Genomic DNA, 56358 nt, shown 5'->3' with positions numbered 1-56358 from the left:
TGCGCGCGGCAGCCGGGCGCGATGCCGTCATCTCCATTGCGAACGCGGGCCAGGCAACGCTTCAACTCGGTTTCCTTGGAACCATCGGACCCGACGAATATCTCTTCCGCCTGACCGCCGCCAATCAACGCAGCGACGACGCCGTGCTTCGCCAGCATTTCTCCCTGACCCAGAGAGAATCCGAGGTGCTGCTCTGGATCGCCAAGGGCAAGGCGAACCGCGATATCGGTGAAATTTTGGGATTGTCGGCACGCACGGTGAACAAGCACCTGGAGCAGATCTACGTGAAGCTTGGCGTCGAAAACCGGGCCTCGGCTGCGGTTAAGGCGGCGCATGTGCTGCATGAGATATGAGCGTCTGGGCACGAGATCCCGACACGGCAAAGGCTGGAGATATTGATCCGGAGGGCGAAAGAACGGGATATCGCACGCATCGTGGAAATCCGAAACAGCGTTCGTGAAAACAGGCTATCCGATCCCGGCAAGATTACACTCGACGATCTGCGCTGGTTTATTGCAAACCCGGGAATATTCGTCTGGGAACAGGATGGCGATGTCCAAGGCTTTTCCGCCGGCGACCCGCGCAACGGCAACATCTGGGCACTGTTTGTCGATGATGCTTACGCAAAGCGCGGTATCGGAACGGCCCTTCTTGCCAGCGCCTGTTCGGTCCTGAAGGATGCAGGCCATGATCGCATCTGGCTGACAACAGACCCGGGAACAAGAGCCGAGAAGCTCTATCGTCTAGCTGGCTGGGAACTGATTGGCGAGAAGGACAACGAACTGCTTTTCGAACTGAACCTGCCGGCCGGCAGTGCCTGATTGGCACGCATTTCTTCAGTGGCTGGGGATCCGCGCAGTCCGGAAGGAGGAATATTTTTACCAAGCTTAGGCAGCGATCCTTAAATCCTTTGCGCTTATGCAAAAGGCACCTTAGGCGATTGAGCGGCAGGCGGCGGGCATGAAAAGCAGGCTTTACTATGTGGATCGGCTGAGGATCTTCGCCTTCGCGATTCTGCTTGTCTACCATTCGTCGGCGTCCTTCCTGCCCGACATCAACTGGCTGATCCACAGCGACAAGACAAGCACCACGCTTTCGCTGGTCATGGACTTCCCGCGCGCTTGGCGGCTTGCGCTATTATTTTTCGTCTCGGGCATGGGAGCGGCCTTTACCTTCGGCTCGGCAGCCAGCCTGTCCTTCCTGCGCAAGCGCACGTTTCGTCTGCTGATACCCCTCCTCTTTGCTATGGCAGTGATCGTTGTGCCGCAGGTGTGGTACGAACGAATGTACGAGAACGGCTATCAGGGTTCACTTCTCGAATTCTGGACGACCCGCTACTTCACCGAAGGCCGCTATCCCAAGGGCAACTTCACCTGGGCGCATATGTGGTTCGTCGCCTATCTGTTGGTCATGTCAGTGATCTGCTATCCCATCTTCGGATATCTGGTCCAGCCCGGAAACAAGATCGCAGCCTGGTTCGAACGCACTTCGAAAACCGGCTTCATCTACCTCTTCTTCCTGCTGCCGCTCGCACTAAACCTCGCGCTTTCACCTTTCTTTCCGAAGCAAACGAACGCCCTTTACAATGACGGCGCGTGGTTTGCCGTTTGGGCAAGCTGGTTCGGACTGGGCTTTCTCATGGCCCGCTATCACAGTGTGCTAATCGAAACGATCGTCGGCCGGCGCTTCGTCAGTGCAGCGATCGCTTTGGTGACAAGCGGGCTGCTCTATCGCTACGCCTGGATGGTGCCGGAGGACCAGGCGATCGGCAGCTACGCGCAAAATACGCCGCTATTCAAGGCAGGGATCTTCTTGCTGGCCTGGAGCATGATCCTGACGCTCGTTGGATTTGCGGCTCGTCACTTCAATCAGCCCAGCGAAAAGCTTGCTGCGATGAACCGGCTGGTATTCCCGCTGTACATCGTCCATCAAACCGTAACGGTAGCCGCCCTGTACTATGTCCTACCGCTCGATATGCCGGTCGCCGTGAGCTATTCGATCGTTACGGCCGCCACTATCCTGCTTTCGGTGCTGTTGGCCGTCTGTGTCGACCTCCTGCCTGGCCCGGCACGTGTCCTGTTCGGCTTGAGCGGTCATGGCAGGAAGATTGCAGCAAGCGAGCCCGATCGTCAGCTCTCGCGATAGGTCATCCTGCGCCAAAAGGAACGAAATCAAACGACGCGATCGGGCGGCTCACGCCCGTCGAAAAAGGCGGTGATGTTTTCCACCACCTTCATGCCCATGGCTGTTCGGGTCTCCTCCGTCGCGCTGCCGAGATGCGGCAGCAGGACGACATTCTCCATCGACTTCAGCTTTTCCGGCACCTGCGGCTCCGCTTCGTAGACGTCGAGCCCCGCGCCGCGGATGCTGCCGATCTGAAGGGCGCTGATCAGTGCCGCCTCGTCGACCACGTCGCCGCGCGCCGTATTGATCAGGAACGCGCCTGGCTTCATCGCCGCAAAGCGCGCTGCATTCATCAGATGCCGGTTCTCCGCACCGCCGGGGCAATGGAGCGAAACGAAATCGGACGCGGCCAGCACCTCCTCCATCGTCGCCAGCTGGCGAGCCCCATAGCGCGCAGCCTCCGCGGCATCGATCGTCGAGCGATTGTAGAAGACGACGTCCATCCCGAAGCCGGAATGGCAGCGCTGCGCAAAGGCCCTACCGATACGGCCGAATCCGATGATCCCGACCGTCTTGCCGGCTACCTTTGTGCCGATCATATGCGTCGGGCACCAGCCCTTCCACGCGCCGTCGCGAAGCTGGCGCTCGCCCTCCCCGCCCCGGCGGGCAACGGCGAGCAGGAGCAGCATTGCAATGTCCGCAGTGCAGTCGGTGAGGACGCCGGGCGTATTGGTGACCAAGATACCTTTCGCCTTGGCGGCGGCGATCTCGATGTGATTGTAGCCCACGCCGAAATTTCCGAGAATTTTCGTGCGGATATCGCCTTCGAAAACGCTGGCAGGCAGCTTGTCGGAAACGGTGGGAAGGACCGCATCATAGGCTGCCATCGCCTGCCGCATTTGGTCGAGACCAAGCGGAATATCCTTCTCGTTGAAGGTTACGTCGAAACGTTCGGCAAGGGCGGCTTCTGCCGCGGCGGGCCAGCGGCGGGTGACGAGGATGCGCGGTCGGGACATTGGTGCTTCCGTCTCAAAATTCTACGCCTCAAAGAACTAGAGGATGACCGCAAGAATTGAAACGCCTGTCGAAAAAGAAAGAAGCCCGGTCAAGACCGGGCTTCCGTAAACGGTACTGGACCGTGCAAGCGAAGCTTACATACCCTGCGGGAAGTAGCTGTACTTGCCGTCCGGACCCTTCTTCCATTCGTACATGATGTAGCCCGGAATCTTCGGGTCACCCTTTTCGTCGAAGGAGATGTCGCCGAGAACGGTCGGGAACGGACCCTTTTCCTTCATCGCGGTTGCGACAGCTTCCGCATCAGTCGAACCAGCCGCCTTGGCAGCACCGGCGATCGCCTGCATGGCAGCGTAGGAATAGAGAGTATAAGCTTCCGGGTTGAAGCCGGCAGCCTTGAACTTCTCAACGAGTTCCTTGTTGGCCGGGTTGAGCGTCGGATCCGGGCCGAAGGTATTCAGCGTACCGGCAACTGCGTCGCCAGCGATAGAAGCAAGTTCGTTCGAGACGATACCGTCGCCAGAAACGAGCGTTGCCTTCAGGCCCTGGTCGGCAGCCTGACGGATGATGAGACCGGCTTCGGTGTGCAGACCACCCCAATAGATGATCGAGACGCCGGCTTCCTTCATCTTTGCGATGAGGGCGGAGAAGTCCTTGTCGCCGACATTGATGCCTTCATACATGGCTTCGGTGACGCCAGCAGCGTTCAGAGACTTCTTGGTCTCGTCGGCAAGACCCTGACCGTAAGGTGTCTTGTCGTGAACGACAGCGATCTTGGCGTCCTTGAAATGATCGGCAAGATACTTACCGGCAATCGCGCCCTGCTGGTCGTCACGACCGCAGGTACGGAATGTGTTCCACAGGCCGCGCTCGGTGAACACCGGGTTCGTTGCAGCCGGGGTGATTTCGAGGATGCCGTTTTCAGCATAGACTTCAGACGCGGGGATCGAAACGCCCGAGTTGAAGTGGCCGATTACGAACTTCACGCCGTCAGCGACGAACTTGTTGGCGACCGAGATGCCCTGCTTCGGGTCGGAGACGTCGTCACCGAGTTCGAGCTTGATCTGCTCGCCGTTGATGCCGCCTGCGGCGTTGATATCAGCGACTGCCTGCTCGGCACCCTTCTGAAGCTGAGCGCCGAACGCAGCGTTCGGGCCAGTCAGAGGACCGCCGACGCCAATGAGAATGTCGGCCCAGGCGTTGCCGCTGAAGGCGAGCATCGCCGTCAGTGCCACCGCCGACAGAAGAGATTTCTTCATATTTTTACTCCCAATTTTTGGGCGGGTTCCGGTCCTAGACCCGGCGCATTACCCACCATTGACTGCGCCAGGAAAGCTGTTCCACTCTGAAGGCAATTCATGCCTAGTTTCAACGGACTGTCAATGTTTGTTCTTCCACGAGAACGCGGAAGTTTTTTCGTACAGCCAGTAATAGTTGTTGACCATCTGATTGGTGCGGCGATAACGGAAACCCGCCGTCGAGAAGACGAGCAGCAGCACAAAATCTATGACATAAAAGAAGGCGCTGAGCATTGGCCCGTTGAAGAGCGCATGATGCAGGAACTGCATCACCCAGGCGAGCAGGAAGGTGTAGACGACGACCAGCGGATAATTGCTCCAGCTTTCAGCTGCAGCCCTGCCGGCGCGCCATGCCGTCCAGAACCCGATCAGCACGACCAGCCCGCGGATGACCATCCGCACGCCCGTATCCGGTTCGAAGAAAAGTCCCTGCATATCAAACTCTCCCTTCTGCCCGGCTCAATGTCTTCCGCCTTCGAGATAGGCGGCACGGACTTCCGGATTGGCGAGCAGTTCCTTGCCGGACCCGCTCATCGTTACCTTGCCGTTCACCATCACGTAAGCGCGGTGCGAGAGCTTCAGGGCAGCAAATGCATTCTGCTCGACGAGGAAAACGGTGAGGCCTTCCTGCTCGTTGAGCTTCTTAATCGCCTCGAAAATACCCTTGACGATCAGCGGCGCGAGACCGAGCGACGGCTCGTCGAGAAGCAGGAGCTTCGGGCGCGCCATCAGCGCACGGCCGATCGACAGCATCTGCTGCTCGCCGCCGGAAAGCGTGCCGCCGCGCTGCGCGTGGCGTTCCTTGAGGCGCGGGAACAGCGTAAAGATCTTCTCGACGTCCTCGTTGAAATGTTTGAGGTTGTCGAGGCCCGCACCCATCTGCAGGTTTTCCGTGACGGTCATACGCGGGAAGATGCGGCGGCCTTCCGGCGACTGCGCAATGCGAAGCCGCGCGATGTCATGCGTCGGCATGCGAGTGATGTCGCGCCCTTCGAAGATCACCGCGCCAGTGCGCGCCTGCGGGCTGCCGCAGATTGTCATCATCAGCGTCGACTTTCCGGCGCCGTTGGCGCCGATGAGGCTGACGATCTCACCCTTGTTGACGTCGACATCGATGCCCGCGAGCGCACGGATATTGCCGTAATAGGTTTCGACGCCCTGAACCTTGAGAAGCTGTTCGCCGGCCATCAGTTTGCGCCCCCTTCGAGGCTCTCGACAGTTGCGATGACCTCTTCCACTTCCTTATCCTCGACACCGAGATAGGCCGCGATGACCTTCGGGTCGTTCTTCACATGCTCCGGCGTGCCGTCGGAAATCTTCTGCCCGTATTCCAGCACCACGACATGGTCGGAGATTTCCATGACCACCGACATATCGTGTTCGATGAGCAGGATCGACGTACCGGTATCGGCGCGAATTCCCTGCAGCAATGCGTTGAGAGCCGCCGATTCACGCGGATTGAGGCCGGCGGCGGGCTCGTCGAGGCAGAGCAATTCCGGCTCCGTGCACATGGCGCGGGCGATTTCGAGACGCCGCTGCGCGCCATAGGGCAGATCGCCTGCAGGATCGTCGGCGCGGCTGATCAGATCGGCCTTTTCCAGCCAGAAGCGTGCGAGCTCGATGGATGCTGCAGCCTCTTTCCTGTACGGGCCGATGTTGAGAAGGCCGAGGATCGTATAGCCCGATGCCTTCATCAGCTTGTTGTGCTGGGCAACGAGCAGGTTCTCCAGAACAGTGAGGCCTGAGAATAGGCGGATGTTCTGGAAGGTACGCGCGACACGAGCTTCCTTGGTGATGCGGAAATCCGGCAGGCGCTCGAGCAGGTACTGCTTTCCGCTCTGCTGGTTCAGTGTGATCATTCCCATCGTCGGCTTGTAGAAGCCGGTGATGCAGTTGAAGACGGTCGTCTTGCCGGCGCCGTTCGGCCCGATCAGCGCGGTAATGTCACCGCGCTTGGCTTCGAAGGACAGGTCGTTGATGGCCATGAGGCCACCGAACTTCATCGACAGATGCTCGACCTTGAGCAGGGTATCGCTGGACATTGTCGTCATTTCTGCGGGGCTCATCAGCCGTGCCCCTCCTTGATAAAGCTTCCGGAAACTGCCCTGCGCTCCTTGAGGAAGGCAGTCGGTTCACGCGAGCCGACGAAGCCGCGCGGCTTGAACAGCATGACGACGACCATGGCGAGGCCGAAGAGAAGCATGCGGTAGAGTTCCGGCGTGAAATCCGGACCGAAGACGGCTTTCAGGAAGTCCATCTCGCGCAGCAATTCTGTCCCGCCGACCATGACGAGCGCAGCAATCGCAATACCGGTCAGCGAGCCCATGCCGCCGAGGACGACGATGGCCAGGATGACGGCCGATTCCAGGAACACGAAGGATTCCGGAGAGACGAAGCCCTGGCGCACTGCGAAGAACGAGCCGGCAACGCCGCCGAACATCGCACCGGTCGCAAAGGCTGTGAGCTTGGTCGTGACCGTATTGATGCCGAGCGAACGGCAGGCGATTTCGTCTTCGCGCAGCGCTTCCCAGGCACGGCCGATCGGCATGCGGCGAAGCCTGATCGTGACGTAGGCCGTCAGCATGCAGAGGCCCAGGATCAGATAGAAGAGGAAGATCTTGTAATAGGCCGACGACATCGGAAGGCCCATGAGCTTGGCAAAGCCGCCCGACGTCGCATCGAAAGGAATGCCGAACAGCGTCGCCTTCGGGATGCCCGAGATGCCGAAGGTGCCCTTGGTCACGGCCGTCCAGTTGATGAGCACGAGACGGATGATTTCACCGAAGGCGAGTGTCACGATGGCGAGATAGTCGCCGCGCAAACGCAGGACGGGGAAGCCGAGGATGACACCCCAAAGCGCCGCCAGGATGCCCGACATCGGCAGCAGAAGCCAGAAGGACAGGCCGAAATAGCTGGAGAGCAGCGCATAGGAATAGGCACCGACCGCGTAGAAGGCGACGTAACCGAGGTCGAGCAGACCGGCAAGGCCGACGACGATGTTCAGGCCCCATGCGAGCATCACATAGATGAGAATCTGGATGCCGAAGTTGTCGACCCATTTCAGCGAGCCTTGCGCACCGAAAGCCGCGTAGATGGCCACCGGATAGAGCAGAAGCGCGACCAGCGCGATTTTCAGGAAATGCTGGCGGAGAAAACCCTTCTCGGTCGAGATGTCGAGCTCGCCGTGCTTCGCCTTGGCAAGCTTGCGCTTGTCGATGTTCGGCTTGACGAAAACGACTATCACGAAGCGGCTGATCGCAGCGATCGCCACGAAGATCGCAAGCAGGCCCCAGCGCTGAACGATGATGAGCTCGTTGTTGATGTTCTGGTCGGTCTTGAGGCCGACATAGAGAACGAACAGACCGAGGGAAAGGAGGGCCGCGAATAAGGCTTCCGTAAGGCCTTTCTGGACAAGCCCGGGTGCGGGCTTGCCAGCAGAATTTTCGATGTTTGCCATGATGTTATACCTTCTCGACTTCCGGCCGTCCGAGAATGCCGGTCGGCTTGAAGATCAGGACGAAAGCGAGGATCGCAAAAGTCGCGACATCCTTGTAGGCGATCGTGAAGTAGGCGGACCAGAGCGATTCGATGAGGCCGATCATCAGTCCGCCGAGAACGGCACCCGGCAACGACCCGATGCCGCCGAGAACGGCTGCGGTAAACGCCTTGACGCCCGGCGTGAAGCCGTCGTTGAACGAGGCGACGCCATAATACATCAGGTACATCGTGCCGGCGACAGCGGCGAGCGCCGCGCCCATAATGAAGGTGATGGAGATCGTCTGATCGACATTGACGCCGAGAAGAGCGGCCATCTTGCGGTCCTGCTCCGTCGCGCGCTGGGCGCGTCCGAGCGCCGTGCGGTTGACGATGTACCAGAAGGCGGCCAGCAGCACCACGGTGATGAGGATGATGATGATCTGCTTCAGCGAGATCGAAATACCGCCGATATTGTAAACCGAACCCACGAGCGGCGGAATCGGCTTGTTGCGCGGACCCTGCGTCACCTGGATGAAGTTGGACAGCGTGATCGACATGCCGATCGCGGTGATCAGCGGCGCCAAGCGGAAGGAACCGCGCAGCGGCCGGTATGCAACACGCTCGATCGTCCAATTCCACAAACTCGTCATCAGCATCGCAACGATCAGCATCAGCAGCAGAAGAACTGCGACCGGAAAGCCTGCAAAGATGGATGTGAGAACGAGAAAGACGATTAGAGCTGCGAAACCACCGAGCATGAAGATATCGCCATGGGCGAAATTGATCATGCCGATAATGCCATAAACCATCGTGTAGCCAATAGCGACAAGGCCATAGATGGATCCGAGCGTCAGCCCATTGAAGAGCTGCTGGACGAAATACTCCATATGTCATTTCCCCTGGATGCGAGCCAACATGACTGCATCTCTTTTTGGTCTGTAGTTCCCTTTTATCGGAACCTCATATGCGGCATCCATACCGTTTTCCGCGAAAATGTGAAGACAAAAAGGCTTTACTGGGTCAGATTCTTGGCGAAACGGACGTAAATGGCGCGTTTCGGACCAAAATCCACATTAAAGAGGCATTCCCTGAGGAAATTTTAGCCAGAAACCGGCTGTGCATTAACCAAATCGCCTGCGGGGCGGGCAAGGCGAGCAGCTTTAAGGATGGCACTTATTCCATAAAACCGGAACTTTTGGCAAATTCCTACGAAATACAAAGGCCAAACGCAAAAAAGTTTCAGAACGGCCTGTGGGGCGTTGCAATAACGCGCCAGTGCCAACTCTCACGGATTCCAGCCGCTGCTGCCATAAGGACGCGTGATGATTTCGAGCAGGTGACCGTTCGGATCTTCGAAATAGAGACCGCGTCCGCCGTCATGGTCATTGGTTTCGCCTGGCTTTCTCTGGCCAGGATCAGCCCAGTAACGAAGGTTTCGCTCTCGAATTCGATTGAATATCGCGTTGAATTCTGCGTCACCGACCAGGAAGGCGTAGTGTTGGCGTACGATCTCACCTTTCGTATTCATATAGTCGAGATTTGCATCGTTGTCGGTCGTGACCATGTGGAACGGCCCCCAGCTCCGCGGCGGCGACAGACCCAGCATATCGGCCAGGAAATCTGCCGAGGCCTTACTGTCTCGAGCCGACAGGATGGTATGATTGAAATGGATGGCCATATTGGTCTCACGGAAAAGAGTCGGAGCTTCAACGCGGTGGGTTCCGCCGGTTAACACGCCCGCCCGCCCTTTGTTCCAGGCAGTCACCCTTTGAGCTGAGGCGGGGCGGATCTTGCGCGATTACAAAGGTCAGCCGCTTCATCGGAAAACATGCATCTTAAGTCAAAATCCGTCGCGTCTCTGGAGCTGACATTTGCATAGCGAGAAGTGTCGGCCGAATCCGATCCTTGGCTGTCCACCCTCTGACTTCAAATCTCTTTCGAAGCAACGTAAGCTCCCACTGGTGGTAGGGCCCAGGTAGGCCAGGGGAGCAGATCGGGCGGGTTGCGGCATGAACGAGGTAAGCGGGAATTGGCGCGACAGTTCAGGCGCGGCGGTACGGCCGCCGATCGCCTGGGCGCTCGCTGTAATTGCCGCGCTCGCGCTCGACTGGCTCTATCAGCTGCCGTTCCTGCCGGCCGCGATGCCGGCCGGCGCGCTTGGCGGCATCGTGTTCCTCGCCGGCCTGGCGCTGCTGATCTGGGCGGCGGGAACCTTCCGCCGTGCGGGGACGCAGATCCAGACCACCCAACCAACGGCGACGATTGTCGACGAGGGACCTTATCGCTTCACGCGCAACCCGATCTATATCGGCATGTTCCTCGGCCTCATCGGCTTGGCCATCGCCATCGACAGTCTGTGGCTCATCCTCCTATTGGTGCCGTTCTATCTCGTCATCCGCTACGGCGTGGTCGCCCGCGAGGAGGCCTATCTCGAGCGGAAGTTCGGCGACGTCTATCTCGCCTACAAAGCCCGCGTCCGGCGGTGGCTGTAGCGAACGAAGAGGGATAGACCTGCTGGAACCCACCCGCAGAACGGGCGAGACGCGGCATTCGCGGCATCATTGGCAATGTCCGGTCTCGGTGGCGCAAAACAGACATGCCTTTGCAACGACCGTCGTGGTTGCCGTCCGTACCGCCCCTTACGATGGCAGCTGCTTGCCGGCCTGCTCGCTGACGATGTACTCGGCGTACCAGTCCGGCCAGCCCTCATCGTACTCGCCTGTCAGCTTCTCGTGCTCGCCGTGCGCGGTAGCCGCACGCCGGAGGGCGGCCGCGAGCTCTGTGGACGAGGTGAATGTCGTGTCGTCGGCGTTCACACGTCCGGGCAATCGGGCGGTAATCTCCTGGAGCAACCAGCCGTTACCATCTGGATCGCTGAATGAGGCGAACGAACGGTAGCTGCGATGCTCGGGATCCGGACCAGGGATCCGGAGCCGCCCAAACAGGTAGGGTTCGTCGGTGCCAGCGTACACGCCGCTGGCGTCGTGGAACACCTCGCTGACCTCGACCCCGTGGCCGAGCAACTCGCGTCGGGCGGCGTTGATGTCGGAGACGATTAGGTATAAGCCCCGCGCGGAGCCGGGTGCTGCTGCGGTGACGTTCTGGCCGAAGATAACCGAGCACCCGGAGCCAGGCGGCGTAAACTGGATTACGCGAAAGCCCTCATCGGCGGCGAAATCGGCGTCGAGCCTCCAACCCAGATCGCTGTAAAAGCCCTTAGCGCGATCCACGTCCGAAACAGGAATAACGACGATCTCGAGCTTCATGTCGATCGTCTGCGTTCTTGGAGTCTCGACAACAGTTTTGCTGTGCTCCTGGCTATTGCTCATGTGGAGCTCCTTAGGTTCGCAGCCTTCAGGGCGGCGGCACATGCCCAGTCGAGTGGATCACAGCGGAGGCATGCAGTCGAATCAATTATGATGTGGTGCTAATGGACCCTGCGCTAACATACGTTGTGGAGAATTCCGATTGTCCTGATGAAGAACCATTTGCCCCTCGTATGGCCCGTTGCCATCGCGGAGGCCAGCAATCTATTTTCTCAAATGACAGCTGCCCCGCGCAAAAAGGTGGCTCGATCACCATATATCTCTTTATATTGCTTCCGGATGCTGACATCCGTTGAGGGGAACATGTTAGCGATATTCGAAAAGGCGGCGCTTGAGGCGGGTAGAACGATCATCGCGATCTTCGAAGAAGGGTGCGCTGTCGCGACGAAAGCAGATTCAAGTCCCGTGACCCGCGCGGACGAAGAAGCGGAGCGGATCATCCTGGCCCATCTTGCGCGCAGCTATCCGGATATTCCGGTGATTGCCGAAGAATCGGTGGCGGCCGGTCACGTGCCGGATATCGAGGGAAAGGCTTTTTTCCTTGTCGACCCGCTCGACGGCACGCGCGAATTCGTCGACAGACGGCGCGAATTCACGGTCAACATTGCCTATGTGGAGCATGGCGTGCCGCTTGCGGGCATCGTCTATGCACCGGCACTCGGTATTGCTTTTGCAGGCAAGGCAGGACACGCGGAAAAGCTCCTCGTCGGCGCCGATTTTACGGTGACGGAACGCATTGCAATCACGGTCCGCGCACCCCCTGCCAAGCGCCACGCTCTTGCAAGCCGCAGCCACAAAAGTCCCGCGACCGACAGCTTTCTCATCGAGCAGGCGATCTCGCAATGCACCAATATCGGCTCTTCGCTGAAATTCTGCCTGCTTGCAGAGGGAAAGGCCGACGTCTATCCGCGCTTCGGCCGGACGATGGAATGGGACACGGCGGCGGGCGACGCGGTCCTGCGCGCTGCGGGCGGCACGACCGTTACCATGGACGGATTACCGCTGACCTACGGCAAAACCGGCGGCAAGGCGGATTTCGACTTCGCCAATCCCGACTTCATCTCCTGGGGCGGCAAGGAAACGGCTTTGCAGATGCGCATGGCTTCGGGCGAAAACCCTTAAAAATCAAAAGAGAAGTGGCGTGCAGCTCAGCGAACACCGGCATTCGGCCTCGCGCAGCTTGCGAGCGGCGACTGGCTTTCGATCATTCATACCGGCACCGCCCAATACGAACCCGGCGCCGGTAAGATCGAGGTTAGCGCCATTCTGCTTTGAGCGGCTTACAGCAGCCTGTAGCGGAAGGCGCGGGCGACGGCTTGCATACGGTTTACCGAATCGAGCTTGCGCATCGCGCCCTTGAGATAGCCGGCCACCGTATGCGACGAGAGGTCGAGGATGATTGCAATCTCGTCGCTACTCTTGCCCGCCGCCGACCAGCGCAAGCATTCGATCTCGCGGCGGGTAAGATTTTCCAATGGCCCGCCGTCTGTGCGGTTCTCGCTACTGAATCGGTCGAGCGCTTCCATCGCGGCATAGAGAAGGCTCATCTCCTCCTCGCGCGAAAGCGCAGAACGGCTGCCGGAGAAGGCGAATATGTATTGCTTCAGGTCAGCGTCGTGCAGCGAAAAGCCGATCGTGTTCTGCAGTCCATGCATCTGGAACAGCGCATTGAGCCGGCGATTCTCCTGATTAGCGGCACCACCGGCGAATGGGCTGGCATCGCAGAAAACCGGTATGATCGTTCGCTTCAGTGCGCCTACCAGCCGGCTGCAATAGAACAGATCGACCTCGTCGTAGAGATTGGTAAGGTTCTGCGGCCAGTTGCTGATAACGCGATTTTCGAGAAAAGTCGTGCTGTCGGCGCGCGGAAAGGCCACGAGAAGGTAATAGTCGAAGCCTGCGGCTTTCGTCATGTCCTCCAGCCGGCGCTTCAGTTCGGCGTTCAGCTCGCCGGTGCGAACGGCGGTGGAAAGCGGAAAAGCGTTACCCTCTGCGCAGTTTCGGACTGCGCGCTCACGTCTTGTCATCGACTTGTCCTCAGCTGCGGGCCGTCGGTTCGGATCTCGCAGAGGAAGCGCAACGGCGCCGGGCAACAGCAAGACTGCAACGATGCCCCGCGTCGTAGCGACGTAAGGCATAAATTGACGCTACGGTGGGCGGCCCGCCGTGGCGGGCAGTGAGGCAGCTAAAGTTGTTATCAAAGTCTTACTGTGCGCTTAGGCAATTTTTAAATGTGACAAGCTAGAGTGCCCGCGTGGTCTTGAGTTGTGTAGAGAGTCCAATGACCGAAATGATACGTCCCCGAGTAAAATATGTCATCGGCCCCGATGGCAGCCCGCTGACGATTGCGGATCTTCCGCCGCCGAATACCCGGCGCTGGGTTATCCGTCGCAAGGCTGAGGTTGTCGCCGCGGTACGCGGTGGCCTGTTGAGCTTGGAAGAAGCCTGCGAGCGTTACACGCTCACCGTCGAAGAATTCCTGTCCTGGCAGTCGTCGATCAACAGTCACGGCCTTGCCGGCCTGCGCACGACGCGTATCCAGCAATACCGTCACTGAACCATCTGCCTCAGGCAAAGACATTTATTTCGGGCCGGACGCATTTCCCTGAAGGGAGTGAAGAAGGCCCGAAATTATTGTTGACGCTGCGTAGCACCAGAGTCCGGGTTGGGTAAAAGCATCCGCCAGGCCCGTGGTCTTCGCCGCCGCAACCACGATCGCCACCAGTAATACGTCCATCATCGACCACTTGGACAGATACGGTACGGCGTGACGATAAAACCAGCTGCCGGTCCCGCCGCCGGCAGCCGTCGCCTCGGCGGCAATGCCGATGATCTTCAGGATCGGCAATACGATTGACACGATCCCGACGATCAGCGCGAGCGGGATGTCCCCTCCGCTCCAGAGCAAAGCAACGATCTCCACCAGCGACGGCGTTTCGTCGAAGAAGTAGAGTTTCTCGAATCGGATCAGAGGCAGTACCAGCCCAAGCGCCAGGAAAAATGGTGCCGCAGCAAGCAGTACCGGCCGGATTCCCACCAGTCTTCTCATCGAATACCCCTTGTTTGAACACTGTGTCGTCACCTGCACCGGCTTGGCATGGCATGGCCGCCATGTCACGGTCTGCCTGAACAACATCGGCTTTCGGAGAAAATACAATGGATATTCGCAACGAAGACAGTGCCTCGGGCGGGCGGTATGTGGCCAAGGTCGACGGCCACGAAGCCGAGATGAGCTATTCCCGCACGTCGCCGAAGCTCGTCATCATCGATCACACCGGCGTGCCGGATGCCCTGCGCGGCAAAGGCGTCGGCCAGGCGCTTGCGCTTCACGCCGTCGAAGAGGCGAGAAAGGGCGGCTGGAAGATCTTTCCGCTCTGCCCGTTCTTCAAGGCGCAATCACAGCGCCACGAGGAATGGCGCGACGTCGTGAATTAGCAACACCAAAAGCCATGTATGACGGACTTACGGCCCGTCATACATGGCTTCTTCAGGCGATCCCCGGGACGCCGCAGCCGGCGTCCGCTGCCAATCGATCAGGCGCGGGCCCGAATGGCGCTATCCCGCTCTTCGAGCGCGCTAGCGCGGGCATATTCCGCCTGCATCTCCTCAAGCGCCTGCTCCAGTGACTCTTCCTGCATCTTCAATTCCTTGATGGAGACCTGAAGATTGTCGGCGCGCTGGCGTGCCGCCTTTGCGAAGGTCGGGTAGGCGAAGTGATTCGGGTCGGAAATGCCGGACTTCTTCTCTTCGATGACGATCTGACTTTCCAGATCCTTCGTCATACGATCGAATTCCGACATCATCATCTGCAATTGCTGCAGCTGACGTCGTTTTTCGTTCACCTGAAACTCCTTCAGGCGAACTAGGCTCTCACGCGACTTCATACGCATTACTCCAGTGATGCGAGATCCCGGCTCTACAAAAATTGCCCTTGCGCACCGGTTTGAAACGGTCCGCCAAAAAAATTTCCATCGGTATTAACAAAAACCTACCGCTGGTAACCTTTCGTTTACGGGCATCGTTAATGATAGTGCCGATGATTTAAGGGTCGGTAAACATCACTACGCGATTTCCGGATCCTGTTCATTGGTGAGTCGAATGAATCGCTTACCGGCCATTCTTAATGTAAAAGTTAAGGAATCGGCGTTGCGGATTCTCATTGGAAAACAGCGAAATGGAGAAATTGCTTAATAAATTCGTTACCTCTTGCCAGAGTGAATCAGAATTTGTTAACCATTTCGTGGCAGCTTCCAAATCACGCAGTGAAGTATTCGGTATCGCGTAGGGGGCCAGACCACCTTTCGGCGGCGGTAAAGGGGATAATAATGCGGGTACTACTTATCGAAGACGACAGCGCGACAGCGCAGAGCATCGAACTGATGCTGAAATCCGAAAGCTTCAACGTCTACACCACCGATCTCGGTGAAGAAGGCGTCGATCTCGGCAAACTGTATGATTACGACATCATCCTTCTCGATCTGAACCTTCCAGACATGTCCGGATATGAAGTGCTGCGCACTCTCCGCCTGTCCAAGGTCAAGACACCAATCCTGATCCTCTCCGGTATGGCAGGCATTGAAGACAAGGTCCGCGGCCTTGGCTTCGGCGCTGACGACTACATGACCAAGCCGTTCCACAAGGACGAATTGGTCGCTCGCATCCACGCGATCGTCCGCCGTTCCAAGGGCCACGCCCAGTCGGTCATCATGACCGGAGAGTTGATCGTGAACCTTGACGCCAAGACCGTTGAAGTCGGCGGCCAGCGTGTTCACCTGACGGGCAAGGAATACCAGATGCTGGAGCTGCTTTCGCTCCGCAAGGGCACGACGCTGACCAAGGAAATGTTCCTCAACCACCTTTACGGCGGTATGGACGAGCCGGAACTGAAGATCATCGACGTCTTCATCTGCAAGCTGCGCAAGAAGCTCGCAAATGCTGCCGGCGGCGCAAACTACATCGAAACCGTCTGGGGCCGCGGCTACGTTCTGCGCGAGCCGGATGGCGCCGAATACGCCGAAACCGCCTGAGACACCGAATTTCCCCTTTCGATTATGAGATATCCCGCCTTTCCGGCGGGGTTTTTCGTTTCGATGCATGGCCTCGAAAAAAACAAAGCCGCCCGGAGGCGGCTCAGGCCTTGACGAATATAAGAAATCAGGCGGCGATGGCGCGGTTGCCGAAGACGGCCGTCAGGATTTTGCGGTCGAAGGGTTTCAGCAGGAAGTCGGTGGCCCCTGCCCGCTTGCCCATCATCAGCTTCTTGAGATCGGCCTCGATGACGCAGTAGTAGATCTTGACGTCCTTGCCGCCTTCCATCGCCCGGATGGCCGAAATCAGCTCGAGCGCGCCGTCCATGCCGGAATCGACGATCATATATTCCGGGAGCTCGGCCTGGCAGCGTGAAAGCGCTTCGCTTGCATTGGACGCCTCACTGACAAGGAAATCGAGTTCGGAAAGGATACGCTTTCCGACTTTGCGCACGACATCCGAACTATCAGTGATCATGAACCGCTGCATGCCTGCTCCTTCGCTCCACTTTTAATCCAGTGGCGCTTCCTCAGTCCTTGAGACTAGGTCCATTAGGCTAAGGAAGTGTTACCTGGGACGTGCCAGGCTGCAGCAATGCAACCATGACGCTAGACAATAACCGACTCCGCGGTGAAGATAATTTCTTCGCCCGTCGCGCTGTGGCCGAGCTCCATGCCGCACTCTTCGGCAAGCAGGACCGTGTAGTAAGGTTGGATCGAATGCGCATCGATCGCCTCTTCGACTTGGCCGGATGTGATTTCCACGAACTTCGCCGGCAGGCGCATCAGCTTGCCCTTGGCGACGATCTTGAACTTCGCGTCGAACTCCGGATTCTCAAGCGTCACTTCCAGCGAGCCGCCGCGCGGGATCGAGGAATAGGCAACCAGGAAGAGATTGAGCAGCAGCTTGACCCGGTTTTTAGCGACGATGGCGCGCGGCCCGTTCCAGGTCACCTCGGTCTTCTTTTCGGCAGCTGCGAAATCCTTGGCTGCGCGCTCTGCCTCACCGGTATCGATCGAAGCGCCGACCGAACCGGAGGCGCCAAATGCGAGACGTGCAAATTTCAGGCGAACCGAGGCATTGAGCGCACTCGTGCGGATGAGGTCCATGGCGTCCGAATCGGCGCCGCCTTCGTCCAGCAGCTCGAGACCGTTGTTGATCGCGCCGACGGGCGAGATGACGTCGTGGCAAACACGGCTGCAAAGTAGCGCGGCCAGATCCGGGCCGGTCAACGTAAGATTGGGGTTCTTGGACATCATCGTCTCCTAAAGGCGGCAAAATTTCATCCCGCCTATCATGCCTGATCAAAATTGCACGAAGTTTGCGCCGTACTCGTCGCCATAATGACACCATATTTGGTAAACCGATTGTTAAGACGATCCGCGCAAAATGCATCCACTGCCGGAAACGGCTCATCGAACCGACCATGATGAACGGATGACACCATGCGCCTTCAATCCCCCGGAAGATTTATGGGCTTTTGCCGACTCTTCGTCGCGCTGACCATTGCAGCATTTGTGCTCTCCCCGCAGCAGGCGGCAGCACAGCAGGCCAACAGCAATCAGTACACCATGCAGGAGATCGTCGACGCTGGCCATTCCTTTTTCGGATCGACCAGCGGGGGTCTGGCAAAGGTAGTTGAAGCAGCCTTTCAAAAATACGGTCTGCCCAACGGTTACGTTTTGGGACAGGAAGGGTCCGGCGCCTTCATCGCCGGCCTGACCTACGGAGAAGGCCAGCTCAACACCAAGAACGCCGGCGCACATTCGCTCTACTGGCAGGGACCGTCCCTCGGCATCGACTACGGCGGCCAGGGCACGCGCGTCATGATGCTGGTCTATGACCTGCCTTCGATCGACAGCATTTATGCCCGCTTCGGCGGCGTCAGCGGCCAGGCCTTCGTCATTGCCGGCTTTGGCATGACGCTGCTCAAGAACAACAATGTTCTGGTGGTTCCGATCCGCACCGGCGTCGGCGCCCGCCTCGGCATCAACGTGGGCTATCTGAAAATCACGCCCGGTCCGACCTGGAACCCCTTCTAAGCCCACGATCCGGCGGCGGGATTCTTGCCCGCCGTCACCTATCCGCCACTTGCCCTAGGCGCAGCGCGTGCTTTAATCAGTGGCGCTGACGCAAATCAAACCTCAAAGCAGTGGCCGCGCCGTGATCGAATATGCTCTTCTGTTCGGACTGGGTTTCCTGACGGCGGCGTTCCTCGTCTTCCTGATCTCTCCTGCAATCCATCGCCGCATCGTCTGGTATACGGAAAACCGCATGAAGGCGACAATGCCCCTGACCCCGCAGGAGGTACGGGCGCAGAAGGACATGGTGCGGGCGCTCTACGCTGCGGAGAATGCCAGAACGGCACAGGACCTGATACGCGAGCGCGAAAAATCCCTGTCCCTGCAGCTTCGCCATGATTCCCTTGCGCTCGATGCCGGCCGCTTGTCGTCCGAACTCGGCGCATTGCAGGCGCAGATCGGCGATCTGAACGTCGAGGCCGCCGAAATGCGCTCCCGGCTGCGCAAGGACGAAAACTATATCAGCCAGTTGAAGACGAGCCTGCACATTGCCGAACAGGCGACTTCTGCAAAGGAAAGCGAGATCGAGACGCTGCGCACGCGGCTCAACAAGCTGGCCGAGCAGGCGGACAACCTCAAAATCGACATGGCGGCGCGCGAAACTGAGATGGAAAGTCTAAAATCCCGTGCTAACGCGCTGCGCGACGAACGCGACACGTTGCGCCAGGACGTCAATCTTCTGCAGAACCGGGCCAAGGATGCCGAGCAGAAGCTGACGCAGCAGGAGCATTTGGTGATCCGCCTGGAAGACAAATCCGCGCGTGAGACAGCTTCCGCTGCCGACAAGGAAACGCTCCTCGGCCGCCGCCAGCAGGAAATCGCCAAGCTCAAGGAGCAATTGAAGTCACTCAATGCCGGCCTGCGCAAGGCAAACCGCGCGCTACGCGATGCGGGTCTGGCAACGGTCGAAACCAAAGGGGAGGAACTGATGCAGGAAGAATCTCCAGCTTCCGAACTTGATTCAGCAGCGGTTGCCGCCCGCCTTGCCGAAGAAGTTCGCGCGCGCAGTGCAGCCGTTTCCGATCGCATTTCCAAGGCGAAGGCGACGACGGGCAACGACAGCGCCATGCGCGAAGAGATCGCCTCGATCGCGGCCGGCATGGTGGCACTGACGGCGCTTAACGAAGGCCCCTCCTCGCCGATCCGCGACCTTCTGCCGGAGGATGCGGGTAACGAAGAGGGCGAACGCGTGAGCCTCGCCCAGCGCGCCGCAACGATCCTGTCGCAACCGGGCTGATTCAGAGACGACCGGCCGCAGATGCCATCGCGAACAAAGCGATGCCGGTCGCCGTCGCAACATTGAGACTGTCGAGTTGGGCAGATTGCGGAATGCGCGCACTCCTAAAGCGCGCCAGGACTGCTTCCGGCAGCCCATCTCCCTCGGTACCGACCACCAGAGCCATGCGGTCCGAAGGCGCTATCGCACGGATGTCAGTCTTGCCGCGCGGCGATAGCGTCCAGATATCGAAACCGCGTTCTGCTAGTGCGACGAGGATATCGAGAGCACTGCTGCTCCGCTGATAGGGAACGCTCAGCACGGAACCCACCGAGACACGCATCGCCTTGCGGTAAAGCGGGTCGCAGGACGTCTCGTCGAGGAAGATGGCGTCCGCGTTGAAGGCGGCCGCATTGCGGAACATCGAACCGGCGTTGTCGTGATTGGAAATGCCGCAGCCAACGAGCACCAGCGCGCGCCCCGGCAGACTGTCGAGCAGGTTCTCGCTGCCCGCGATGCGTCGACCGAGCGCCAGCACGCCACGATGCAGATGGAAGCCGACGATACCGTCGAGAACATCCGCCTCAGCGACATAGACTGGGACATCGTCCGGCACACGCGCAAGAATGTCTGCGACGCCTTCGGCGCGGTTTCGCAGCAACAGGATTTTCTCGGCCTCGAAGCCGCGTCTCGTCGCGTGGGCTTCGGCCAGCATGCGCAGCACGACGGTGCCTTCGGCAATGAAGCGGTCCTGCCTGCCCGTCAGGTCGCGTTCGCGGATCGCGCGGAATTCCGCAATGCGCGGATCGTCGGCGCTTTCGATCGTGATCAGCGCGGCAGCCATCGGCCTCAGTTGCCGGCGACGGTGATGTCGGCGACGAGCCGACCCGCCTCGATGTCGAAGACCAGCGCCTTGCGCTTGCCGTCGACTGATTGGCCGAAGAACAGGATCTGGCTTCCGGAGAGCGACGTGGACTGCACGGCGAACCCGAGTGGCAGGGAAACCGTGGATCTGACCGGCGAATCCGAAGGAACGCCGGAGCCCAAGACAGCTGCCGTTTCTGCCGGTTCGGCCTTCATCGTCTTGTAGACAACGGCGCCGAAGACCGCCATAAGGCTCACGAACATGATGGCGCCGGAGACGATCTGCAGGCGGACCATCTTGCGCCGGACATTTTCCATTGCCGGATCAAGGGGCTGTTCTTCCTGGTCGTCCAGCTCGATTTTCGTCATCGTGGTGTCCTATGAAATACTTCGGAGAAGAAGCGTCTTGAGCGACCCCTTTAAACAAGCATCCGGCATTAGGAAAGTCCTGACTGCCGATGAGAATGCCGAAGGCCGCCTCGACGCGTGGCTGACGGCTCAGCTCGGCGAGGAATTTTCCCGCAGCCGCGTCAAGGTACTGATCAAGGATGGCCAGTTGCTGGTGAACGGCGCCGTCGTCCTCGATCCGCAAAAGAAGGTGCGCTCCGGCGACAATTACGAACTCCTGTTGCCCGAGCCGGAAGACCCGACGCCGAAGGGCGAAGATATCCCGCTCGACATCCTTTACGAGGACGACGACCTCATCGTCATCTCGAAACCGGCCGGCATGGTCGTCCATCCCGCTGCCGGAAACTGGACGGGAACGCTTGTCAATGCGCTGATCCACCACTGCGGCGACAGCCTCTCAGGTATTGGCGGCGTCCGGCGGCCAGGCATCGTGCATCGGCTCGACAAGGATACGACCGGCGTCATGGTCGTCGCCAAGAACGATATTGCACATCGCCACCTGTCGCTACAGTTTGCAGATCACGGCCGCACCATGCCGCTAGAGCGCGCCTATCAGGCGATCGTCTGGGGCCGGCCGCGCTCGCTCTCAGGCACGATCGATGTGCCGCTCGGCCGTTCCACCGGCGACCGCACGCGCCGCTCCGTCAAGCGTCCTGACAGCCAGGACGCCGACGAGGCCATCACGCATTACGCAGTGCTGGAACGCTTCCACGAGAACCCGGATGCAACAGCGCTTGCCGCCCTCGTCGAATGCCATCTGGAGACCGGCCGCACCCATCAGATTCGCGTCCATATGGCCCATATCGGCCATCCGCTGCTTGGCGATACGGTCTATGGCGCGCATTTCAGGACCAAGGCCAATCTACTGCCCGATGAAGCACGTAAAGTCGTCAACAGCTTTGGCCGTCAGGCGCTCCATGCCTATATGCTGCAGTTCGAGCATCCCCGCACGGGTAAACTCATGCACTTTGAAGTGTCGCTCCCCGTGGATATGGTGGAACTCGCAGAAGCGCTTCGCCGTTAAGGGGTATAACGTCTTCGTGAAGGCTTTTGATGGGCTTGAACCGCTGTTCCGCCATACTTATCTGTATCTTGACTTAGTGCGGGCTTGGATTTGAGCCGCACGTCCCGGTTCGCCAGTTCCGACGCGGGGACGCGTTCCATCGGGAACCGGAATCTACATAGGAGGGTGCAATCATGGCCCGCAATACCTTGCCGTCCATTACCGCCGGCGAAGCCGGTCTCAATCGTTATCTCGACGAAATCCGCAAGTTTCCGATGCTGGAGCCGCAGCAGGAATATATGCTGGCAAAGCGTTATTCCGAGCACGGTGACCGCGAAGCTGCGCATAAACTCGTCACCAGCCACCTGCGTCTCGTCGCCAAGATCGCGATGGGCTACCGCGGCTACGGCCTGCCGATCGGCGAAGTCGTGTCCGAAGGCAATGTCGGCCTCATGCAAGCCGTCAAGAAGTTTGATCCGGAACGCGGGTTCCGTCTCGCCACCTACGCGATGTGGTGGATCAAGGCCTCGATCCAGGAATACATCCTGCGCTCGTGGTCGCTGGTGAAGATGGGCACGACCGCCAACCAGAAGCGCCTGTTCTTCAACCTGCGCCGCCTCAAGGGCCGGATCCAGGCAATCGACGAAGGCGACCTGAAGCCGGAGCATGTCGCGGAGATCGCCACGAAGCTGAACGTCTCCGAGGAGGAAGTCGTTTCGATGAACCGCCGCCTTTCCGGCGACGCTTCGCTGAACGCGCCGATCAAGGCCTCCGAAGGCGACAGCGGTCAGTGGCAGGATTGGCTCGTGGACGACCACGACAGCCAGGAGGACGTGCTGATCGAGCAGGACGAGCTCGAAACGCGCCGCCGCATGCTCTCGAAGGCGATGGGCGTGCTGAACGACCGCGAACGCCGCATCTTCGAAGCACGCCGCCTTGCCGACGATCCGATCACGCTGGAAGATCTGTCGACCGAGTTCGACATCAGCCGCGAACGGGTGCGCCAGATCGAAGTCCGCGCCTTCGAAAAGGTGCAGGACGCGGTACGCAAGGAAGCGCTGGAAAGGGCAAACGCCGTCCGCGTCGTCGAAGCCACGGCATAACGGGTTCGCGCCTCGATATGAGATCGAAAAGCCGCCTGCTGCAGATTGCGACAGGCGGCTTTTCTTCATTTTAAGTTTGCAAGAGGCACATCCGGTATGAGGCAAAAGCCGAAACTGTTCGGCGCAGATTACAGCGTTTATGTGCGGGCCGCGCGGCTCACCTTGCATGAAAAGGGCGTTGATTACGATCTGGTGCCCGTCGATGTCTTTGCAGTGGCGGGCCCGCCGTCATCCTATCTCGCCCGGCAGCCTTTCGGCCGAATCCCAGCCTTGGAGCATGACGGCTTCAATCTTTATGAGACTGGAGCGATAACCCGCTACATTGATGCGGCATTCAACGGTCCAAGCCTGCAACCGGCAACTCCAAAGCAGTGCGCCCGGATGAACCAGATCATCAGCATCGCGGATGGATACATCTACTCCAACCTCGTCTGGGGAATGTATGTGGAACTGGTGTCGAAGCCGCTGCGCGGAGAGCCAAGCGATGAGGCGCGAGTGGCCATCGCTCGATCCAAAGCGCCTGTTTGCCTAGAGGCTCTTTCGGATTTGATGGATGACGAGCCTTGGCTCGCGGGAGAGGCGCTGACATTGGCGGATCTGCATGTCGCACCAATGATGGATTATTTCCTGACGGTTCCCGAGGGGCGGGAGCTGCTTGAGCAGTACACCGGCCTCAGCGCCTGGTGGCAACGCATCGCCGAGCGTCCAAGCATGCAATACACGAAGCCAACGACATGAGCCCGGCAGCGGGTTGTCCCGCTGCCACTTTTCCAGGCCAGCGCGTTACTGGCTCGTGCTCACGTCGCCGAGCGCCGTCCATTGTTTGATCGCCGTATTGAAGGCTGCTATGCCGGTCGGACCCTTCTGCATCGTGATCAGCGCGCGGCGGCCGTTGCGATAGGTGATCGGAATATCGATCCACTCACGCGTCGAAAGCAGATCGAGGTTCGCCTTGCGGGCATCCGGATAATCGTTCAGCGCGATCATGTGGAAGTCATCGGTGATTTTGGCAGGAACTGCGATCAGCGGGTCGCCGCGATCCTGCTCCGTGCGCTTCATCGAAATGCGTTGGACGCTATCGATGCTGCCGCCTTCGAAATTCGGCGGCAGCGAGAAGACGATCTCGACAAGATGGCTCGCCGGAAGCGACGGATCGGAGTTGCGCTTGAAGGTCACGAGAGCCGAAAGATTGCGCTCCGGCACCGTCACATTGGCCTGCACCGTCGATTCTTGCTTGCCGCCCTGGCCGGCTTCATGCTGGACGCTCCAGGCGACGCCCCCCTGGATGGCCGTTGGCGAGCTCTGGCCGATCCGTTCCTCATAGAGGAACATCTTCTCGCTCGCACCGGCCGGCACCTGTTGCGGGGCAGCGGCCGGGCCGTTCGGCGGCAGCGTCTCGGCGGACGCGGCACCTGCCTGTGCGGGCGGAGCCGGCGCGGTGGATGCGACATTCTGCTCGGCGACCGACTTGCCTTCGGCCGTCGGCGTACCGGGCATGGCAGCCGGGCCGCTGTCGACTTCCGAACCGTCTGCCATGAGGCGCTGGTTGAACTTGTTGTTGACCGAAGAGCCGTCATCGAGCGCGGCAACCTGCCGGTCAGTTTCGGCAGGCTTGGCCGCTTCGGTGTTGTTTGTCGAAGGGGTTGCCGGCGTCTGGTTCTGCGTAGCAGCGGGCTCGCTCTCGGCCGTCTTGGACGGAGCGGCGCTCACCAGATTGTCAACCATCGCGATCAGCTGGGCACGGTTCGTCCAGGCGGCATAGGCACCGCCGCCCAGCACTGCCAGCACGCCGACAACGGCAATGATCGTACCGATACCGAAGCGGCGGCGCTTCGGTTCCATGCGGAAATTCTTGTTCTGCAGTTTGGCGGCAACGATCTGGTCGATATCGGCAGCCGGCGCGGTATCGTCGTCTTCCGCAACGACGCCGCGTCGACCGTAGCCCCGAAGGGCCTTGGCTTCCTGCCACTCTTCGCCTGGTACGTCGGCAGCAGGCGCCGCAGGCTTGCCGTGGATCTCGGCGAACAGGTCCGAATCGTCGAAGTGCGCTGCGACAGGGGCCTTCTTGTTGTTGGTGCCTGCCTCAATCGGCGGCAGATCGTCAAAGGCGGCGGCTTCCCAGGAAAAGCCCTCGTTCGCGGCCGGCATCTTCGCGGGCGGCGGGTTTTGAAGACCACCAATGGCTTCCTCGAAGGCGCGCGCGTGGTCGTTGGCCGACTCTGCTTGAGGAACGCTTTCTGAGAAGTTCCTGACCTCCTCGGTGGCCCATGCAACCTCTGCGTCTTTCGGCGGCTCGGCCGGGGTTTCGGCAGCCGGTTCGGCCCAGACGGGATCGAAATGTGCAACCGTTTCGGCCTGCAGCGGCTCCTCGCGGCTGTGCTCGACGAACTCTTCCGGCTTCTCGAAAGAGCCGAACGGCTCAACGAGCCGGTTCGAGGGATTGTATTCTCCGGCCGGACGAAGGAATTCCGGTTCGACAGCCGGTTCGGCCTGGACGGCAGGCGCCTCCTCGAGATACTCCTCCGGCGGGACTGCGTATTCCTCGACCGGCACTTCATCGCGATGCGCCGCAGCCCATTCCTCGGGAGGTGCTGCTTCCGCCTCAGCCGCAGCAGTAACTTCCTCGACCGGGCGGTCCCATCGTTCTTCTTCTTGTTGTTCCGGCACCGGCCCTTCCGTGGCTCCTACCGACGCAGGCTCCTCATGAGGTTCCTCGTAGGGGGCCGCCTCTTCCTGCAGTTCAGGCTGCGGCTCTTCGTGACGGTACTGCGCTGGTTCATCCGCATCGGCGAGATGCTCTTCTGCGACCGGATCTACGGCAACCGGTTCTGCGGCAAGCGGTTCGTCAGCAACCGGTTCTTCGGCAACCGGTTCTTCAGCGGGCCCCGGCGCGGCAGCATACTCTGCTGGCGGCTCGGAAACAGGTTCTTCATGGACAGGCGCTACTGCGGCAGCAATCGCTGCCCCATCTTCCGGCAGTGCCTCGGAGTGCTCGGCCTCCACCTCGCGGATAGCAGCATCGAGCTTATCGAGCTGACGCTGCAGCATCGCTTCCGGCGGGCGCGGCTTCATGTTTTCGAGCTGCCGCTGCACCGCGCCGCGGGCACGCTCGTAAACCTTCGCCCGCATCTCGGGGGTGTTTTCAGCCAGGCCGTCAACCGCCCGCCGGATAACTGCAATAAAATCAGCCATTAGCTACTTTTCTCGAGAGGCCCGATTCTCGACCGGGCCAGATGCCTTAATGACCCGCGACATTAATCCTCAAACGGATCAGTCACAAGTATGGTGTCATCGCGTTCAGGGCTTGTGGACAGAAGCGCGACAGGCGCACCGATTAGCTCCTCGACCTGGCGGACATATTTGATCGCCTGCGCAGGCAGATCGGCCCAGCTGCGGGCGCCGACGGTCGACTCTTTCCAGCCTTCCAGCGCGATGTAGACCGGCTCCACGCGAGCCTGCGCGGCCTGGCTTGCCGGCAGATGGTCGATCTGCTCGCCGTCGAGCATGTAGCCGACACAGATCTTCAGCTCCTCGAGACCGTCAAGCACATCGAGCTTCGTCAGCGCAATGCCGGTGATGCCGTTGGTCGCGACCGACTGGCGTACAAGCGCCGCATCGAACCAGCCGCAACGGCGCTTGCGGCCCGTCACCGTACCGAATTCATGGCCCTTCTCACCAAGGAACTGGCCGACCGAATCGTTGAGTTCCGTCGGGAACGGACCTTCGCCGACACGCGTCGTGTAGGCCTTGGTGATGCCGAGGATATAGCCGAGCGAGCCAGGTCCCATGCCGGAGCCGGCAGCAGCCTGGCCGGCGACCGTATTCGACGAAGTCACGAAGGGATAGGTGCCATGGTCGATATCGAGCAAGCTTCCTTGCGCGCCTTCGAAAAGAATGCGCGCGCCCTTGCGGCGCTCCTTGTCGAGGAGCAGCCAGACCGTTTCGCGGAATGGAAGCACGCGATCGGCGATCGACGTCAGCTCGGTCATGATCGCCTCGTGGCTCACCTCGTCAACGCCCAGGCCGCGGCGAAGCGCGTTGTGGTGCGTGAGGATACGGTCGACCTTGCCCGGGAGCGCCTCCAGATCGGCGAGATCCATGACGCGGATCGCGCGACGGCCGACCTTGTCTTCATAGGCCGGGCCGATGCCGCGGCGCGTCGTACCGATCTTCGTGCCGCTGTTGGAGGCGGCATCTTCGCGATAGGCATCGAGCTCGCGGTGCAGCGAGAGGATCAGCGTAGCATTGTCGGCGATGCGCAGGTTGTCGGGAGAAATCTTGACGCCCTGTTTTTCCAGCTTCTCGATCTCGGCAATCAGCGCGTGCGGATCGACGACGACGCCGTTTCCGATCACCGCCATCTTGCCCGGGCGCACGACGCCGGAAGGCAACAGCGACAGCTTGTAGCTCGTGCCGTCGATGACGAGCGTATGGCCGGCATTGTGTCCGCCCTGATAGCGCACAACGATATCCGCACGTTCCGAAAGCCAATCGACAATCTTGCCCTTGCCTTCGTCACCCCATTGCGAACCGACCACGACTACGTTCGTCATCCAACTCTTCCTATTACCGGCGGATTATCCGCGCTCTGCTCAAACCCGCGCATCTATAAAGCTTTGTTTTTTGGAAAGCGACCCTGTTATCAGGGCGAAATGGGCTTTTTACGTGACAAATCAGCCAGTCCCGGGCTATTGCCGGTCCATTGGCAGCCATCCGAACTAACTTTTCGGAAGACGGAAAGAATCATCCTTGCATATCACGGCCTATATTTGTCTCGCCATTGCGACGTTGTGCTGGGGTGGAAACACTGTCGCCGGAAAGCTGGCGCTCGGCCACGTGAGCCCCATGACGCTGACTTTCCTGCGCTGGACAATTGCGACCACGCTCATCGCCGCGGTGTCGCTTCCGCAGATCAAGAAGGACTGGCCGGTCGTCCGCAAGAAGCTGCCACTGCTGCTTTTCTACGGCATGGTCGGCTATACGCTCTTCAACGCCATGCTTTACTCGGCGGTGAAATACACCACCGCCATCAACGTCGCGATCGAGCAGGCAGGCATCCCGATGCTGATCTTCCTGCTCAATCTGATTTTCTTCCGCACTGGCGTTTCGCCCGCGCAGGTCGCCGGCTTCGGCATGACGCTCGTCGGCGTGGCCTTGACCGCCTCCCATGGCGATATCGCGGCGCTGCTCAGGCTCGGACTCAACCGCGGCGACGCCCTGATGCTGGTGGCGGTCGCCGCCTATTCCATCTACACGATCTTTCTGCGCTGGAAGCCGCCGGTCGACTGGCGGACGCTCATGGCCTTTCCTGCCCTTGCGGCGGCGCTGACGTCGCTGCCACTGCTGCTTTGGGAGAATGCGGCGGGCAATGTCCAGATGCCGGACGGCAAAGGCTGGATTATCACGTTCTACACGGCGATCTTCGCCTCGCTGGTTGCGCAGATCCTCTATATCAAAGGCGTGGAGTGGATCGGCGCCAACCGGGCCGGCCTCTTCATCAATCTCGTTCCGGTTTTCGGCACGCTTTTATCCGTGCTGCTGCTTGGCGAAGCATTGCAGCTCTTCCATATCGTCTCGCTGGTTTTGACGCTGGGCGGCATTGCGATCGCTGAGAAGGGACGTCCAAAGCTTTCGGCTTCGACCGCCCCCGCCTCGCCTATGGACTAAGATCAGCCGAGTTCCAGCGTCGTGACGCCGTAGACGTTCCTCAGCGGAATAGCAGGTGCCGTGCCGCGATACATGCGCGCCGTCTGGAATACCGGTTCGAGCCCCATGCTTTCGGCAAGTGCGATCGCTTCCCTGTTTTCGGCGGGGACATCGATGAACACCGGCTCGCCGCCAGCCTCCGGCAGCAATTCGGCAAGCAGCGCGGCTGCGGTATCGGTATCGGCGGCAAAAAGCGGCCCGATCTTGTAGCCTTCGTAACAGCGGCGGATCGTGGCGTAGCCGCGGATCTTGCCGCTCTTGCGCACGATCGCCGTCTTGCGCCCGCGCCGCCGCTTGCACCATGCGGCAACGAATGCGTTGCGTGGCTCGGTGAAAATCGCGGCATCGTAACGGAACAGCCCGTCCAGCTTGTCCGACACCGGATGCGCTAAGAGCGAGGACTGCGGCAACGCCGCCGCAATGCCGCCATACCGGATCGTAGTATAGGCAGGTTCGAAGCCTGCCTTGCGGTAATTCTCCTGCTGAGCGACGACGCCGTCGAGACCGATCGTGCGGTCTGCCGCAGACGCCATGCCGGCATTCCAGAGCGCCTTGCCGTAGCCTTTGCCACGGAAATCCGGATGGACGATGTAGAGGCCAAGAAACGCCAAGTGTTCGCCGTATTTGACCACCGAGATGGAACCGACCGGAACTTCACCAACCGCACCGATGAAAAAGCCGGACGGGTCGGCTTCCTGGAAGGCGAGCGAATCGTCGAGTCCTGGATTCCACCCCTCCTGCCTTGCCCATTCGAGCACAAGCTCCAACTCACCCGGTCGCATCGCGCGAACCGCAAATTCCGAACTCATGCAACCTTCCCAAGCAAACCCTGCCTCAAGTTTGCAGGGCAGATAAAGCGTTAAAGTCTGAACCGCGGCATCGCTGCCGGGCGCGAAGAAACATGCTCATTGCGGAAACGACCTGCATCGATCGTCATAAGGCACGACACGAAAATCTTCGCATCACAATTATCATGAAGCAACGCCGTTGAAATCTCAAGAGAATTACTTCGCAGAAGCAGCAAAGCGTAAATGACAGCACCGCTTTGCTGGTACTGCAAATTGGTTCGCGTGGCCGCTTCCGGCCCTCCTAGCGCACACCAAGTGAATTCTTTGCTAATTTAGCCCGTCCGGCGCGCAATTTGGTTGCAAGAGAAACCTGAAGCATGCTGTCTACAGTGGCGCATCTGCAATGAGTGAAAGCCTTGGCCACGCAACCCTCCGGCTTGCATATGAAAACGCCGCCGCCGCGCCGCAAGCGCCGCGCAGCATTGTGGCTGATGCTCACGCTTTCGATCTCGCTCGTTGCCGGCACGGTCCTGCTATCCAACGACATGCGCCATCTGCGCACCCTGGCAGCTTTGGCGGGTTACGATCTCAACCTGCAGGTCCAGCAACCAGAACCAACGCCGCTACAGCTGGTAGAGGTTTCAAAGCCTGCTCCGCAGCTGCCGGTCAAGATCCCGCCGAGGCTGATCGAGGTTCCGCAGCCCGAGCTCGCCGGAAATTTCCTGCGGACGTGGCGAAAATCCGGACCGGACATGTGCGAAACGTTGCGCAAGGCCGGCATAGAGATGACCCAATGGCGTGCCTCCGCCATGGGCAGCAGCGCCTATGAATGCTCTTTTCAAGAGGTCTACAAGGAAGATGGGGAGCGCCCGCTGAGCTCTGTGTTTCTGATTATTCGCGGAGATCGCAAAGGCGCGATTTTCAACATACGCGCCAAGATCGTCGGGCCGGCGACGGATAGCGCGGGCCGGCTCGATCCGTCTTTCATGCGCGTTTTCGAAACGGTGCTCGCACAATCGCATTGGCTGGATTTTCACGATGCCTTGAGCGCGATCCGAGAACTGAAGGATGTCAGAGAAGAAGGTTTTGGCGCAAGTGTCGTCTTCTCCCGCGAATTCAGCAGCGAAAACAGCTTCAATTTTATCATGACGATCAAGGCGGCACCCGGTCCGCAGATACGGACGAGGGCCTATTTTTCGACCGGACGCTGGATGCCCGCGCCGGAGGTCTCGGAAGCACTGCCGCCAATCTTCCGGTAGTTAGAAATAGGGCTCGAAGAAGCGCCGCACGGCGTCGATTTCGTTCGGACGGATGTCATGTCCGCCCGGGTGCCACTCGGTCTCGGTCGCAGCCCCCTGCCCGGTGAAATAGCCGGCGAGCGCTTGGGTCAGCCCGACCGGAGAGATCGGATCACGTTCGCCCGCCGTAATCAGCACCCTGCGGCCCTGGAGTTCTAGATTCGCCTTCGGCCGAAACGGAATGAGAGGATGCATGAGCACCGATGCATCGAACAGGCCGTTTTCGATCAAGACATTCGCCAGGATGTTCGCCCCGTTTGAAAAGCCGAGGCCAAGGATGTGCGACGCGCCGTGATCGACCGTCATGTCTTTCACGAACGACGCCAACTTCTGCGTGGCCCTGGCAAGATCGTCCATGTCGTAGACGCCCTCGCCGGTGCGCTTGAAAAAGCGTGCCGCCCCGTGCTCCGAAACATCCCCGCGGGGAGAGACGATCGTCGCATCGGGCAGAAGCCGCCGTCCGAAGTCGAAGAACTGGTTTTCATCCCCTCCGGTGCCGTGCAGCACGAAGAGGATGGGTTTTCCTGGCGCACCGGCATGGAGCCGGTGCACATAGCTATGGTCGTTCATCGATCTGCTCCTTAAGCTTCGAGCGGCTGCAGGTGCTGCTCGATCAGCTGCCGCAGATGCGCGTGCTGCTGCGGCAGCTTCAGCGCTTCGCCGAGATGAGCCGTATCTTCGTCCCGGTCGAAGCCGGGTTCGTTGGTGGCGACCTCGAAGAGAATGCCGCCAGGCGTGCGGAAATAGATCGCCCAGAAATAATCCCGGTCGATGACCGGCGTCACCTGGTAGCCTGTATCCATCAGTGCCTTGCGCACCTCGAGCTGCTTTTCGCGGTTGTCGACAGCAAAGGCAACATGGTGCACGGAACCGGCGCCCGGCAGAGCACGGGAGATATTCGGCATCGTTTCGAGATCGACCAGATGCGCACCGTTGCCGCCTGGCATCACCAGCCGCCTTACGCCGCCTTTCTCTTCCTGAACCTCATAGCCCATGAATTTCAAGAGTTCGGACGTCGCGCCCTCATCGCGAAGACGCATGGCGACAGAGTGGAAGCCACGGATGGCGTAATCCTCGCCGATGCCGCCATGCGTCCAGGGCTGGCGACCGTCATCCCGGACTTCAACAAGCGCGAAACCGTCGCCATCAGGACCCGCAAAGTGCAGTCGCTTTTGGCCGAAGCTCTCGTCCGCCTTGAGACCGCTGACGCCGAGCTTGGTGAGACGGTCGCTCCAAAAGCCGAGCGAACCCTCGGGAACGGAGAAAACGGTCGTACCGACTTCGCCGGTGCCAGGGCGGCCCTGCGCCATCTTGGGAAACGGGAAATAGGTCATGATCGAACCCGGCGAACCGGTCTCGTCGCCATAATAGAGATGATAGACGTCAGGCGCATCGAAGTTCACGGTCTTCTTGACGCGGCGCAAGCCGAGCGCGTTTGTGAAGAACTGGTTATTTGTACGGGCGTCCTCCGCCATCGATGTGACGTGGTGCAGGCCCTTGATCTGGTTGAGCATGTCGAGACCCCTTTCTTGCCCGCAATGGCGAGCCTTGATGGGTCATAAATGATTGCTTGGAGCGATTTGGAATAGTCCCAGAGACCAAAACGCATTGTCTCCTTTTATTGAACACCGATCCGGAGGTGTTCAGAAAACTCTAGGCATCCTGCGGATTGGCAGGCAACTCCCAGTCGACGGGCGCGCGGCCATGAGACTGCAGGAAAGCGTTCGCCTTCGAAAAATGCCTGCATCCAAAAAAGCCGTTATGCGCCGAAAGCGGCGACGGATGCGGCGCCTTGAGGACGAGATGACGGTCGGTATCGACAAAGGCCGCCTTCCGCTGCGCATAGGAACCCCAGAGCATGAAGACGACGGACTCGCATTCCTCGTTGACCTTGCGGATCACCGCATCGGTGAAACGCTCCCAGCCCTTGCCCTGGTGTGACGCTGCCTGCGCCTCCTCGACGGTCAGGACGCTGTTGAGCAACAGCACGCCCTGGCGGGCCCAATGCTCCAGGAAGCCATGCCGCGGCGGCTTGATGCCGAGATCGGTTTCCATCTCCTTGTAGATATTGACCAGCGAGGGCGGAATGCGCACGCCTGGGCGAACGCTGAAGCAGAGCCCATGCGCCTGTCCGAGGCCGTGATAGGGATCTTGCCCCAGAATGATGACCTTCACCTTTGCAAGCGGGGTGAGGTCAAGTGCGCGAAAATACTCCGACCCTTTGGGGAAGATACGCTTGCCGCTTTGCTTCTGCACCAGCAGGAAATCCTTGAGCTGCTGCATGTAGGGACTGGAAAATTCGGGCGCGAGTGCCGCCTTCCAGCTCTCTTCGAGCGCGATGGTCTGTTCGCTCATCGATAGTCCTCGTTCCACCGAAGGGGTTATAGATTTGCCTTGAAAAGGGAGGCGCGCAATATTTTAGTCACCTATCGCGGCCAAAATTTACGAAGTATCGTTAGACTGGTGATAATCGCGCAGGAAAGCAAGCGTCAGCAAAGGCTTAACACGCATGAAATTTGGAACAAGCGGCCTGCGCGGCCTTTCCGTCGATCTGGAAGGCAGGGCGTCGGTGGTCTACGCGACAGCGTTCGGGCAATATCTTCTTGAGAGCGGACGCGCGCAAAAAGGCGACCTCGTCATGCTCGGCCGCGACTTCCGCGATTCCAGCCCTGCCATCGCTGCGACATGCGCTTTCGCGCTGACCGCGCTTGGCTTCAGGGTCGCCGATTGCGGCACCGTCCCGACACCAGCGCTGGCATTTTATGGATCCCGTGACAAGGCCGCGAGCCTGATGATCACCGGCTCGCACATCCCGGCGGACCGCAACGGCATCAAATTCTACCGACCCGATGGCGAGATCGACAAGGCGGACGAAGCCGCGATTTCCGATCTTGCCGCCAAGCTCGACCGCTCCCTGCCTGATGAGGCAATGGCGGGAAAAGCAAAGGTCGAGGACCGGTCCGGCGAATGCGCTAGAGCCTTCATGGCGCGCAATGCCGGTATTCTCTCCAAAAATGCCCTTTCCGGCCAAAGGATCGGCGTCTATCAGCACAGCACCGTTGCCCGCGACATGATGGTGCGGCTGCTGTCGCATTACGGCGCCGAAGCCATCGCGCTTGGACGATCGGAGACCTTCATCCCAGTCGATACCGAAGCCGTTTCGGCGCAGACCGTTGCGCTTCTCAAGGATTGGGCGCAGTCCCTGACCCTTGATGCGCTCGTTTCGGCCGATGGCGACGGCGACCGGCCGCTGGTGACGGATGAGAACGGCATGCCCCTGCGTGGCGACTTGCTGGGGCTGATCACTGCGAATTTTCTGGACGCCGGAACCGTGGTCACGCCTGTCACCTCCAACTCCGGCATCGAGGCCGCCGGCGCCTTTGCCGTCACCCGCACGCGCGTCGGCTCACCCTTCGTCATCGCCGGCATGCAGGAGGCGATCATCGCAGGCAAGGACCGCGTGATGGGCTTCGAGGCCAATGGCGGCCTGCTGACCGGTTCGGATTTCAGCGTTAATGGCAGGACGCTTGAGGCACTGCCGACACGCGACTGCTTCTTGCCGATACTGGCAGTCCTTTCGCTGGCAGCGGCGCAAAAGAAGCCGCTGTCGGTCATTGCCGCTTCCTACAATCTTCCGATTGCGGCGGCCGATCGGCTGGAGAACTTCCCCGTCGAGACGAGCGCAAAATTGATGGCTTACCTGCGCGCCTTGCCGGAAAACCTGGCGGATTTCCTGAAGCCCATTGGAAGCCCCTCCACGGCGAGCGATATCGACGGCCTGCGCGTCACGCTGGCCGACAGGCGCATCATCCACTTTCGCCCCTCGGGCAACGCGCCGGAGATGCGCTGCTACGTCGAAGCGCAAACCGAACACGCCGCAAGCCAGTTGCTTGAAGCCGGACTGGGCCGGATCAGGCAGTGGGCCGGACAGAACTGATTGAAGACAGAAGATTTTGAGGAAACGCACCCGATGACGCAAAAGATCGTTCCCGTGATCATGGCAGGAGGCAAGGGCACGCGCCTGTGGCCGCTGTCGCGCGCTGCAGCCCCCAAGCAGTTCATTCAGTTCATCGGCGACAAGACGCTGTTTCAAGAAACGCTCGCCCGCGTCTCCGATCCGGCCCTCTACGAAGCACCGGTCGTGCTGACCAATGAGGAATTCCGCTTCCTCGTCGCCGAACAGGCCCGCGAACTCGATCTGGCGCTGAAGGCGATCCTGCTGGAGCCGGTTGCCCGCAACACCGCACCCGCCGTTGCCGCCGCTGCCGCCCTCGTCGCCGACCTTTTCGGCAAGGACGTGATCATGCACGTCCTTGGCTCGGACTATGAGATCGTCGCCGATCAAAGCTATTTCGACAGCGTCCGCGCCGCACGCGAAACGGCCGCCAGCGGCAAGCTCGTGACCTTCGGCATCGAGCCGACCGAACCGGCAACCGGCTACGGCTATATCGAAGGCGGCGAGCAGCTTTCGGCAGGCGCACAGACCGTGAAGCGCTTCATCGAAAAGCCGCCCCTGGACAAGGCAAAGGAGATGGTGACTGCCGGCGGCTTCTACTGGAATTCCGGCATGTTCATGTTCCAGGTGGGAGCGCTTCTTGCGGAAATGCGCAACTATGCGCCGGATGTCGTCGCCGCGGCCAGCGAGGCTGTTGCGAAGGCGACGCGCGATCTCGACTTCACCCGTCTCGACGCCCAATCCTTTGCGAAGGCCCCCAGCATCTCGATCGACTATGCGATCATGGAAAAGACGGCCAATGCCGCTGTCGTGCCCTCGCCCTTCAAGTGGTCGGATCTCGGCAGCTGGGATTCCGTCTGGAAAACCGGGACGCGCGACCCGAACGGCAATGTCGCGACCGCCAATACGACGCTTGTCAACAGCCGCAACTCGCTGGTGATGAGCCACGGCGTGCATCTTGCCGTGCAGGGAATGGAAGATGTCGCGGTGATTGCCAGTGAAGATGCCGTCTATGTCGGCAAGCTGCAGGACAGCCAGAGCGTCGGCGACCTCGTCAAGACGCTCGCCGCCCTGCCCGCGACGTCGAAACTGACGGAGACCCATCCGACCTCGTACCGGCCGTGGGGCGGCTATACCTCGATCTTCAACGGCGACCGTTTCCAGGTAAAGCGCATCTTCGTCACACCCGGCAAGAAGCTCTCGCTGCAGAAGCATCACCACCGCTCGGAACATTGGATCGTCGTCAAGGGCACGGCCGAGGTGACGATCGGCGAGAATGTACAGATGCTGCGGGAAAACGAGTCGGTCTATATCCCGCTCGGCGAGGTGCACCGCCTCGCAAACCCGGGCAAGATCTTGCTCGAACTGATCGAAGTGCAGACCGGCTCCTACCTCGGCGAGGACGATATCATTCGCATCGTCGACGAGTTTGGGCGCAGCTGAGAAGTGGGCTGTCTTGAATTTATGACGGTGCGCCTGTAACACGATCGCGTTTTGCCGCCGGCAGGCCGCGATCGTTTTTGATGAAGGTTATCCCATGCGCATTGTTATGATTGGTTCGGGCTATGTCGGTCTCGTCTCCGGCGCCTGCCTTGCGGATTTCGGCCACCACATCACCTGCGTCGATAAATCCGAAGCGAAGATCGACGCCCTTGAACGCGGCGAAGTGCCGATCTTCGAACCGGGCCTCGATGCCATCATCGAGCACAACCGCAGCGCCGGGCGCCTTGATTTCTCCAAGGATCTCGCTGCACCGGTCGCAGACGCCGATGTCGTCTTCATCGCGGTCGGCACGCCGTCGCGCCGCGGCGACGGCCATGCTGATCTCAGCTACGTCTATGCCGCCGCGCGCGAGATTGCCGCAGCCGTCAGCGGCTTCACGGTCGTCGTCACGAAGTCCACCGTTCCCGTCGGCACCGGCGACGAGATCGAGCGCATCTTCCGCGAAGAGTTCCCCGGCAAGGACATCGCCGTCGTCTCGAACCCGGAATTCCTGCGCGAAGGTGCTGCCATCACCGACTTCAAGCGCCCCGACCGCATCGTCATCGGCACCGAAGACCCGCGCGCCACGGAAGTCATGCGCGAAGTCTACCGGCCGCTCTACCTCAACGAGGCACCGCTTTATTTCTGCGAGCGCCGCACGTCCGAGCTGATCAAGTACGCCGCAAACGCCTTCCTCGCCATGAAGATTACATTCATCAACGAGATCGCCGACCTTTGCGAACAGATCGGTGCGGATGTGCAAAAGGTTGCCAAGGGCATCGGCATGGACAAGCGCATCGGCGACAAGTTCCTGCATGCCGGTCCCGGCTATGGCGGCTCGTGCTTTCCGAAGGACACGCTGGCGCTCGTCAAGACCGCGCAGGACTATGACAGCCCGATGCGCCTCATCGAAACGACGGTCGCAATCAACGACAACCGCAAGCGCGCCATGGGGCGTAAGGTGATCGCCGCCTGCGCCGGCAGCGTGCGCGGCAAGAAGATCGCCGTCCTCGGCCTGACCTTCAAGCCGAACACCGACGACATGCGCGATGCGCCGTCGATCACCATCATCCAGGCCTTGCTCGACGGCGGCGCCGCGGTTCACGTCTATGACCCGGAAGGCATGCAAGCGGCCAAGGAAATGCTCGGGCCGGTGACCTACGGCAATGACCCATACGAGATTGCCGAGGGCGCCGATGCCATCGTGCTCGTGACCGAATGGGATGAATTCCGCGCGCTCGACTTCAAGCGCCTGAAGTCCACGATGAAGAACCCTGTCGTCGTGGACCTGCGCAATATCTATCCCGTCGCCGAAATCACGCGCCACGGCTTCAGCCACTTTGCCGTCGGCAAGAAGACCGAGTAGAGATAAAATGCATTACTTCATAACAGGCACCGCAGGCTTCATTGGCTTTCATCTCGCGCGGCGCTTGTTGCAGGATGGGCATCGGGTTACCGGTTTCGACGGCCTGACGCCCTATTACAACGTCAAGCTCAAGCAAATGCGGCATGCGGCTCTGGCGCAGTTCCCGGCCTTCAAGCCGGTAATCGCCATGCTTGAGGATCAAAAGGCGCTCGAAGATGCAGTCGGCCAGGCAAAGCCGGACATCCTCATCCACCTCGCGGCCCAGGCCGGCGTACGCTACAGTCTTGAAAACCCCCGCGCTTATCTAAGCTCGAACGTCGAAGGCTCGTGGAACATTATGGAGACTGCCGAGCGCCACAATGTGCAGCATCTGATGCTGGCCTCGACCTCTTCGATCTATGGCGCGAACCCTTCCGTTCCCTTCCATGAGACCGACAGGGCCGACGAGCCCCTGACGGTCTATGCTGCGACCAAGAAGTCGATGGAGCTGATGGCGCACAGCCATGCACATCTCTACAAGCTGCCGACCACCGCCTTCCGCTTCTTCACCGTCTATGGTCCGTGGGGCCGCCCGGACATGGCGCTCTTCAAGTTCGTAAAGAGCATGCTGGAAAACCAGCCGATCGAAATCTACGGCGAAGGCAAGATGAGCCGCGATTTCACCTATATCGACGATCTCGTCGAGTCGATCGTGCGGCTTTCTTCGATTATGCCTTCGGAAGAAAACCGCATCGCCGACGACAAGGTCGAGACGCTGTCCCGCCAGGCGCCGTTCCGTGTCGTCAATATCGGCGGCGGTCAGCCGGTCAGCCTGATGGACTTCGTGGAGACCGTGGAAAAAGCGCTCGGCCAACCGGCGCAGCGCAAAATGCTGCCGATGCAAAAGGGCGACGTGCCGCGCACCTTCGCGAGCCCTGACCTGCTTGTCGCCCTGACGGGTTACAAGCCCGATACGAAGCTCGAAACCGGCGTCAGGGCCTTTGTCGAATGGTATCTGGAAGCCCGCCGGGAGCTGGAGCCGTAACCGCCAGCATCCGGCTGCCCGCGCCTGATTTGGCCGGGGTCCGGCGGGCCGGCGAAATGAGCTTGCCGATCTCCGCAGCCGGCATCGGATAGCCGAGCGCGTACCCTTGCAGCATGTCGCAGCCGAGCTGCGTCAACGCTTCGGCATGGCCCTCCGTTTCAACGCCTTCAGCGATCACGCCCACGTTGAGCGCCTTGGCGATGTCGATGATGGAGCTGACGACACAGCGCTGCTCCTCGGATTCGACGATGTCAGTCACCAGTTGCCGGTCGAGTTTCAAACGTTTTGGGCGCAGCCTAGCCAACCCGATCAACGAGGCGTGCCCCGAACCAAAATCGTCGATCTCGATATCGATGCTCATCTGTTTGATCTGATCGATGTTGCTCAAGAGCTTGTCATCGGGATCGTCGAGAAAGATCGTCTCCACCAGTTCGAAAGCGAATTCGCCCGGAGGAACCGCAAGCGCCCGCAGGCTGTCGAGCAACGCCGGATCGAACAGCCGCGCGCTCGAAATATTGACCGCTATGCGCGGAACGGCGGCACCCCGATCCTGCCAATGCCGGCGATCCTCCAGCGCCGTTTTCAGAATCGCCGCGTCGATTTCCGCCGACAGCCCATTCTCATCCGCGGCCTTCAAGAAGACGGCCGGCGACAGCACGCCCCTTTCCGGATGAATCCAGCGGGCAAGCGCTTCGAGGCCGGAAATCGCCCGCGTCTTGGCGTCGAACTGCACTTGGTAATAAGGAACAATCTCTCCGCGCTCCAGCCCGCGCTTCAGCTCTTCGGCGAGACGCCGTTTGCCGAGCAGGTCGTCCCGCAACTGCCGGGTAAAGAATTCGACGCGGTTTACCCCAAGTTTCTTCGCCTGATAGAGCGCAAGATCGGACTCGGTGAAGAGATTGCGCGTCCGCCGGCCGGCGCTCCATGATATCCCGATCGAGGTACCGGATTGCAGCAATTCCTGGCCGAACCGGATCTTCTTTCGCAGCCGCTGCTGGACATCCGCGGCAATGCGCGTGAGTTCTTCGACACCTGCGAAATTCCACAGCAGAATGACAAATTCATCGCCGCCAACGCGCGCAACCAGGCTGTTTCCTGGAACGGCGGCCGCCATCCGCAGCGCTGCCGCGCGCAGAACGGCGTCACCTGCGGCGTGGCCATGGCTGTCGTTGATCTGCTTGAACTGGTCGAGACCAAGGTGAAGGATCGCAAGCGTCGAGATCGACTTGTCGGCATGCAGTTCGGCAAACCGCCTGTCGAACAGGCGGCGGTTGGGCAGCCCGGTCAGGTAATCATGTTCGGCAGCATACTCGATCCGTGCGTTGCTTTCCTCGAGCGCCCTTGCCCGCGCTTCGGCGACCTGCCGCTGACGCTTCAGCTCCGCGTTCAGCATGACATCGGCCGTGACGTCCCACTCGGCGCCGATGAATGAGGGAGCACCCTCCTCGCTGACGTAGAAATGCGCCCGCGAGCGCAAATGCCGGACTTCGCCGTTCGGCAGGATGATACGGAATTCGGAATTATAGGCGCCGCGCCGGGCGATCGCCTCGTCGAATTCCTGCAATGCGCGTTGGCGGTCTTCCTGATGAACCGCGTCAAACCAAAACGATGTCGGAAGGACGCGCATGGTCTCGCCCGTTTGATAGAGCCGGTGCATTTGCGCATCCCAGAGGATCTGGTTGGTGCGCACATCGTGCTCCCAAACGCCGATCTGCGACGCATCGAGCGCAAGCTCGAGGCGCCTTAACAGATCCTGGAATTCCTGTTCCGACCGGGTCGGTGTCCTTTTCGGCAATTGACTGTCTCAGTCTTAAGCAGATGCGAGAAACTATGATACCGTCTCAAACCCACATTAACGAACCCTTTTATGGATTGCCGAGCTGGCTATTGGGAGTACTCTTCCTTACTCCCGCAGAATTTATTCGCCTAATGATTGTGGCGCGGCGGAACCCTTGCAATCTGTCGGAAGTCTGCCGCCCCTTCAAGCACAGCCCCTTCCGAAAGCTGACTGACCGACCGGCGGTAGATGCGCTGCCATGGCGTGGCGTCCGGCGGCACGGGCGGGACACCTTCCCCTTTCCGGCATTCGATCTCTGCGTCGTCGACCAACATGTCGCAGCGGCCCAGATTGAAATCGATGCGGATGATGTCACCGGTGCGAAGCCAGGCGAGACCGCCGCCGGCGGCACTTTCCGGCGAGGCATTGAGGATCGAAGGACTGTCCGCCGTACCGGATTGGCGGCCATCGCCGATCGTCGGCAGGCTGCTGATACCGCGTTTTAAGAGGTGGTCCGGCGGCTGCATATTGACGACTTCAGCTGAACCCGGCCAACCGATCGGCCCTGCCCCGCGGATGACGAGGATGGTATTCTCGTCGATATTGAGCGACGGATCATTGATGCGCTTGTGATAGTCCTCGGAACCGTCGAAGACGGTCGCCTTGCCTTCGAATATGCCTTCACGCCCAGGCTCCTGCAGGTAGCGTCTGCGGAAATCGTCCGAGACCACGCTCATCTTCATGATCGCGAAATCGAAGAGATTGCCCTTGAGTACGAGGAAGCCAGCCCGCTCCTTGAGAGGTTCCGCAAACGGCCGGATGACCTCACGGTCGCTTGCCTGCCGGCCTTCCAGGTTTTCGGCCAACGTCTTGCCGGTGACGGTCCGACAGTTGCCGTCGAGCTTAGAGGCCTGCAGCAGTTCCCACATGACCGCAGGCGTGCCGCCTGCCCTGTGATAGCGCTCGCCGAGATAGGCACCTGCCGGCTGGACGTTGGCAAGCAGCGGGATATCGAAGCCATGGACCTGCCAGTCGTCGGGATGAAGCTCGACACCGGCATGTTTCGCCATGGCCGCCAGGTGCGGCTGGGCATTGGTCGAACCGCCGATCGCCGAATTGGTGCGGATGGCGTTGAGGAAAGCCTCGCGCGTCAGGATATCCGATGGTTTCAGGTCTTCGAACACGATCTCGACGGCACGGCGCCCGGTGCGGTAGGCCATCTGGCCGCGCTCGCGGTAAGCCGCCGGAATGGCGCCACAACCCGTCAGCGACAGGCCGAGTGCTTCGGCAAGCGCGTTCATCGTCGAAGCGGTGCCCATCGTATTGCAGTGGCCGACGGATGGTGCGGAATCGAGCGCGGCCTGAAGGAACTCTTCCCGGTCGATTTCGCCGGCACCGAATTTGCGCCGCATGCGCCAGATCACAGTTCCCGATCCCGCCAGTTCGCCCTCGTGCCACCCATCAAGCATCGGCCCGCCTGAAAGTACAATGGCGGGAATATCGACGGTGGAAGCCGCCATAATCGCCGAAGGCGTGGTCTTGTCGCAGCCGGTGGTCAGCACGACGCCATCGAGCGGATAGCCATAGAGAATTTCGACGAGCCCGAGATAGGCGAGATTGCGGTCGAGTGCGGCCGTCGGACGCTTGCAGTTTTCGAAGATCGGATGCGTCGGGAATTCGATTGGAATGCCGCCGGCATCGCGAATACCGTCGCGCACCCGCTTGGCAAGTTCGACATGCACCCTGTTGCAGGGCGTAAGATCGCTGCCGCTCTGGGCAATCCCGATGATCGGCTTGCCGCAGCGCAACTCTTCCGGTGTGATGCCGTAGTTCATGAAGCGCTCCAGATAGAGCGCCGTCATGTCGATATGGTCAGGGTTATCGAACCAGTCCTGCGAACGCAGGCGGCGCTTCGGCGGCTTGTAGTCGTTCATTCTTTCCTCCAGAACGGGCAGTCGGCCTATCTTTCCGAATGGCTCCGTCCATCCGATGTACGTTCATCAAGACATAAACCTGCGACGCGTCCATGCAAATAAAAAAGGCGGGACTGGATGTCCCGCCTGCTGATTTGATGATGTTGCCGCTTACTCCGCTGCGACCCGGATGGCGGCCTCTTCCGACGGCGGACGATTGTCGTTGTGCTGCACCAGCGGACGGTTGCCCGTCAGCTTGCGGAGCAGCACATAGAAGACCGGCGTCATGAAGATGCCGAAGAAGGTCACGCCGATCATGCCGGCAAAGACCGCGACACCCATGGCGGCGCGCATTTCCGCACCGGCACCGGTGGAGACGACCAGCGGCACGACACCCATGATGAAGGCCAAGGAGGTCATCAGGATCGGGCGAAGACGCAGACGGCTTGCCTCGATCGCCGCCTGGACCGGCGTACGGCCTTCGAACTCCAGTTCACGGGCGAATTCCACGATCAGGATCGCGTTCTTTGCCGAGAGACCGACAAGGACCACGAGGCCAATCTGCGTGAAGATGTTGTTATCTCCGCCCGTCAGCCAGACGCCCGTCAACGCGGCCAGCACGCCCATCGGCACGATCATGATGATCGCAAGCGGCAGGGTCAGGCTTTCATACTGGGCAGCCAGCACGAGGAAGACGAGGAGCAGCGCCAGCGGGAAGACGATCACGCCGGAATTGCCTGCCAGGATCTGCTGATAGGTCAGATCCGTCCACTCGAAGCTGATGCCCTTCGGCAGCGTCTCGTTGGCGATTTTTTCGATCGCGGCTTGAGCTTGGCCGGAGGAGAAGCCCGGAGCAGGACCGCCGTTGATATCGGCGGAGAGGAAACCGTTATAACGGTTGGTCCGCTCCGGCCCGGTCGTCGCGCTGACCTTCAGCAACGCCGACAGCGGGATCATCTGGCCCGATGCCGAACGAACCTTCAACTGGCCGATGTCGTCCGCCTGGGCGCGGAACTTCGCATCGGCCTGCACTCGGACACTGTAGGTGCGCCCGAAAGCATTGAAGTCGTTGACATAGAGCGAACCCAGATAGATCTGCAGCGTTTCGAAGACATCGGTCACCGACACACCGAGCTGTTCGGCCTTCGCGCGATCGAGGTCGGCAAAGAGCTGCGGAACGTTGATCTGGTAAGCAGAGAAGATGCCGGTCAGCTCAGGGGCCTGGTAGGCCTTGGCGATCATTGCCTTGTTGGCCTCGTCGAGCGCCTGGTAGCCGAGACCGGCGCGGTCTTCGAGCTGCATCTTGAAGCCGCCCGTCGTGCCGAGGCCGTTGACCGGCGGCGGCGGGAACATGGCGATGAAGGCATCCTGGATCGCCCCGAACTTCTGGTTCAAGGACATGGCAATCGCACCGCCGGAAAGCGCCGGCGACTTGCGCTCCTCAAAATCCTTCAGCGTCACAAAGACGATGCCGGCGTTTGAAGAGTTGGTGAAGCCGTTGATCGACAGGCCGGGAAAGGCGATTGCGTGGGCAACGCCGGGCTCGGCCATGGCGATATCACTCATCCGCTTGATGACGTCTTCGGTCCGGTCAAGGCTTGCGGCATCCGGCAGCTGGGCAAAACCGATCAGATACTGCTTGTCCTGTGCCGGCACGAAACCGCCCGGAACGGCATTGAAGAGGCCGTAGGTCGCACCAGCCAGCGCCAGGTAGATGACCATGACGATGCTCTTGCGCGACAGCAGGCCGCCAACGCCCTTGCCATAGGCTTTCGAACCTGCACCAAAAACGCGGTTGAAGCCGCGGAAGAACCAGCCGAAGATGAAGTCCATGCCGCGCGTCAGCCAGTCACGCTTGGCGTGGTGACCCTGCAGCAGGAGGGCTGCCAACGCCGGAGACAGGGTCAGCGAGTTGAAGGCCGAGATAACCGTCGAGATCGCGATCGTCAGCGCGAACTGGCGATAGAACTGGCCTGACAGGCCGCTGATGAAGGCGAGCGGCACGAAGACGGCGACGAGCACCAGTGCGATCGCGATGATCGGGCCGGAAACTTCCTTCATGGCCTTGTAGGTCGCATCGCGCGGGCTGAGCCCATTTTCGATGTTGCGCTCGACGTTTTCGACGACGACGATCGCATCATCCACCACGATACCGATCGCCAGCACCAGGCCGAAGAGGCTGAGTGCGTTGATCGAAAAGCCGAAGACGTACATCACCGCGAAAGTACCTATGATCGATACCGGAACGGCAATTAGGGGGATGATCGAGGCACGCCACGTCTGCAGGAACAGGATCACGACGAGAACGACAAGAGCGATGGCTTCGAGCAGCGTATCGACGACCTTCTCGATCGACGAACGGACGAATTTCGTCGTGTCATAGACGATCTCGTAACTGACCCCGTCGGGCATTGCGACCTTCAGCTCCTCCATCGTCTTCTGGACTTCGTCGGAGATGGTGATGGCGTTGGAGCCCGGAGACTGGAAGACCGGGATGGCGACCGCCGGCTTGCCGTCGAGGATCGAGCGCAGCGAATAGTCGGCAGCGCCGAGTTCGATGCGTGCAACGTCGCGAAGGCGGGTGATTTCACCGTTGGCGCCCGTCTTGACGATGATGTTGCCGAATTGCTCGGGCGTCTGCAGGCGCCCTTGAGCGTTGACGTTCAGCTGCAGCTCTGTGCCTGGCAGGCTCGGCGAAGCGCCGATCGTGCCGGCAGCGGCCTGGACGTTCTGCTCGCGGATCGCATTGGTGATATCGCTGGCAGCGAGATTATGCTCGGCAGCCTTTTGCGGATCGATCCAGACGCGCATCGAATAGTCGCCCGAACCGAAGACCTGCACCTGGCCCACGCCATCGATGCGCGCCAGGCGGTCCTTGATGTTCAGGACGCCGTAATTGCGCAGATAGGTGATGTCGTAGCGGTTGTCCGGCGAGATCAGGTTGACGACCATCATCAGGTCGGGAGAGCTCTTGACGGTGGTGATGCCGATGCTCTTTACCTCATCCGGGAGGCGGGGTTCGGCCTGCGAAACCCGGTTCTGAACCAGCTGCTGCGCCTTATCCGGGTCGGTGCCAAGCTTGAAGGTTACCGTCAGCGTCATGACGCCATCGGAGGTCGCCTGGCTGGACATGTAGAGCATGTCTTCAACGCCGTTGATCTGCTCTTCGAGCGGTGTCGCAACCGTCTGCGCGATGACTTCCGGATTGGCGCCCGGATAAGTGGCACGCACGACGATCGACGGCGGCACGACCTCCGGATATTCGGAAATCGGCAGTGCCCTGAGGCCGATCAGACCGGCTACGAGGATGAGGACCGAAAGCACGCCGGCAAACACCGGGCGGTCCACGAAGAATCTGGAGATGTTCATTTCAAAGCCCTCTCCGGCATGAACTTGGATGCAAAACCCCTGTCCGGCGGTTGGTGTACCGCCGGCGGGTCAAATCATTTCGTTGGTTGCCCGAAGGGCCGGACGACGGGGAGGCTCGGCAGCTGTCGTCTTCGCTTTTGGCTCAGACGTTCGCTCCTTCGTTTCGCTCACCCCTCATCTGTCCTGCGGACGTCTTCTCCCCGCCGGGGAGAAGACAAATTGCTATGGCGGGCCTACTTGGCCGCCACTTTCTCTTCCATCTGCGGCTCGACCACCGCACCCGGACGGATGCGCTGCAGGCCATTGACGACGATCTTTTCGCCGGGGTTCAGACCGCTTTCGACGACGCGGAGGCCGTCACTTACCCTGCCGAGCTGGACCGGCCGATAGCTGACCTTGTTCTCGCCGTCGACGACGAAGACGAACTTCTTGTCCTGGTCGGTGCCAATCGCCCGCTCGCTGACGAGGATCTTATTCTCGGCTTTCGGCTGGCCCATTCGGACGCGAACGAACTGGCCGGGGATCAGCTTGCCGCCCGGATTGTCGAAGACGGCGCGGACTCCGATTGTGCCGCTTGCCGCATCGACCTGGTTGTCGACGAGCTGGAGCTTGCCCTTGATCGGCGTGCCTTCATCAGCAAGCGTGCCGACCTCGACCGGGATCTGTTCGAGGGCGCGCACCGCACCGTCATTGGCCGGAAGCTGCGACAGCGCCTTCGTCACCATCTCTTCGCTGGCGTTGAAGCTCGCATAGATCGGATCGATCGAGACGAGCGTCGTGAGCGCTGGGGAAGCAGAACCGGCAGCAACAAGGTTGCCGGCGGTGATCTCCAGCTTGCCCACTCGGCCGGAAACCGGAGCCCTGACCTCGGTGTAACCGAGATCGAGCTGAGCCGACTGCAGCGCCGCCTGCGCGGTACGCAGGCCTGCCTGCGCCTCGGTAAAGGCGCTTTGGCGCTGGTCCATATCGCTCTGAGAGATCGTGCGGCTATCCGAAAGCCGGCGGCCACGCTCAAGCTCGATCTGCGCCAGGCTGACCTTGGCCTCGGCGGAGGCAACCTGCCCTTCCGCTTGAGAAACCGCCGCTTGGTAAGGGGCCGGATCGATTGTGAAGAGCAGGTCGCCGGCCTTCACCAGTGCACCTTCGCGGAAGTGGACCGACTGGATGGCGCCCGCAACGCGCGAGCGTAGCTGAACTCGATCGACCGCTTCGAGACGGCCCGAGAACTCTTCCCAGGTGGTCACATCACGGCTTGCGACGAGGGAAACCGTCACCGGCACAGCGGGAGCTTGTGCAGGCGCGGAAGCGGCCGTAGCAGCCGTGCCCATCGGCAATTCAAAAAAGATGGCGGCTGCTGAAACAGACGCAACAAGCCCTATGCCAGCGCCCACCAGGGCCCAGCGATTCTTTCTGGACGTCATTGGTACTCTCCTTGCGGCCCTATACGGCCGACGATAATCAGTTCGTTTTCAATGCAATTGGCGTTGAACGCTTAACTCCTGAACGAAACTTTTGAACTCGCGGCTGACGTTCTCCTGCCAGTTCGAGGTGCCGTCCGTTTTCCCGCCGTAGATAGATGGCCAGCCTGCCCCGGCGGGGAGGATATGCTGGCGGACCTCGACGCCTGCCGCTTTGAGGCGGACGGCATAACCGACGGTCTCGTCGCGCAGAGGATCGTCCTCCGCCGTGAAAATCAGCGCCGGCGCAACGCCGGCAATGCGCGAACAGAGACAGGGCGCCGCATAGGGGTGACAGCCGCCGCCGCTGAGATAATGGCTCCATCCTTCCGTCCAGCGCTGGCGCATGCCAATGCCGTCTGCCTTGCGGATGGAGGAGGTGCCCATGAATGGATCGAGGAGCGGCGAAATCAGGATCTGGCCGTCGAGCGCGTCGGCATAATGATCGCGTGCCTTCAGTGCTACACCCGCCGCAATATTGCCGCCAGCCTCTTCACCAGCGATCAGAAGCAGCGAGTTGCGATCGCCAATGCCGGAGGCGCGCTTGTTGGCCAGATAGGAAAACAGGGAATAGCCGACTTCGAGCGGCTTCGGAAAGACGTTCCCGAGCGGCGCATTGTAGTCAGGGACCGCGACGATCGCGCCGGCTTTCGCCATGCTCTCAGCAATCGCACTTTCCTTGATGCCGGCCTGAATGCCGGATTCCAGGAAGGCGCCGCCGTGAAAGAACAGAACGATCGGCGCCCCCTTCCCGAACTCGGCGCCTTGATAGACGCGCGCGGAAACGGGGCCGATGCCCACCTTCTCCAGCACCATGTCTTTCACCTGCACCGTCATCGGTCCGGCTTTCGCTCAATCAAAGATAACGCATGGTAAGCGCCTACAGCTTGCCATTCCGATAAAAAAGATATTGTTATTCACATCGCGGAATAAGAAGCTGTATTATGATTACACTGTTCCGATTTTCGAATAATATCGCAGTGCAAACTGTGGAGATCTCCGATGGACCAGCTCTCGGCAATGCGCGCCTTCATACGCGTCGTTGAGACGGGCAACTTTACACGGGCGGCCGACACGCTCGCAATGCCCAAAGCGACAATCACCAATCTCATCCAGGGCTTGGAAGCGCATCTGCGCACCAAGCTGCTTAACCGTACGACGCGGCGCGTCATGGTGACGACGGACGGCGCACTATATTACGAACGCGCCTCGCAGATCGTCTCCGAACTGGAAGAGCTCGACGGCAGTCTTTCCAACTCCCAAAGCCTTCCAAGCGGCCGCTTACGCGTTGAAATGGCAGGCGCTTTTGCCGACACCATCGTCGTGCCGGCACTTTGCGATTTCTACCTGAAATATCCCGATATCCGCATTGATCTCGGCGTCAGCGACCGCACCGTGGACTACCTTGCAGAGAACGTCGACTGCGCTCTTCGCGCCGGCACTCTCGCCGATCAATCGTTGATCGCAAGACGTGTATCCGAAATCGAAATGGTCACCTGCGCATCGCCCCGCTACATCGAGAAATTCGGCATGCCCGCGCACCCGCAAGAGCTCGAAAGCAGCCATTACGGCATCAGCTATTTCCGCGCACAGACCGGCCGCACGATCCCGTTCGAATTCAAGAACGGCAACGAAGCGATCGAGGTAAACCCGAGATATATCGTCTCGGTGAATGACGGCAGAACCTTCATGAGCGCCCTCACCACCGGCCTCGGCGTCGGCCAGACGCTCCGTTTCATGGCGCGCAGCGCCATCGCACAAGGCGAACTCGTCCAGGTTCTGCCGGAATGGAAGCGCGATCCGCTGCCGCTCTACGTCGTCTACCCGCCGAACCGGCACCTGAGCAACAAGGTACGCGTTTTCGTGGACTGGATGGTAAAGCTGCTTGCCGACGCCAAGCTCAACGATGCTTGAAAACGGAAGCGGCCCGGAAGGCAGAAAAACCTTCGACGGGCCGCGATCGGATCAACTTCGAATTTCGAACCCGCCGCATCACCAGGGAAAATGACGCGGCGGGCTTTTGGAGGGTTGGCGCCGGAATGGGGGATTTCCGTTCGCTCCTTAGCAAGGAATATAATTGCAGCCGGGCGGATTTTAAGGCGCAACTTCGCACATCACCATTCAGAAAAACGGAACAATGCCGCCACAGAGCCGCGATCAATGTCATGGAATTAGACCATGCCACCATTGGCGCGCAGGACCTGTCCGTTGATCCAGGAGCCGTCCGGACCAGCGAGGAAGGAAACGGCAGCGGCGATGTCTTCGGGCCTACCGAGGCGTTCGAGCGGGTTCATCTTCGCCATGCGGGCAACGAGTTCGTCTGATTTGCCATTGAGGAAGAGATCGGTCGCGGTCGGGCCGGGAGCGACCGCGTTGACCGTGATGTTCCGGCCGCGCATTTCCTTCGACATGATCGCCGTCAGCACTTCTACTGCCGCCTTGGTGGCGGCATAGACGCCGTAGGTTTCGAGTTTCACGCCAACGACGCTGGTCGAGAGATTGATGATCCGGCCGCCGTTGCGCAGGCGCTTACCGGCTTCCCGAAGCGTGTTGAACGTGCCCTTCAGGTTGACGCTGACCTGGCGGTCGAAGTTGGCATCGTCGGCATCGGCGATCGAAGACAGCATCATGATGCCGGCATTGTTGACGAGAACGTCGATACCGCCGAAGGCTGCTTGCGCGGCCTCGAACATCCGGCGCACCGCTTCGGGATCGCTGACATCGGCCTTCGCCGTCAGCGCCCTGCCGCCGGCCTGCTCGATTTTCTGAGCCAGTTCTTCGGCGGGAGCGGCATTGCCGGAATAGTTGACAACGACGGTAAAGCCATCCTTGGCAAGACGTTCGGCAATGGCGGCACCGATACCGCGGGATGCACCGGTGACAAGCGCGACCTCGTTGTCGTTGCTGGCCATTTTCTTTCTCCTTCAGTTCCTTGCGCGCAGCGCGTTTCGATGAGGAGAAGATGATCCTTTCCATTGCGCGGATAATCATGCATTCTTCGGCATCACTATCCGACAAATGCGAACAAATACCATGGACCGATTCGATGCCATGCGGGTCTTTTGCCGCGTCGTGGAACGCCGCAGCTTCACGCTCGCAGCCGAGGACACGGGCCTGCCCCGCTCGACGGTGACCGATGCCGTCAAGCAGTTGGAAGCGCGCCTCGGTGTGCAACTGCTCCAGCGCACCACCCGCCATGTCAGCCCGACGCTCGATGGCGAGGCCTATTACCAGCGCTGCCTTTCGATCCTCGCCGACATCGAGGAGGCCGAAGGCGCCTTTGTCGGCGCCAAACCGAAGGGCATGTTGAGGGTCGATGTGCACGGTACGCTTGCCCGGCATTTCGTGCTGCCGAGCCTGCCGTCCTTCCTGGAGACGTATCCCGATATCGAATTCTACATGAGCGAAGGCGATCGTCTGGTCGATCTCGTCCGTGAAGGCATCGACTGCGTGTTGCGCGTCGGCGTGCCGCAGGATAGCGACATGATCGCCCGCCGCGTGGCCACGCTGGAAGAGATCACCCTCGCCTCGCCCGCCTATCTCGAACTCCATGGCATACCGGAACATCCCGACAAGCTCGACGGCCACCGCATGGTCGGGTTCCGGTCCAGCGCGACGGGCGGGCTGCTGCCGCTCGAATTCATCATCGACGGGCAGGTCCGCAACATGTCGATCCCAGCCATCGTCTCGGTCAATGCAGCCGAGAGCCTCCATGCGGCAGCACGCTGCGGACTGGGCATCATACAAGTGCCGCGCTACCACGCCGAACGCTACATCGCCTCAGGTGAGCTGATTGAGATCCTGAAAGGCTTCCCGCCGACCGAGACGCCGGTCTCGCTCCTTTATCCGCGCAATCGTCAGCTTTCGCCGCGCGTTCGCGTCTTCATAGACTGGCTGGTGAAGCTCTTTGCGCAGCAGCGGGCAAGTTTCGGGTAGTCGCATTTGATGGGCGATGATATCGGCCGGAATCAAAACGACGGGTAACTTGAATGACGGATACAGGTGCCATTGGAAACGCTCCCTTGACCGGTAGTGAGCTTCGAGGCTTCTTCGAGCGCGATGCGATCGCCGTCGCGCGTGATCTCATCGGCTGCCACCTGCTCGTCAACGGTTCGGGCGGGCGCATCACCGAGACGGAGGCCTATTTCCCGCACGACGAGGCCTCGCACAGTTTCCGCGGACCGACCAGGCGCAACGGCGCGATGTTCGGCCCGCCGGGCAACGTCTATATCTACCGCATCTACGGCATGTACTGGTGCCTGAACTTCGTCTGCACGCCGGGCTCGGCCGTCCTCATCCGCGCGCTGGAGCCGCAAAGCGGTATCGCCGGAATGATCGAGCGCCGCGGCACCGATGTGCTCACCCGGCTCTGCAGTGGTCCCGGCAAGCTCTGCCAGGCGCTCGATATCGACATCAAGATCAACAACCGGCTGCTCGACTGCCCGCCTTTTGCAATCTTTCCCTCGGCGCCGGTTCCGATCACTTCGGGCACGCGGATCGGCATAACGAAGAATGCCGAAGTACCATGGCGCTTCGGCATTCAGGGCTCGCGATATCTGAGCAAGCCGTTCCGCTGATCACTCCATGACGGCGCTGTGATCCGTTGATGCGGGCGCCGCCTTGGGTTTGCGCAAGATGAGCGCCAGCGGCATCACCGCAAGCGACATCAGCATCAGGAGCTTGAAGTCGTCCATGTAAGCGATGATCGTCGATTGCAGCGTGATGAGCTCGTTGAGCGAAGCCCGGCCTGCCGCGGTGAGCGGGCTGAGCGACTGCGCGGCGGCGGCATCAAAGGCCCGGTTGAAAGGCGTGACATAAGCCGCGATCGAAGCATGATTTCTCTGCGTATTCTCGACGATCAGTGCCGAGACGATCGAAATGCCGACGCTCGAGCCGATGTTGCGGGAAAGATTGTAGAGGCCCGTACCGTCGCCGCGCATATGCGCCGGCAGCGTCGAGAAGGCGATCGTCGTCAGCGGCACGAACAGGAAGCCGAGACCGGCACCCTGGATGAAACCGACCGAGACGATCGTCCACTGCGAGACGTCCGGCGTCCAACCGGTCATGTCGTACATCGCCCAGGCCGTAAGGCCGAGGCCGAACACGAGAAGCCAGCGGGTATCGACCTTGCCGATCAATCGCCCGACGATGAACATGCAAAGCATGGTGCCGATGCCGCGTGGCCCCATGACGATCCCAGCCGTGATGACCGGATAGCCCATCAGTGTCTGCAGATAAGGCGTCATCAGTGCCAGCGAGGCGAGATAGGTGACGCCGACCACGAAGATGAACACCATGCTGACCGCGAAGTTCCGGTCGAGAAACAATCGTGGATTCACGAAGGACTTTTCGGCCGTCAGCGTATGGACCAGCAGCAGATAGAAGGCTGCCGCGCAGATGATCGCTTCGACCATGATCTCGCCGGACGAGAACCAGTCGAGCTGTTCACCGCGGTCTAGGAACAGCTGCAGCGCGGCGATGAAGAGGCTCATCATGCCAAACCCGAACCAGTCGAGCTTCGCGAGCGCATCCCGCTTCGTTTCGCTGACGAAGATGACGATGCCGGCAAAGGCGAGCGCACCGATCGGCACGTTGATATAGAACACCCAGCGCCAGCTGATGTTGTCGGTCAGCCAGCCGCCGATGACCGGCCCCAGGACCGGCCCGACCATGACCGAGACGCCGAATAAGGCCATGGCCGAGCCGCGCTCCTCGACCGTATAGATGTCGAGGAGGATGCCCTGTGAGAGCGGTACGAGAGCAGCGCCGAAGAGGCCCTGCAGAAGGCGGAAGGCGACGATCTGCGGCAAGGATTGCGCTATGCCGCAAAGCACCGATGCCACGACGAAGCCGGCAATTGCCGTCAGGAGCACGTTCTTGCGGCCGAACTTGGCAGCGAGGAAGCCCGACGGCGGCGTCATGATGGCGGCCGCGACGATATAGGACGTCAGGACCCAGTTGATCTGGTCGGCGGAGGCCGAAACGCTGCCCTGGATATAGGGGAGCGCGACGTTGGCGATGGTGGTGTCCAGCGCCTGCATGATGACGGCGAGAATGACGCAGGCCGTGATCGCACCGCGATTGGCAACTGGGGCGGCGGGAGATGCTGCAGCGTTACTCATGGCCCCTTGCCGGCTTCGCGGCCCAACAGCCTGTTGACGAAATCCGGCAGGCCGCGGGCATGGCCGGTATCGACATCGACGATCGTGCTCATGCCGACGCGAAGCGGCGGCTTGCCCTCGGCATCGTCGATGCTGACATGGATCGGAATACGCTGCACGACCTTCACCCAGTTGCCAGTGGTGTTTTGCGCCGGAAGCAGCGAGAAGCTGGAGCCGGAAGCCGGGCTGATGCTTTCGACCTTGCCCTTCCATTCGACGCCCGGATAGGTGTCGACATAGATGCTCGCCTCTTGGCCGGGCTTCACGTAGGTAAGATCGGTTTCCTTCGGGCTTGCAGCGATCCAAAGCCGGTTGGTCGCAACCAGCGAAAAGGCCTGTTGCGAGGCCTGCAGGTAGGAGCCGACCTGCAGCGCGTTGACATTGGTCACGACGCCGTCGAACGGCGCCTTGACGACGCTGTGGTCGAGCTCGCGCTGGGCATTGTCGACATTTGATTTTGCCTGCAGGTAGAGCGGGTTCTGCTCGACCGGCTGGCTGGCATCGTCGCCGAGCTCTGCGAGCGTGGTCGCAGCCTGCGCCTTGGCGACGGCAACCTTCTGAAGCGCAGCATCGAGATCGTGCTTGGCTTCATCATAGGCGGCACGTGTCGCGGCCGAACTGTTGACGAGGCTCTGCTGACGATCGAACTGCGCCTGGAAATACGGGATGTCGGCCTTAGCCTGCGTGATTTCCGCAAGCGACTGCCGGTAGCTGGCCTTCAGGTTTTCGATCTGGTTGCGCTGGACGCCAAGCTGGGCCTTTGCGCCGTCGAGCGCGATCCTGAAGCTGTCGGACTTCAGGCTAAAGAGCACCTGCCCGGCTTTGACCGTTTCGTTCTCGTGAACGTTGATCTGGTCGACGATACCGGAAACATCCGTCGTCAGGCCGACCATATCCGCCTGGATATAGGCATTGTCGGTCGACATGACCTGCCCGCCATTCACGTAGAAATAGCCGCCGGCAACAAGGGCAACAGGCAGCAGCGCAAACAGCACGGGGCGGGTGAGGCTGCGCCGACGGCGGACCCTGATGCCGTCGGACGCAGCCACTGCGGCGGCCGGCGCTGAATTGGATGAAGGCGCTTCGGCTACCGTTTCCTGGGTTTTGGAGACTTCCTTGTCTTCGATCGGATTCTTGTCTTCGGTCGGATTCTTGGCGTTGGCGTCGTCAACGACGCGGAGGGAGGATTTTTCAACCATGGTTCTGCTCATTCCCGGCGGCCGGTGTGCGGCACGCCTGCACTAGATTTGTTCTCATCAGCGATAGGATCTGAAAAAGCTGTTCGCGCTGCTCGGCGCAGACGCCGTCGAGGGCTTCGCCGCGCGTGGCTTCTCCGATCACCCGCATTTGGGCAAGCAGCGGCAATGCCTCATCACGCATGTAAAGAAGCCACACGCGCCTATCCGCCGGATGCTGCCGCCGTTCGACAAGTCCGCGTTCGGCAAGCCTGTCGAGAATTCGCACCAGCGTGATCGGTTCGACTTCGAGGATTTCGGCGAGCCCACCCTGGTGGATACCCTCGTTGTTCGCGAGATAGGCAAGCGTTTGCCATTGCGAGCGGGTCAGCCCAAGGCATTTGGCGCGCTGCTCGAACCGCTTGCGAAGCAGACGGGCGACGTCGTGTAGAACAAAACCGAGGGTCGGATGGGCGCTCATTAAAGCTATGCCAGCTATTTATAAGTATGCTTATAATGTTGGTAGATATAGTGAGCATATGCAACGCACAAGATCATCGGCCGCAGATTCCGCAGTTGCGGCCAAAATGCCGCAGGGCACGTTTACGCCCGGCTTTCAAACCAGGGATTTTCGGGTTGGAAGGACGCGTGGCAAGAGCTGATCGTCGAAACCCCTGATCCCGGCCAGATTCTCAAACTAGCGGCGATTGGCGTTTGCAATTTTTGCCTACTGACGTTTATAGTCCGATTTCATAGAGTTACCGGAGCAGACCTTCGGCCTTTTTTTGCAAGCTGGCACCCCTGCCGATCGGCCGGTGCGTGTCAAGAGCAGCAAGACGAAGGCCGGAACGCCGGGTTCGACACAGCAGAAATGAATCGCATCGTTACCGCATAAGTTTGGCGGCATACCGGCCGCCCAGAATGGGGGATCGCTATGCCTTACTCTCTTCGTGAAGCCCTTGCTCTCACTTACCTTATCCTTTTCCCCGCGGCCGTCGTTGCCCAGGACGCTCCGCCTGCTCCGCCCGTCACGGTTGCAAAACCCGTCGTTCGCGATGTCGTGGACAGCGACGAGTTCATCGGCCGCTTCGCGGCGGTCGACGAGGTCTCCGTGCGATCGCGCGTCGGCGGCTACCTGCAGGAAGTACATTTCACCGATGGCGCGATGGTCAAGAAAGGCGACTTGCTCTTCGTCATCGATCAGCGCCCCTTTGTCACTGCGTTCAATGAAGCAACCGCTGCGCTTGAAGTCGCGAAATCGACACTGATCTACGCTGAAGCGCAGTTCAAACGCGCAGAATCACTCGCCACCAGCGGCAGCCAGTCGGTTTCGACGCTCGATGACCGGCGCCGCGAATGGGTTTCCGCTCAGGCCAATGTCCGCGGCGCCCAGGCCACGGCAGATCGGGCCACGCTCGATCTCGAATATACGAAGATTACCGCCCCGATCAGCGGCCGCATCGACCGGCGGCTGATCTCGGCCGGCAACCTCGTCCAGGCCGACCAGTCGGTGCTGACGACGATCGTTTCGCTCGATCCGATCGACTTCTATTTCGACGTCGACGAGCGCCGGCTGCTGAACTTCGCGCAGACGGCGCGTGCGCGCGGCAGCGACCTTCAGCAGGGCGGCGGCGGTGTTGAGGTGCAGGTCAGCATCACGGATGCCAACGAGAAGCCCTTCACAGGCAAGCTCGATTTCGCCGAGAACCGGGTCGATAGCCAGACCGGCACGATGCGGGTCCGCGCTCGCTTCGACAATCCGAACTTCGTGCTTCAGCCTGGGCTTTTCGGCCGCGTGCAGGTGGAGGCGTCCAACGTTTATAGGGCCATTCTCGTGCCGGACGAGGCAATCGGCTCCGACCAGAACCAGCGGGTCGTCTATGTCGTCGGCAACGATGGCACGGTTTCGACCAAGCCCGTGCGACCCGGCCCGCGGCTTTACGGC

54 protein-coding genes (2 of these 54 only partly in view) are annotated in these 56358 nt (G+C 60.3%); 23 read left to right on the top strand and 31 right to left on the bottom strand.

Going from position 1 to position 56358, the window contains the following annotated elements; translation table 11 throughout:
• The 3 genes from A3C3_RS0123155 to A3C3_RS39005 all read left to right on the top strand — a co-directional run.
• Positions 1–353, top strand: partial view of a response regulator transcription factor gene (locus A3C3_RS0123155; RefSeq protein ID WP_022716967.1) — the 3' end only. Its footprint begins 565 nt before the window's first position; only the last 353 of its 918 coding nucleotides appear in the window; its start codon lies off the left edge, out of view; it ends in the stop codon at positions 351–353.
• Positions 354–434: 81 nt separating this feature from the next.
• On the top strand, positions 435–821 hold the full coding sequence (locus A3C3_RS0123150; protein WP_233450675.1) for a GNAT family N-acetyltransferase: 387 nt from the start codon (positions 435–437) through the stop codon (positions 819–821).
• 139 nt (positions 822–960) lie between these two features.
• A complete protein-coding gene (locus A3C3_RS39005) occupies positions 961–2145 on the top strand; it encodes an acyltransferase family protein (protein ID WP_022716965.1) in 1185 nt (394 codons plus the stop codon).
• Between the two features lie 26 nt (positions 2146–2171).
• On the opposite strand, the gene A3C3_RS0123140 is transcribed toward A3C3_RS39005, so the two are convergent.
• The 8 genes from A3C3_RS0123140 to A3C3_RS0123100 all read right to left on the bottom strand — a co-directional run bounded on the left by A3C3_RS0123140 (position 2172) and on the right by A3C3_RS0123100 (position 9519).
• Positions 2172–3140 carry a 2-hydroxyacid dehydrogenase gene (locus A3C3_RS0123140; protein ID WP_022716964.1) on the bottom strand — a complete coding sequence of 323 codons (969 nt, stop codon included), beginning with the start codon at positions 3138–3140 and terminating at the stop codon, positions 2172–2174.
• A 135-nt stretch (positions 3141–3275) separates the two neighbouring features.
• Positions 3276–4397 (bottom strand): branched-chain amino acid ABC transporter substrate-binding protein, encoded by a 1122-nt coding sequence (locus A3C3_RS0123135; protein ID WP_022716963.1) that lies wholly within the window; start codon positions 4395–4397, stop codon positions 3276–3278.
• A 120-nt stretch (positions 4398–4517) separates the two neighbouring features.
• Positions 4518–4871: a DUF6867 family protein gene (locus tag A3C3_RS0123130; protein WP_022716962.1), complete on the bottom strand. Its 354-nt coding sequence runs from the start codon at positions 4869–4871 to the stop codon at positions 4518–4520.
• A 24-nt stretch (positions 4872–4895) separates the two neighbouring features.
• A complete protein-coding gene (locus A3C3_RS0123125) occupies positions 4896–5624 on the bottom strand; it encodes an ABC transporter ATP-binding protein (RefSeq protein WP_022716961.1) in 729 nt (242 codons plus the stop codon).
• Positions 5624–6502 (bottom strand): ABC transporter ATP-binding protein, encoded by an 879-nt coding sequence (locus A3C3_RS0123120; RefSeq protein ID WP_022716960.1) that lies wholly within the window; start codon positions 6500–6502, stop codon positions 5624–5626. The genes A3C3_RS0123125 and A3C3_RS0123120 overlap by 1 nt, the downstream gene beginning before the upstream one ends.
• Entirely contained in the window at positions 6502–7893 is a 1392-nt protein-coding gene (livM, locus tag A3C3_RS0123115) for a high-affinity branched-chain amino acid ABC transporter permease LivM (RefSeq protein ID WP_022716959.1), read from the bottom strand. The genes A3C3_RS0123120 and livM overlap by 1 nt, the downstream gene beginning before the upstream one ends.
• 4 nt (positions 7894–7897) lie before the next feature.
• Positions 7898–8800, bottom strand: coding sequence for a branched-chain amino acid ABC transporter permease (locus tag A3C3_RS0123110; protein ID WP_022716958.1), 903 nt, complete (start codon positions 8798–8800; stop codon positions 7898–7900).
• Positions 8801–9198: 398 nt separating this feature from the next.
• Complete coding sequence (locus A3C3_RS0123100; RefSeq protein WP_233450712.1) at positions 9199–9519, bottom strand: VOC family protein; 321 nt, start codon at positions 9517–9519, stop codon at positions 9199–9201.
• Between the two features lie 403 nt (positions 9520–9922).
• Here A3C3_RS0123100 and A3C3_RS0123095 point away from each other — a divergent pair, with 403 nt between their 5' ends.
• Complete coding sequence (locus A3C3_RS0123095; protein ID WP_022716956.1) at positions 9923–10405, top strand: methyltransferase family protein; 483 nt, start codon at positions 9923–9925, stop codon at positions 10403–10405.
• A gap of 147 nt (positions 10406–10552) precedes the next feature.
• On the opposite strand, the gene A3C3_RS0123090 is transcribed toward A3C3_RS0123095, so the two are convergent.
• Complete coding sequence (locus tag A3C3_RS0123090) at positions 10553–11242, bottom strand: VOC family protein (RefSeq protein ID WP_022716955.1); 690 nt, start codon at positions 11240–11242, stop codon at positions 10553–10555.
• Between the two features lie 300 nt (positions 11243–11542).
• Between A3C3_RS0123090 and cysQ the strand changes: the two genes are divergently transcribed.
• Positions 11543–12361 (top strand): 3'(2'),5'-bisphosphate nucleotidase CysQ, encoded by an 819-nt coding sequence (gene cysQ, locus A3C3_RS0123085; protein WP_022716954.1) that lies wholly within the window; start codon positions 11543–11545, stop codon positions 12359–12361.
• A gap of 158 nt (positions 12362–12519) precedes the next feature.
• Here cysQ and A3C3_RS0123080 read toward each other — a convergent pair whose 3' ends face one another.
• The gene (locus A3C3_RS0123080; RefSeq protein ID WP_028739927.1) at positions 12520–13266 is read right to left on the bottom strand and encodes a helix-turn-helix transcriptional regulator; all 747 of its coding nucleotides are present in this window, start codon (positions 13264–13266) and stop codon (positions 12520–12522) included.
• A 254-nt stretch (positions 13267–13520) separates the two neighbouring features.
• Between A3C3_RS0123080 and sciP the strand changes: the two genes are divergently transcribed.
• Positions 13521–13796 (top strand): CtrA inhibitor SciP, encoded by a 276-nt coding sequence (sciP, locus tag A3C3_RS0123075; protein ID WP_007533628.1) that lies wholly within the window; start codon positions 13521–13523, stop codon positions 13794–13796.
• A 24-nt stretch (positions 13797–13820) separates the two neighbouring features.
• Here the strand turns inward: sciP and A3C3_RS0123070 are convergent, their stop codons facing one another.
• On the bottom strand, positions 13821–14288 hold the full coding sequence (locus A3C3_RS0123070; protein WP_028739926.1) for a paraquat-inducible protein A: 468 nt from the start codon (positions 14286–14288) through the stop codon (positions 13821–13823).
• 107 nt (positions 14289–14395) lie between these two features.
• Between A3C3_RS0123070 and A3C3_RS0123065 the strand changes: the two genes are divergently transcribed.
• Positions 14396–14674 (top strand): GNAT family N-acetyltransferase, encoded by a 279-nt coding sequence (locus A3C3_RS0123065; RefSeq protein ID WP_022716951.1) that lies wholly within the window; start codon positions 14396–14398, stop codon positions 14672–14674.
• 98 nt (positions 14675–14772) lie between these two features.
• Here the strand turns inward: A3C3_RS0123065 and A3C3_RS0123060 are convergent, their stop codons facing one another.
• Positions 14773–15123 carry a hypothetical protein gene (locus tag A3C3_RS0123060; RefSeq protein ID WP_022716950.1) on the bottom strand — a complete coding sequence of 117 codons (351 nt, stop codon included), beginning with the start codon at positions 15121–15123 and terminating at the stop codon, positions 14773–14775.
• 441 nt (positions 15124–15564) lie between these two features.
• Here A3C3_RS0123060 and ctrA point away from each other — a divergent pair, with 441 nt between their 5' ends.
• A complete protein-coding gene (gene ctrA / locus A3C3_RS0123055) occupies positions 15565–16266 on the top strand; it encodes a response regulator transcription factor CtrA (RefSeq protein WP_003542362.1) in 702 nt (233 codons plus the stop codon).
• A gap of 127 nt (positions 16267–16393) precedes the next feature.
• Here ctrA and A3C3_RS0123050 read toward each other — a convergent pair whose 3' ends face one another.
• Both A3C3_RS0123050 and chpT read right to left on the bottom strand, forming a co-directional pair.
• Positions 16394–16756: a response regulator gene (locus A3C3_RS0123050; protein WP_022716949.1), complete on the bottom strand. Its 363-nt coding sequence runs from the start codon at positions 16754–16756 to the stop codon at positions 16394–16396.
• Between the two features lie 119 nt (positions 16757–16875).
• On the bottom strand, positions 16876–17526 hold the full coding sequence (gene chpT, locus A3C3_RS0123045; RefSeq protein WP_028739925.1) for a histidine phosphotransferase ChpT: 651 nt from the start codon (positions 17524–17526) through the stop codon (positions 16876–16878).
• A 186-nt stretch (positions 17527–17712) separates the two neighbouring features.
• Between chpT and A3C3_RS0123040 the strand changes: the two genes are divergently transcribed.
• Positions 17713–18309, top strand: coding sequence for a DUF1134 domain-containing protein (locus tag A3C3_RS0123040; protein ID WP_028739924.1), 597 nt, complete (start codon positions 17713–17715; stop codon positions 18307–18309).
• Positions 18310–18430: 121 nt separating this feature from the next.
• A complete protein-coding gene (locus tag A3C3_RS0123035) occupies positions 18431–19585 on the top strand; it encodes a coiled-coil domain-containing protein (RefSeq protein ID WP_028739923.1) in 1155 nt (384 codons plus the stop codon).
• Position 19586: 1 nt separating this feature from the next.
• On the opposite strand, the gene A3C3_RS0123030 is transcribed toward A3C3_RS0123035, so the two are convergent.
• Both A3C3_RS0123030 and A3C3_RS0123025 read right to left on the bottom strand, forming a co-directional pair.
• Positions 19587–20408, bottom strand: a complete 822-nt coding sequence (locus A3C3_RS0123030) for a TrmH family RNA methyltransferase (protein ID WP_022716945.1) — start codon at positions 20406–20408, stop codon at positions 19587–19589.
• A 5-nt stretch (positions 20409–20413) separates the two neighbouring features.
• Positions 20414–20797 carry a hypothetical protein gene (locus tag A3C3_RS0123025; protein WP_022716944.1) on the bottom strand — a complete coding sequence of 128 codons (384 nt, stop codon included), beginning with the start codon at positions 20795–20797 and terminating at the stop codon, positions 20414–20416.
• A gap of 37 nt (positions 20798–20834) precedes the next feature.
• Here A3C3_RS0123025 and A3C3_RS0123020 point away from each other — a divergent pair, with 37 nt between their 5' ends.
• The 3 genes from A3C3_RS0123020 to A3C3_RS0123010 all read left to right on the top strand — a co-directional run bounded on the left by A3C3_RS0123020 (position 20835) and on the right by A3C3_RS0123010 (position 23680).
• Complete coding sequence (locus A3C3_RS0123020; RefSeq protein ID WP_022716943.1) at positions 20835–21860, top strand: RluA family pseudouridine synthase; 1026 nt, start codon at positions 20835–20837, stop codon at positions 21858–21860.
• Positions 21861–22033: 173 nt separating this feature from the next.
• Complete coding sequence (rpoH, locus tag A3C3_RS0123015) at positions 22034–22942, top strand: RNA polymerase sigma factor RpoH (RefSeq protein ID WP_022716942.1); 909 nt, start codon at positions 22034–22036, stop codon at positions 22940–22942.
• Positions 22943–23038: 96 nt separating this feature from the next.
• Complete coding sequence (locus A3C3_RS0123010) at positions 23039–23680, top strand: glutathione S-transferase family protein (protein ID WP_022716941.1); 642 nt, start codon at positions 23039–23041, stop codon at positions 23678–23680.
• A gap of 45 nt (positions 23681–23725) precedes the next feature.
• Here the strand turns inward: A3C3_RS0123010 and A3C3_RS0123005 are convergent, their stop codons facing one another.
• Together A3C3_RS0123005 and A3C3_RS0123000 are read right to left on the bottom strand one after the other, a co-directional pair.
• The gene (locus A3C3_RS0123005; RefSeq protein ID WP_022716940.1) at positions 23726–26134 is read right to left on the bottom strand and encodes a membrane protein; all 2409 of its coding nucleotides are present in this window, start codon (positions 26132–26134) and stop codon (positions 23726–23728) included.
• Between the two features lie 62 nt (positions 26135–26196).
• Positions 26197–27495 carry an adenylosuccinate synthase gene (locus tag A3C3_RS0123000; RefSeq protein ID WP_022716939.1) on the bottom strand — a complete coding sequence of 433 codons (1299 nt, stop codon included), beginning with the start codon at positions 27493–27495 and terminating at the stop codon, positions 26197–26199.
• 196 nt (positions 27496–27691) lie between these two features.
• Between A3C3_RS0123000 and A3C3_RS0122995 the strand changes: the two genes are divergently transcribed.
• Complete coding sequence (locus tag A3C3_RS0122995; protein WP_022716938.1) at positions 27692–28609, top strand: DMT family transporter; 918 nt, start codon at positions 27692–27694, stop codon at positions 28607–28609.
• A 2-nt stretch (positions 28610–28611) separates the two neighbouring features.
• Here the strand turns inward: A3C3_RS0122995 and A3C3_RS0122990 are convergent, their stop codons facing one another.
• Entirely contained in the window at positions 28612–29457 is an 846-nt protein-coding gene (locus tag A3C3_RS0122990) for a GNAT family N-acetyltransferase (RefSeq protein WP_022716937.1), read from the bottom strand.
• 395 nt (positions 29458–29852) lie between these two features.
• Between A3C3_RS0122990 and A3C3_RS0122980 the strand changes: the two genes are divergently transcribed.
• Positions 29853–30695 carry a DUF6030 family protein gene (locus A3C3_RS0122980; RefSeq protein ID WP_145611985.1) on the top strand — a complete coding sequence of 281 codons (843 nt, stop codon included), beginning with the start codon at positions 29853–29855 and terminating at the stop codon, positions 30693–30695.
• On the opposite strand, the gene A3C3_RS0122975 is transcribed toward A3C3_RS0122980, so the two are convergent.
• From A3C3_RS0122975 to ung, 3 genes are all read right to left on the bottom strand, one after another.
• Complete coding sequence (locus A3C3_RS0122975; protein ID WP_022716934.1) at positions 30696–31304, bottom strand: alpha/beta hydrolase; 609 nt, start codon at positions 31302–31304, stop codon at positions 30696–30698.
• Positions 31305–31315: 11 nt separating this feature from the next.
• Entirely contained in the window at positions 31316–32248 is a 933-nt protein-coding gene (locus A3C3_RS0122970; RefSeq protein WP_022716933.1) for a VOC family protein, read from the bottom strand.
• Positions 32249–32387: 139 nt separating this feature from the next.
• Positions 32388–33089 carry a uracil-DNA glycosylase gene (ung, locus tag A3C3_RS0122965; protein ID WP_022716932.1) on the bottom strand — a complete coding sequence of 234 codons (702 nt, stop codon included), beginning with the start codon at positions 33087–33089 and terminating at the stop codon, positions 32388–32390.
• Between the two features lie 154 nt (positions 33090–33243).
• On the opposite strand from ung, the gene A3C3_RS46200 reads away from it, so the two are divergent.
• The 4 genes from A3C3_RS46200 to A3C3_RS0122945 all read left to right on the top strand — a co-directional run bounded on the left by A3C3_RS46200 (position 33244) and on the right by A3C3_RS0122945 (position 38561).
• Positions 33244–34671 carry a phosphomannomutase gene (locus A3C3_RS46200; RefSeq protein WP_028739921.1) on the top strand — a complete coding sequence of 476 codons (1428 nt, stop codon included), beginning with the start codon at positions 33244–33246 and terminating at the stop codon, positions 34669–34671.
• A gap of 33 nt (positions 34672–34704) precedes the next feature.
• Positions 34705–36132 (top strand): mannose-1-phosphate guanylyltransferase/mannose-6-phosphate isomerase, encoded by a 1428-nt coding sequence (locus tag A3C3_RS46195; protein WP_028739920.1) that lies wholly within the window; start codon positions 34705–34707, stop codon positions 36130–36132.
• A 94-nt stretch (positions 36133–36226) separates the two neighbouring features.
• Positions 36227–37537: a UDP-glucose dehydrogenase family protein gene (locus A3C3_RS0122950; RefSeq protein ID WP_022716931.1), complete on the top strand. Its 1311-nt coding sequence runs from the start codon at positions 36227–36229 to the stop codon at positions 37535–37537.
• Between the two features lie 7 nt (positions 37538–37544).
• Complete coding sequence (locus A3C3_RS0122945) at positions 37545–38561, top strand: NAD-dependent epimerase/dehydratase family protein (RefSeq protein ID WP_022716930.1); 1017 nt, start codon at positions 37545–37547, stop codon at positions 38559–38561.
• On the opposite strand, the gene A3C3_RS39000 is transcribed toward A3C3_RS0122945, so the two are convergent.
• The 5 genes from A3C3_RS39000 to A3C3_RS0122920 form a co-directional block, all read right to left on the bottom strand.
• A complete protein-coding gene (locus tag A3C3_RS39000) occupies positions 38509–40356 on the bottom strand; it encodes a putative bifunctional diguanylate cyclase/phosphodiesterase (protein WP_022716929.1) in 1848 nt (615 codons plus the stop codon). The two genes, A3C3_RS0122945 and A3C3_RS39000, sit on opposite strands and share 53 nt — an antisense overlap.
• Positions 40357–40487: 131 nt before the next feature.
• On the bottom strand, positions 40488–42272 hold the full coding sequence (locus A3C3_RS0122935) for an IlvD/Edd family dehydratase (protein ID WP_022716928.1): 1785 nt from the start codon (positions 42270–42272) through the stop codon (positions 40488–40490).
• A 150-nt stretch (positions 42273–42422) separates the two neighbouring features.
• A complete protein-coding gene (locus A3C3_RS0122930) occupies positions 42423–45620 on the bottom strand; it encodes an efflux RND transporter permease subunit (RefSeq protein WP_022716927.1) in 3198 nt (1065 codons plus the stop codon).
• A gap of 233 nt (positions 45621–45853) precedes the next feature.
• A complete protein-coding gene (locus tag A3C3_RS0122925; RefSeq protein WP_022716926.1) occupies positions 45854–47041 on the bottom strand; it encodes an efflux RND transporter periplasmic adaptor subunit in 1188 nt (395 codons plus the stop codon).
• A gap of 48 nt (positions 47042–47089) precedes the next feature.
• Positions 47090–47914 carry an alpha/beta hydrolase fold domain-containing protein gene (locus A3C3_RS0122920; RefSeq protein ID WP_022716925.1) on the bottom strand — a complete coding sequence of 275 codons (825 nt, stop codon included), beginning with the start codon at positions 47912–47914 and terminating at the stop codon, positions 47090–47092.
• Between the two features lie 165 nt (positions 47915–48079).
• On the opposite strand from A3C3_RS0122920, the gene A3C3_RS0122915 reads away from it, so the two are divergent.
• Positions 48080–48991, top strand: coding sequence for a LysR family transcriptional regulator (locus tag A3C3_RS0122915; RefSeq protein ID WP_022716924.1), 912 nt, complete (start codon positions 48080–48082; stop codon positions 48989–48991).
• Between the two features lie 257 nt (positions 48992–49248).
• Here A3C3_RS0122915 and A3C3_RS0122910 read toward each other — a convergent pair whose 3' ends face one another.
• On the bottom strand, positions 49249–49989 hold the full coding sequence (locus A3C3_RS0122910; protein WP_022716923.1) for an SDR family oxidoreductase: 741 nt from the start codon (positions 49987–49989) through the stop codon (positions 49249–49251).
• A gap of 121 nt (positions 49990–50110) precedes the next feature.
• Here A3C3_RS0122910 and A3C3_RS0122905 point away from each other — a divergent pair, with 121 nt between their 5' ends.
• Together A3C3_RS0122905 and A3C3_RS0122900 are read left to right on the top strand one after the other, a co-directional pair.
• Positions 50111–51013 carry a LysR family transcriptional regulator gene (locus tag A3C3_RS0122905; RefSeq protein WP_022716922.1) on the top strand — a complete coding sequence of 301 codons (903 nt, stop codon included), beginning with the start codon at positions 50111–50113 and terminating at the stop codon, positions 51011–51013.
• Positions 51014–51066: 53 nt separating this feature from the next.
• Complete coding sequence (locus tag A3C3_RS0122900) at positions 51067–51654, top strand: DNA-3-methyladenine glycosylase (protein ID WP_022716921.1); 588 nt, start codon at positions 51067–51069, stop codon at positions 51652–51654.
• On the opposite strand, the gene A3C3_RS0122895 is transcribed toward A3C3_RS0122900, so the two are convergent.
• The 3 genes from A3C3_RS0122895 to A3C3_RS0122885 are packed head-to-tail and all read right to left on the bottom strand — an operon-like array spanning position 51655 to position 54894.
• A complete protein-coding gene (locus tag A3C3_RS0122895; protein ID WP_022716920.1) occupies positions 51655–53199 on the bottom strand; it encodes a DHA2 family efflux MFS transporter permease subunit in 1545 nt (514 codons plus the stop codon).
• The gene (locus tag A3C3_RS0122890) at positions 53196–54437 is read right to left on the bottom strand and encodes an HlyD family secretion protein (protein WP_022716919.1); all 1242 of its coding nucleotides are present in this window, start codon (positions 54435–54437) and stop codon (positions 53196–53198) included. Before A3C3_RS0122890 ends, A3C3_RS0122895 begins: the two co-directional genes overlap by 4 nt.
• Positions 54430–54894 carry a MarR family winged helix-turn-helix transcriptional regulator gene (locus tag A3C3_RS0122885; RefSeq protein WP_022716918.1) on the bottom strand — a complete coding sequence of 155 codons (465 nt, stop codon included), beginning with the start codon at positions 54892–54894 and terminating at the stop codon, positions 54430–54432. Before A3C3_RS0122885 ends, A3C3_RS0122890 begins: the two co-directional genes overlap by 8 nt.
• Positions 54895–55347: 453 nt before the next feature.
• Between A3C3_RS0122885 and A3C3_RS0122880 the strand changes: the two genes are divergently transcribed.
• Positions 55348–56358, top strand: the 5' portion of a protein-coding gene (locus A3C3_RS0122880) for an efflux RND transporter periplasmic adaptor subunit (RefSeq protein ID WP_022716917.1). It continues 162 nt past the right edge of the window; only the first 1011 of its 1173 coding nucleotides appear in the window; its start codon is at positions 55348–55350; its stop codon lies beyond the right edge, outside the window.

The sequence above is a fragment of the Rhizobium mongolense USDA 1844 genome (assembly GCF_000419765.1).
Classification (GTDB): Bacteria; Pseudomonadota; Alphaproteobacteria; order Rhizobiales; family Rhizobiaceae; genus Rhizobium; species Rhizobium mongolense.
Note: the sequence above shows the minus strand (reverse complement) of the source record. Positions and strands in the feature narration are given on the sequence as shown.

Excerpts from the sequence above, each read along its gene's own strand:
- A3C3_RS39005 (WP_022716965.1), top strand. The coding sequence starts at position 961 with ATGAAAAGCAGGCTTTACTATGTGGATCGGCTGAGGATCTTCGCCTTC.
- A3C3_RS0123140 (WP_022716964.1), bottom strand. The coding sequence starts at position 3,140 with ATGTCCCGACCGCGCATCCTCGTCACCCGCCGCTGGCCCGCCGCGGCA.
- A3C3_RS0123135 (WP_022716963.1), bottom strand. The coding sequence starts at position 4,397 with ATGAAGAAATCTCTTCTGTCGGCGGTGGCACTGACGGCGATGCTCGCC.
- A3C3_RS0123130 (WP_022716962.1), bottom strand. The coding sequence starts at position 4,871 with ATGCAGGGACTTTTCTTCGAACCGGATACGGGCGTGCGGATGGTCATC.
- A3C3_RS0123125 (WP_022716961.1), bottom strand. The coding sequence starts at position 5,624 with ATGGCCGGCGAACAGCTTCTCAAGGTTCAGGGCGTCGAAACCTATTAC.
- A3C3_RS0123120 (WP_022716960.1), bottom strand. The coding sequence starts at position 6,502 with ATGAGCCCCGCAGAAATGACGACAATGTCCAGCGATACCCTGCTCAAG.
- livM (WP_022716959.1), bottom strand. The coding sequence starts at position 7,893 with ATGGCAAACATCGAAAATTCTGCTGGCAAGCCCGCACCCGGGCTTGTC.
- A3C3_RS0123110 (WP_022716958.1), bottom strand. The coding sequence starts at position 8,800 with ATGGAGTATTTCGTCCAGCAGCTCTTCAATGGGCTGACGCTCGGATCC.
- A3C3_RS0123100 (WP_233450712.1), bottom strand. The coding sequence starts at position 9,519 with ATGCTGGGTCTGTCGCCGCCGCGGAGCTGGGGGCCGTTCCACATGGTC.
- A3C3_RS0123095 (WP_022716956.1), top strand. The coding sequence starts at position 9,923 with ATGAACGAGGTAAGCGGGAATTGGCGCGACAGTTCAGGCGCGGCGGTA.
- A3C3_RS0123090 (WP_022716955.1), bottom strand. The coding sequence starts at position 11,242 with ATGAGCAATAGCCAGGAGCACAGCAAAACTGTTGTCGAGACTCCAAGA.
- cysQ (WP_022716954.1), top strand. The coding sequence starts at position 11,543 with ATGTTAGCGATATTCGAAAAGGCGGCGCTTGAGGCGGGTAGAACGATC.
- A3C3_RS0123080 (WP_028739927.1), bottom strand. The coding sequence starts at position 13,266 with ATGACAAGACGTGAGCGCGCAGTCCGAAACTGCGCAGAGGGTAACGCT.
- sciP (WP_007533628.1), top strand. The coding sequence starts at position 13,521 with ATGACCGAAATGATACGTCCCCGAGTAAAATATGTCATCGGCCCCGAT.
- A3C3_RS0123070 (WP_028739926.1), bottom strand. The coding sequence starts at position 14,288 with ATGAGAAGACTGGTGGGAATCCGGCCGGTACTGCTTGCTGCGGCACCA.
- A3C3_RS0123065 (WP_022716951.1), top strand. The coding sequence starts at position 14,396 with ATGGATATTCGCAACGAAGACAGTGCCTCGGGCGGGCGGTATGTGGCC.
- A3C3_RS0123060 (WP_022716950.1), bottom strand. The coding sequence starts at position 15,123 with ATGAAGTCGCGTGAGAGCCTAGTTCGCCTGAAGGAGTTTCAGGTGAAC.
- ctrA (WP_003542362.1), top strand. The coding sequence starts at position 15,565 with ATGCGGGTACTACTTATCGAAGACGACAGCGCGACAGCGCAGAGCATC.
- A3C3_RS0123050 (WP_022716949.1), bottom strand. The coding sequence starts at position 16,756 with ATGCAGCGGTTCATGATCACTGATAGTTCGGATGTCGTGCGCAAAGTC.
- chpT (WP_028739925.1), bottom strand. The coding sequence starts at position 17,526 with ATGATGTCCAAGAACCCCAATCTTACGTTGACCGGCCCGGATCTGGCC.
- A3C3_RS0123040 (WP_028739924.1), top strand. The coding sequence starts at position 17,713 with ATGCGCCTTCAATCCCCCGGAAGATTTATGGGCTTTTGCCGACTCTTC.
- A3C3_RS0123030 (WP_022716945.1), bottom strand. The coding sequence starts at position 20,408 with ATGGCTGCCGCGCTGATCACGATCGAAAGCGCCGACGATCCGCGCATT.
- A3C3_RS0123025 (WP_022716944.1), bottom strand. The coding sequence starts at position 20,797 with ATGACGAAAATCGAGCTGGACGACCAGGAAGAACAGCCCCTTGATCCG.
- rpoH (WP_022716942.1), top strand. The coding sequence starts at position 22,034 with ATGGCCCGCAATACCTTGCCGTCCATTACCGCCGGCGAAGCCGGTCTC.
- A3C3_RS0123010 (WP_022716941.1), top strand. The coding sequence starts at position 23,039 with ATGAGGCAAAAGCCGAAACTGTTCGGCGCAGATTACAGCGTTTATGTG.
- A3C3_RS0123005 (WP_022716940.1), bottom strand. The coding sequence starts at position 26,134 with ATGGCTGATTTTATTGCAGTTATCCGGCGGGCGGTTGACGGCCTGGCT.
- A3C3_RS0123000 (WP_022716939.1), bottom strand. The coding sequence starts at position 27,495 with ATGACGAACGTAGTCGTGGTCGGTTCGCAATGGGGTGACGAAGGCAAG.
- A3C3_RS0122990 (WP_022716937.1), bottom strand. The coding sequence starts at position 29,457 with ATGAGTTCGGAATTTGCGGTTCGCGCGATGCGACCGGGTGAGTTGGAG.
- A3C3_RS0122975 (WP_022716934.1), bottom strand. The coding sequence starts at position 31,304 with ATGAACGACCATAGCTATGTGCACCGGCTCCATGCCGGTGCGCCAGGA.
- A3C3_RS0122970 (WP_022716933.1), bottom strand. The coding sequence starts at position 32,248 with ATGCTCAACCAGATCAAGGGCCTGCACCACGTCACATCGATGGCGGAG.
- ung (WP_022716932.1), bottom strand. The coding sequence starts at position 33,089 with ATGAGCGAACAGACCATCGCGCTCGAAGAGAGCTGGAAGGCGGCACTC.
- A3C3_RS46200 (WP_028739921.1), top strand. The coding sequence starts at position 33,244 with ATGAAATTTGGAACAAGCGGCCTGCGCGGCCTTTCCGTCGATCTGGAA.
- A3C3_RS46195 (WP_028739920.1), top strand. The coding sequence starts at position 34,705 with ATGACGCAAAAGATCGTTCCCGTGATCATGGCAGGAGGCAAGGGCACG.
- A3C3_RS0122950 (WP_022716931.1), top strand. The coding sequence starts at position 36,227 with ATGCGCATTGTTATGATTGGTTCGGGCTATGTCGGTCTCGTCTCCGGC.
- A3C3_RS0122945 (WP_022716930.1), top strand. The coding sequence starts at position 37,545 with ATGCATTACTTCATAACAGGCACCGCAGGCTTCATTGGCTTTCATCTC.
- A3C3_RS0122935 (WP_022716928.1), bottom strand. The coding sequence starts at position 42,272 with ATGAACGACTACAAGCCGCCGAAGCGCCGCCTGCGTTCGCAGGACTGG.
- A3C3_RS0122930 (WP_022716927.1), bottom strand. The coding sequence starts at position 45,620 with ATGAACATCTCCAGATTCTTCGTGGACCGCCCGGTGTTTGCCGGCGTG.
- A3C3_RS0122925 (WP_022716926.1), bottom strand. The coding sequence starts at position 47,041 with ATGACGTCCAGAAAGAATCGCTGGGCCCTGGTGGGCGCTGGCATAGGG.
- A3C3_RS0122920 (WP_022716925.1), bottom strand. The coding sequence starts at position 47,914 with ATGACGGTGCAGGTGAAAGACATGGTGCTGGAGAAGGTGGGCATCGGC.
- A3C3_RS0122915 (WP_022716924.1), top strand. The coding sequence starts at position 48,080 with ATGGACCAGCTCTCGGCAATGCGCGCCTTCATACGCGTCGTTGAGACG.
- A3C3_RS0122910 (WP_022716923.1), bottom strand. The coding sequence starts at position 49,989 with ATGGCCAGCAACGACAACGAGGTCGCGCTTGTCACCGGTGCATCCCGC.
- A3C3_RS0122905 (WP_022716922.1), top strand. The coding sequence starts at position 50,111 with ATGGACCGATTCGATGCCATGCGGGTCTTTTGCCGCGTCGTGGAACGC.
- A3C3_RS0122900 (WP_022716921.1), top strand. The coding sequence starts at position 51,067 with ATGACGGATACAGGTGCCATTGGAAACGCTCCCTTGACCGGTAGTGAG.
- A3C3_RS0122895 (WP_022716920.1), bottom strand. The coding sequence starts at position 53,199 with ATGAGTAACGCTGCAGCATCTCCCGCCGCCCCAGTTGCCAATCGCGGT.
- A3C3_RS0122890 (WP_022716919.1), bottom strand. The coding sequence starts at position 54,437 with ATGGTTGAAAAATCCTCCCTCCGCGTCGTTGACGACGCCAACGCCAAG.
- A3C3_RS0122885 (WP_022716918.1), bottom strand. The coding sequence starts at position 54,894 with ATGAGCGCCCATCCGACCCTCGGTTTTGTTCTACACGACGTCGCCCGT.